The 57671-nt window shown below is 54.3% G+C and carries 53 protein-coding genes and 4 pseudogenes (1 of these 57 running past the window's edge); 29 read left to right on the top strand and 28 right to left on the bottom strand.

All coding sequences use genetic code 11. The annotated features are described in order from the left end of the window. The 6 genes and pseudogenes from JMJ04_RS45780 to JMJ04_RS45755 form a co-directional block, all read right to left on the bottom strand. Positions 1–582: pseudogene (locus tag JMJ04_RS45780) on the bottom strand (IS3 family transposase) (it extends 572 nt beyond the left edge of the window). Next, a complete protein-coding gene (ltrA, locus tag JMJ04_RS45775) occupies positions 528–2309 on the bottom strand; it encodes a group II intron reverse transcriptase/maturase (protein WP_201377011.1) in 1782 nt (593 codons plus the stop codon). Before ltrA ends, JMJ04_RS45780 begins: the two are co-directional and overlap by 55 nt. 594 nt (positions 2310–2903) lie before the next feature. Further along, positions 2904–3732: pseudogene (iscB, locus tag JMJ04_RS45770) on the bottom strand (RNA-guided endonuclease IscB); the annotation flags it as partial. Between the two features lie 127 nt (positions 3733–3859). Further along, positions 3860–5643 (bottom strand): annotated as a pseudogene (locus tag JMJ04_RS49435) (reverse transcriptase/maturase family protein); the annotation flags it as partial. 742 nt (positions 5644–6385) lie between these two features. Beyond that, positions 6386–6619: a hypothetical protein gene (locus JMJ04_RS45760; protein WP_201377010.1), complete on the bottom strand. Its 234-nt coding sequence runs from the start codon at positions 6617–6619 to the stop codon at positions 6386–6388. Between the two features lie 155 nt (positions 6620–6774). Then, positions 6775–7212, bottom strand: coding sequence for a CU044_2847 family protein (locus tag JMJ04_RS45755; RefSeq protein WP_201377009.1), 438 nt, complete (start codon positions 7210–7212; stop codon positions 6775–6777). 222 nt (positions 7213–7434) lie between these two features. On the opposite strand from JMJ04_RS45755, the gene JMJ04_RS45750 reads away from it, so the two are divergent. The 5 genes from JMJ04_RS45750 (at position 7435) to JMJ04_RS45730 (ending at position 14809) form a co-directional block, all read left to right on the top strand. Beyond that, positions 7435–10278 (top strand): tetratricopeptide repeat protein, encoded by a 2844-nt coding sequence (locus tag JMJ04_RS45750; protein WP_201377008.1) that lies wholly within the window; start codon positions 7435–7437, stop codon positions 10276–10278. A 73-nt stretch (positions 10279–10351) separates the two neighbouring features. After that, positions 10352–10909: a GNAT family N-acetyltransferase gene (locus JMJ04_RS45745; protein WP_201377007.1), complete on the top strand. Its 558-nt coding sequence runs from the start codon at positions 10352–10354 to the stop codon at positions 10907–10909. Positions 10910–11108: 199 nt separating this feature from the next. After that, positions 11109–12554 (top strand): F0F1 ATP synthase subunit beta, encoded by a 1446-nt coding sequence (gene atpD / locus JMJ04_RS45740; protein WP_201377006.1) that lies wholly within the window; start codon positions 11109–11111, stop codon positions 12552–12554. 66 nt (positions 12555–12620) lie between these two features. After that, positions 12621–13976, top strand: coding sequence for a cytochrome P450 (locus JMJ04_RS45735; protein ID WP_201377005.1), 1356 nt, complete (start codon positions 12621–12623; stop codon positions 13974–13976). 68 nt (positions 13977–14044) lie between these two features. Next, positions 14045–14809 carry a hypothetical protein gene (locus JMJ04_RS45730; RefSeq protein WP_201377004.1) on the top strand — a complete coding sequence of 255 codons (765 nt, stop codon included), beginning with the start codon at positions 14045–14047 and terminating at the stop codon, positions 14807–14809. Here JMJ04_RS45730 and JMJ04_RS45725 read toward each other — a convergent pair. From JMJ04_RS45725 to JMJ04_RS45715, 3 genes are all read right to left on the bottom strand, one after another. Continuing rightward, entirely contained in the window at positions 14806–15444 is a 639-nt protein-coding gene (locus tag JMJ04_RS45725; RefSeq protein WP_201377003.1) for a DinB family protein, read from the bottom strand. The genes JMJ04_RS45730 and JMJ04_RS45725 overlap by 4 nt on opposite strands. 15 nt (positions 15445–15459) lie before the next feature. Beyond that, the gene (locus tag JMJ04_RS45720; protein ID WP_201377002.1) at positions 15460–15849 is read right to left on the bottom strand and encodes a VOC family protein; all 390 of its coding nucleotides are present in this window, start codon (positions 15847–15849) and stop codon (positions 15460–15462) included. Between the two features lie 220 nt (positions 15850–16069). After that, the gene (locus tag JMJ04_RS45715) at positions 16070–16867 is read right to left on the bottom strand and encodes a hypothetical protein (protein ID WP_201377001.1); all 798 of its coding nucleotides are present in this window, start codon (positions 16865–16867) and stop codon (positions 16070–16072) included. Positions 16868–17261: 394 nt separating this feature from the next. Between JMJ04_RS45715 and JMJ04_RS45710 the strand changes: the two genes are divergently transcribed. Together JMJ04_RS45710 and JMJ04_RS45705 are read left to right on the top strand one after the other, a co-directional pair. Beyond that, the gene (locus tag JMJ04_RS45710; RefSeq protein ID WP_201377000.1) at positions 17262–18500 is read left to right on the top strand and encodes an aminotransferase-like domain-containing protein; all 1239 of its coding nucleotides are present in this window, start codon (positions 17262–17264) and stop codon (positions 18498–18500) included. A gap of 77 nt (positions 18501–18577) precedes the next feature. After that, positions 18578–19486, top strand: coding sequence for a phosphotransferase family protein (locus tag JMJ04_RS45705; RefSeq protein WP_201376999.1), 909 nt, complete (start codon positions 18578–18580; stop codon positions 19484–19486). A 214-nt stretch (positions 19487–19700) separates the two neighbouring features. On the opposite strand, the gene JMJ04_RS45700 is transcribed toward JMJ04_RS45705, so the two are convergent. From JMJ04_RS45700 to JMJ04_RS45685, 4 genes are all read right to left on the bottom strand, one after another. Beyond that, positions 19701–21152: a WD40/YVTN/BNR-like repeat-containing protein gene (locus tag JMJ04_RS45700; RefSeq protein ID WP_201376998.1), complete on the bottom strand. Its 1452-nt coding sequence runs from the start codon at positions 21150–21152 to the stop codon at positions 19701–19703. Next, the gene (locus JMJ04_RS49430) at positions 21146–21364 is read right to left on the bottom strand and encodes an RNA polymerase sigma factor (protein WP_201376997.1); all 219 of its coding nucleotides are present in this window, start codon (positions 21362–21364) and stop codon (positions 21146–21148) included. Before JMJ04_RS49430 ends, JMJ04_RS45700 begins: the two co-directional genes overlap by 7 nt. 105 nt (positions 21365–21469) lie before the next feature. After that, positions 21470–21694 carry an RNA polymerase sigma factor gene (locus JMJ04_RS45690; protein WP_201376996.1) on the bottom strand — a complete coding sequence of 75 codons (225 nt, stop codon included), beginning with the start codon at positions 21692–21694 and terminating at the stop codon, positions 21470–21472. A 172-nt stretch (positions 21695–21866) separates the two neighbouring features. Further along, positions 21867–22367 (bottom strand): MarR family winged helix-turn-helix transcriptional regulator, encoded by a 501-nt coding sequence (locus JMJ04_RS45685; RefSeq protein ID WP_201376995.1) that lies wholly within the window; start codon positions 22365–22367, stop codon positions 21867–21869. Positions 22368–22502: 135 nt separating this feature from the next. On the opposite strand from JMJ04_RS45685, the gene JMJ04_RS45680 reads away from it, so the two are divergent. Together JMJ04_RS45680 and JMJ04_RS45675 are read left to right on the top strand one after the other, a co-directional pair. Further along, entirely contained in the window at positions 22503–23036 is a 534-nt protein-coding gene (locus JMJ04_RS45680) for a cupin domain-containing protein (protein WP_201376994.1), read from the top strand. A gap of 91 nt (positions 23037–23127) precedes the next feature. After that, on the top strand, positions 23128–23643 hold the full coding sequence (locus JMJ04_RS45675; RefSeq protein WP_201376993.1) for a tetratricopeptide repeat protein: 516 nt from the start codon (positions 23128–23130) through the stop codon (positions 23641–23643). 66 nt (positions 23644–23709) lie between these two features. Here the strand turns inward: JMJ04_RS45675 and JMJ04_RS45670 are convergent, their stop codons facing one another. From JMJ04_RS45670 to JMJ04_RS45655, 4 genes are all read right to left on the bottom strand, one after another. Further along, positions 23710–24900, bottom strand: coding sequence for an FAD-dependent oxidoreductase (locus JMJ04_RS45670; protein WP_201376992.1), 1191 nt, complete (start codon positions 24898–24900; stop codon positions 23710–23712). A 179-nt stretch (positions 24901–25079) separates the two neighbouring features. After that, positions 25080–25898 carry an ABC transporter permease gene (locus tag JMJ04_RS45665; protein ID WP_201376991.1) on the bottom strand — a complete coding sequence of 273 codons (819 nt, stop codon included), beginning with the start codon at positions 25896–25898 and terminating at the stop codon, positions 25080–25082. Between the two features lie 15 nt (positions 25899–25913). Continuing rightward, positions 25914–26900: an ATP-binding cassette domain-containing protein gene (locus JMJ04_RS45660; RefSeq protein WP_201376990.1), complete on the bottom strand. Its 987-nt coding sequence runs from the start codon at positions 26898–26900 to the stop codon at positions 25914–25916. Next, complete coding sequence (locus JMJ04_RS45655) at positions 26884–27387, bottom strand: MarR family winged helix-turn-helix transcriptional regulator (protein WP_201376989.1); 504 nt, start codon at positions 27385–27387, stop codon at positions 26884–26886. Before JMJ04_RS45655 ends, JMJ04_RS45660 begins: the two co-directional genes overlap by 17 nt. A 596-nt stretch (positions 27388–27983) precedes the next feature. On the opposite strand from JMJ04_RS45655, the gene JMJ04_RS47860 reads away from it, so the two are divergent. The 13 genes and pseudogenes from JMJ04_RS47860 to JMJ04_RS45595 all read left to right on the top strand — a co-directional run bounded on the left by JMJ04_RS47860 (position 27984) and on the right by JMJ04_RS45595 (position 38795). Then, on the top strand, positions 27984–28463 hold the full coding sequence (locus tag JMJ04_RS47860) for a DUF6788 family protein (protein WP_236039194.1): 480 nt from the start codon (positions 27984–27986) through the stop codon (positions 28461–28463). Next, the gene (locus JMJ04_RS47855) at positions 28460–29851 is read left to right on the top strand and encodes a winged helix-turn-helix domain-containing protein (protein WP_236039193.1); all 1392 of its coding nucleotides are present in this window, start codon (positions 28460–28462) and stop codon (positions 29849–29851) included. Before JMJ04_RS47860 ends, JMJ04_RS47855 begins: the two co-directional genes overlap by 4 nt. After that, a complete protein-coding gene (locus JMJ04_RS47850) occupies positions 29839–30402 on the top strand; it encodes a hypothetical protein (protein WP_236039192.1) in 564 nt (187 codons plus the stop codon). The genes JMJ04_RS47855 and JMJ04_RS47850 overlap by 13 nt, the downstream gene beginning before the upstream one ends. Beyond that, on the top strand, positions 30300–31220 hold the full coding sequence (locus JMJ04_RS48500; RefSeq protein ID WP_307811831.1) for a helix-turn-helix transcriptional regulator: 921 nt from the start codon (positions 30300–30302) through the stop codon (positions 31218–31220). The genes JMJ04_RS47850 and JMJ04_RS48500 overlap by 103 nt, the downstream gene beginning before the upstream one ends. A gap of 505 nt (positions 31221–31725) precedes the next feature. After that, positions 31726–32181: a carboxymuconolactone decarboxylase family protein gene (locus JMJ04_RS49425; protein ID WP_201377034.1), complete on the top strand. Its 456-nt coding sequence runs from the start codon at positions 31726–31728 to the stop codon at positions 32179–32181. A 111-nt stretch (positions 32182–32292) separates the two neighbouring features. Beyond that, the gene (locus JMJ04_RS45635; RefSeq protein WP_201376988.1) at positions 32293–32586 is read left to right on the top strand and encodes a hypothetical protein; all 294 of its coding nucleotides are present in this window, start codon (positions 32293–32295) and stop codon (positions 32584–32586) included. 279 nt (positions 32587–32865) lie between these two features. Next, entirely contained in the window at positions 32866–33312 is a 447-nt protein-coding gene (locus JMJ04_RS45630) for a DoxX family protein (protein ID WP_236039191.1), read from the top strand. Positions 33313–33943: 631 nt separating this feature from the next. Beyond that, the gene (locus JMJ04_RS45625; RefSeq protein ID WP_236039190.1) at positions 33944–34315 is read left to right on the top strand and encodes a VOC family protein; all 372 of its coding nucleotides are present in this window, start codon (positions 33944–33946) and stop codon (positions 34313–34315) included. A gap of 229 nt (positions 34316–34544) precedes the next feature. Next, positions 34545–35090: a nitroreductase/quinone reductase family protein gene (locus JMJ04_RS45620; protein WP_201376987.1), complete on the top strand. Its 546-nt coding sequence runs from the start codon at positions 34545–34547 to the stop codon at positions 35088–35090. 27 nt (positions 35091–35117) lie between these two features. Further along, on the top strand, positions 35118–36422 hold the full coding sequence (locus tag JMJ04_RS45615; protein WP_201376986.1) for an MFS transporter: 1305 nt from the start codon (positions 35118–35120) through the stop codon (positions 36420–36422). A 33-nt stretch (positions 36423–36455) separates the two neighbouring features. Next, positions 36456–36773, top strand: a complete 318-nt coding sequence (locus JMJ04_RS45610; protein WP_201376985.1) for a hypothetical protein — start codon at positions 36456–36458, stop codon at positions 36771–36773. Between the two features lie 305 nt (positions 36774–37078). Further along, positions 37079–37941: pseudogene (locus tag JMJ04_RS49555) on the top strand (Tn3 family transposase); the annotation flags it as partial. Between the two features lie 200 nt (positions 37942–38141). Next, the gene (locus tag JMJ04_RS45595; protein WP_201376982.1) at positions 38142–38795 is read left to right on the top strand and encodes a hypothetical protein; all 654 of its coding nucleotides are present in this window, start codon (positions 38142–38144) and stop codon (positions 38793–38795) included. Positions 38796–38895: 100 nt separating this feature from the next. Here JMJ04_RS45595 and JMJ04_RS45590 read toward each other — a convergent pair whose 3' ends face one another. The 6 genes from JMJ04_RS45590 to JMJ04_RS45565 form a co-directional block, all read right to left on the bottom strand. Then, on the bottom strand, positions 38896–41364 hold the full coding sequence (locus JMJ04_RS45590) for a glycoside hydrolase family 31 protein (protein ID WP_201376981.1): 2469 nt from the start codon (positions 41362–41364) through the stop codon (positions 38896–38898). Positions 41365–41496: 132 nt separating this feature from the next. Further along, positions 41497–44967 carry a malectin domain-containing carbohydrate-binding protein gene (locus JMJ04_RS45585; RefSeq protein WP_201376980.1) on the bottom strand — a complete coding sequence of 1157 codons (3471 nt, stop codon included), beginning with the start codon at positions 44965–44967 and terminating at the stop codon, positions 41497–41499. Positions 44968–45422: 455 nt separating this feature from the next. Then, positions 45423–45917: a carbohydrate ABC transporter permease gene (locus JMJ04_RS45580; protein ID WP_201376979.1), complete on the bottom strand. Its 495-nt coding sequence runs from the start codon at positions 45915–45917 to the stop codon at positions 45423–45425. After that, positions 45905–46393 (bottom strand): carbohydrate ABC transporter permease, encoded by a 489-nt coding sequence (locus JMJ04_RS45575; RefSeq protein WP_201376978.1) that lies wholly within the window; start codon positions 46391–46393, stop codon positions 45905–45907. The genes JMJ04_RS45580 and JMJ04_RS45575 overlap by 13 nt, the downstream gene beginning before the upstream one ends. A gap of 3 nt (positions 46394–46396) precedes the next feature. Then, the gene (locus JMJ04_RS45570; RefSeq protein ID WP_201376977.1) at positions 46397–47395 is read right to left on the bottom strand and encodes a carbohydrate ABC transporter permease; all 999 of its coding nucleotides are present in this window, start codon (positions 47393–47395) and stop codon (positions 46397–46399) included. A gap of 92 nt (positions 47396–47487) precedes the next feature. Beyond that, positions 47488–48867: a substrate-binding domain-containing protein gene (locus tag JMJ04_RS45565; protein WP_201376976.1), complete on the bottom strand. Its 1380-nt coding sequence runs from the start codon at positions 48865–48867 to the stop codon at positions 47488–47490. Between the two features lie 632 nt (positions 48868–49499). On the opposite strand from JMJ04_RS45565, the gene JMJ04_RS45560 reads away from it, so the two are divergent. After that, complete coding sequence (locus tag JMJ04_RS45560) at positions 49500–50546, top strand: LacI family DNA-binding transcriptional regulator (protein WP_201376975.1); 1047 nt, start codon at positions 49500–49502, stop codon at positions 50544–50546. Between the two features lie 33 nt (positions 50547–50579). Further along, the gene (locus JMJ04_RS45555; RefSeq protein WP_201376974.1) at positions 50580–51194 is read left to right on the top strand and encodes a hypothetical protein; all 615 of its coding nucleotides are present in this window, start codon (positions 50580–50582) and stop codon (positions 51192–51194) included. Between the two features lie 148 nt (positions 51195–51342). On the opposite strand, the gene JMJ04_RS45550 is transcribed toward JMJ04_RS45555, so the two are convergent. The 4 genes from JMJ04_RS45550 to JMJ04_RS45535 all read right to left on the bottom strand — a co-directional run bounded on the left by JMJ04_RS45550 (position 51343) and on the right by JMJ04_RS45535 (position 53819). After that, on the bottom strand, positions 51343–51771 hold the full coding sequence (locus JMJ04_RS45550; RefSeq protein ID WP_201376973.1) for a cupredoxin domain-containing protein: 429 nt from the start codon (positions 51769–51771) through the stop codon (positions 51343–51345). A 52-nt stretch (positions 51772–51823) separates the two neighbouring features. After that, positions 51824–53002, bottom strand: a complete 1179-nt coding sequence (locus tag JMJ04_RS45545) for a permease (protein ID WP_201376972.1) — start codon at positions 53000–53002, stop codon at positions 51824–51826. Between the two features lie 119 nt (positions 53003–53121). Beyond that, the gene (locus JMJ04_RS45540) at positions 53122–53379 is read right to left on the bottom strand and encodes a heavy-metal-associated domain-containing protein (RefSeq protein ID WP_201376971.1); all 258 of its coding nucleotides are present in this window, start codon (positions 53377–53379) and stop codon (positions 53122–53124) included. Positions 53380–53594: 215 nt separating this feature from the next. Then, positions 53595–53819, bottom strand: coding sequence for a hypothetical protein (locus JMJ04_RS45535; protein WP_201376970.1), 225 nt, complete (start codon positions 53817–53819; stop codon positions 53595–53597). A gap of 259 nt (positions 53820–54078) precedes the next feature. Between JMJ04_RS45535 and JMJ04_RS45530 the strand changes: the two genes are divergently transcribed. The 5 genes from JMJ04_RS45530 (at position 54079) to JMJ04_RS45510 (ending at position 57299) form a co-directional block, all read left to right on the top strand. Next, the gene (locus JMJ04_RS45530; RefSeq protein WP_201376969.1) at positions 54079–54513 is read left to right on the top strand and encodes a chalcone isomerase family protein; all 435 of its coding nucleotides are present in this window, start codon (positions 54079–54081) and stop codon (positions 54511–54513) included. Positions 54514–54635: 122 nt separating this feature from the next. Beyond that, complete coding sequence (locus JMJ04_RS45525; protein WP_201376968.1) at positions 54636–55217, top strand: cysteine hydrolase family protein; 582 nt, start codon at positions 54636–54638, stop codon at positions 55215–55217. A gap of 129 nt (positions 55218–55346) precedes the next feature. After that, positions 55347–55592: a hypothetical protein gene (locus JMJ04_RS45520; protein ID WP_201376967.1), complete on the top strand. Its 246-nt coding sequence runs from the start codon at positions 55347–55349 to the stop codon at positions 55590–55592. 80 nt (positions 55593–55672) lie between these two features. Next, the gene (locus JMJ04_RS45515) at positions 55673–56224 is read left to right on the top strand and encodes an RNA polymerase sigma factor (RefSeq protein WP_201376966.1); all 552 of its coding nucleotides are present in this window, start codon (positions 55673–55675) and stop codon (positions 56222–56224) included. Continuing rightward, positions 56211–57299: a hypothetical protein gene (locus JMJ04_RS45510; RefSeq protein WP_201376965.1), complete on the top strand. Its 1089-nt coding sequence runs from the start codon at positions 56211–56213 to the stop codon at positions 57297–57299. The genes JMJ04_RS45515 and JMJ04_RS45510 overlap by 14 nt, the downstream gene beginning before the upstream one ends. Here JMJ04_RS45510 and JMJ04_RS45505 read toward each other — a convergent pair. After that, positions 57296–57671 (bottom strand): ArsR/SmtB family transcription factor (locus JMJ04_RS45505; RefSeq protein ID WP_201376964.1); only part of this gene is annotated, 376 nt, incomplete at its 5' end. The genes JMJ04_RS45510 and JMJ04_RS45505 overlap by 4 nt on opposite strands.

The raw sequence follows: 57671 nt of genomic DNA, 5'->3' as shown, positions 1-57671 counted from the left end.
CAAACCGTTTTTTCAGATGACACAACAAGGATTCTTCCCGCATGATCCGCAAGACGCGTTTATGATTGACCTTCCAACCTGCTCGTGCCAGAGCACGGGTGACACGACGATACCCATAGCCGGGAAACTCCAAAATGATGCGCTCAATGTCATCGCGCAGCTGCGTTTCGCTCTCATCTGCCTGGTCGAGCTTCGCTTCATAGTACCAACTGCGACTCACGGAGAACATTTTGCACAGCCGCTGCACCGAGAGGTCCGGGTGATCTTGATGAGCCTGAAGAATCATGGCGTGACGTTCCCCAACCCTCTGCTCTGCAAGGCTTTTTTTAACACCTGATTCTCCAACGCTAATTGCCCACAAAAGCGTTCTAATTCGGCTATCCGTGAGTCTTCCTTGGTTGATCCTGACTCGGTGGACAAAAAGGCCGACTCTCCACGCTCTTCATACTCCTTGCGCCATCGAGAGAGCACACTTGCAGCCAGCCCATATTCGCGGCAGGCTTGGGCTGGGCGCTTCTGGCCGGTACTCACCTGACGGACAACATCCAATTTAAATTCTCGGCTGTGTTGTCGCTTGTGCATCGTTTCTTCTCCTTCGCGTCTTTCTCAGTGTACAATATTTTCGCGAAGTTGACTTCGATCACTGTCCGGGAAAATGGGTGCAGTCCATCTTCTCCACCGCCTTCACTTCTTGGGGTGATGTGGTCGATCTCTATTTGATCTTCCTCCCTGAAGAAAAGTTCACACCAACGGCATTTTCCTTGCTGTTTCCGTAGCAGTTTTCCCAGTGTCGTTTTTGTTAATGGGTGATCTTTTAAGCGCTTTGCCCAATAAAGAAGGTTTCCGTCAAACGGGCTTGCGTTGCCTTTTACCTTTATGTGGCGTTGGATGGGTGTTGCATGCCACCTCAGTACATGCTGTTCTGGTCCCTCTGGCGTGGCATATGTCCAGGTATTCCCTTCAATTGTCCGCCAATACTTCCCTTTCACCCATCCCGCACCTTTCTTCGGGTGTTTTCGAGTCATCTTCTGCCAAAGCATACTTACCAGGTGATGATCGCATATCGCAAAAGACTTTGCAGATACGACCGTTCGATAGTACAGCGCCCAACCCTGGATAACCGGGTTGAGTTGGTCAATGATTTCCTCTTGCGGGAGCGATTGACTTTTTTGCAATATCTTCCTGAGTTCTTGCAAATGACGTTGGATGCCTTCTTTACTCGGCATGATGATCGTTTTGAAACCGGACGGTTTTCCTTTGCTTGTATGGGTTTTTCCTACGGGGAATTGTCGAATAGTAAATCCCAGAAAGTCGAATCCTACATTTCCCTGATATTCTTTCAGGGTGTGGGAGAGCCGCGTTTTACTCGGTTTCAATTCCAGTCCGATGCCTCGTAACCATTTTGTAATGATTTGTTGCGCCTTAATGACCTCTGTTTCCTGGGCATGAAGCACGACAAAATCGTCTGCATAACGGATGAGTTGTGGCGCCCCTCGTCGTGCGGAGGGGGCCTTGTTCTCTCCAATGTAGGCTTTTAGTAGCGCTTCTTCCATTCCATAGAGGGCAATGTTGGCAAGCAACGGGGACACGACCCCACCCTGCGGCGTTCCCGCCTTGGTTGGGGAAAGTTCCAATGCTTCCATGACTCCAGCCTTGAGCCAGCCTTTAACCAGTCGCCTCATTGCTGGATAAGTGCGCAGTTTCTCTAAGAGCGCTTGATGGTTGATGTTGTCGAAACAGCCCTTAATATCCGCATCCAGAACATATTTGCTCTTGAGTCGAATATTATTGAAGATTGCTCCTACAGCATCATGGGCACCGCGTCCCGGTCGGAAGCCGTAGCTATTGGCCTCAAACAAGGCTTCCCATTGTGGTTCTAGGGCCGCTTTGGCTAGTGCCTGACATGCCCGGTCAAACATTACGGGAATGCCCAATGGCCTTTGCTCAGTTTTTCCTGGCTTGGGTATCCATATGCGTCTGAGTGGTTGTGGCTTCCTCCCAGCAATCCGTTTTGGGTGAATTGCTTCAACCATCGCAAATCGACCTGCTGGTTGGACGGATTTTACTCCATCTATGCCAGCGGTTTTCTTACCCTGGTTGTCTTGAGTCACTCGTCGTACGGCCAGGAGTCGGGCGGACCGAGACTTCATTAACAATTTCTGTAACTGATGAACTGTTTTTAGATCTCCACGTTCAGAGGCTTTGAAGATGCGCTTTTGCAGGCGGTACTGGTGCTGTTCTAGCTTGCGCCAGGGGAGTCCAGCCCATTCCTCACTCAGACTTACGTCTGGTGCCTTGGTTTTTTCCATGCGACTTGCACTCCTTCATTCCACAGTATCGGGCCTGCGTCAGCGTATCCTGGGCATTACCCCAGGCGTTTGCTTCTCAGGCCATCCCACCAGACAGATGCTTGCGGTTGGTACCTGCTCATGCTTTCGACCTCGCATGAGAGCCATCTGCTGGTTACTTCGTTCCGATAGTTCGTTTTGCGCTGCCGTAGGACTCCTGCTGTCCGCCGGGTTTTGTGGGGGTGAATACCGATCACCGCTTCATATGTCGGCCCCTATCCTTGTCCATTTTGGACCAAGCCCCGCGTTGGCTCAGTGATACTTGCGTTGACTCGTTTTGGCTTGTTTGCTATAACGACGGTTAAAGTGCAGGTTCGCTTGCGCTAGCCATAGCAGCTTGCTAGGGGTGTTCATCACCTCGAGTTTGCAATTCTGCCCCATTTCCTCCCGCTTCTCGGATTGATGACCAGTCGCTACCGAGGGGAGAATGCTGTTCCTCTTTTCACCTGGAGGGATGGGAATTGCGCCCATCGTCGAACTATCAGTTGTCAACGGGCATCTATCCCGTTGCTGTTCCTCCCCCACTTACGCGGTTTTGGAACAAACGAATCGCAGAAAGCGCGTAACATTGACAGCACTGGCATCCTTGAGTGGCTTCTTGACTTGAGCGAGAATCCGCTTGAGCACATCAGGCTTCTTCGCAAGAAACACCGCAATATCCTGCGTCCCTTTGGCACTATTGCATGGCTCGCAGGCCAGGGTAAGATTGCTTATCCGATTGGTACCACCATGAGCACGTGGGTGGATATGTTCGACTTGAAGCGGAACATTTTGTTTGCCACAGATAGGCACATCTGCGTTCCCACTTTTCCAGCAAGTATTCTCCGACTTCATAGCCTTGCAGCGTCCCTTGCTGGTATTCCACGCCTGCAATGTCGGGATTCTCCATCAGTTGCAGATCAAACTTGACCAATTCCTGGCTCAGAGCAGCAATGGGAGCAGAGCGACACAGGCGAGCTACCCACGTGAGAATGTTGGCAAGGCGACTTTCCAACGATGGCGGCAACCATCCCTTCTTTTTTCTTCGATTGTTAAATCTTGGCTTACGATACCGTGTTTTGCGGTTACGTCGGCTGCGACGAACTGCCCTTCTATCATCCAGGCTGTCTTTAATCACGTGCCCACGATGCTCAAGTTCAGCCGCAAAAACAATCTTTCCGTTAGCATCATTCACCAGGGCAATCCCCGTGGTTTTGCTGCCAGGATCGAGTTTCAAGCGCAATGGCTCTACCTCTGGCTGCTCGACAACCCGTTTGAGCACAAGAGTGAAGGGATATCTCCGAAACACGGCTGCTTTCCCTTGCCTGAGCAAGCGCCTCGCGTTTCCTGGATGCACCGGATTTAAAGGGGTATAGTCACTATCAATCACCAAAACATTGCTCAAGTTGAGCCTCCTGCGTGGGGTAAACGGCTGGCGAGGTTTCAATTGCTTGCTCCTTTTCCATCCGCTCCCCCCCGAACCGTGCTTGCTGGTTTCCTAGCACACGGCTCTCCGGTGACTCCTGTCCTTGTGTCGGCTGTCTGGTGGGTTTTCCCATATGTATCGCCAAATGGCAGTACCCACATACCACTAGGGTTTTCCTGTGCATTACTGCCATCTTTTGTATCCATAAGGGTTTTTCCCTTCTTCCCTTTACCTTTAGGTCTTTTAACGCGCGGATGTGATGAACACTGATGTTTTCCTTACTTCCGCATATTTCGCACGTATCCCGAAGGGGCCGTTTGACAATTTCGTTTCGTGGTGTGACTATCGGTATAGGGGAGTATCCAGTAGGATTGCCTTGCCTTGTCGTCTCCAGGGTATACCGCCGAATTGCGCTATGAGTGGCTTTTTCCCATCTCTTTCTACTCTTACCTCTAGGCATTTCATCATTCCATATGGCGTTTCCATATCTGTCTGATACTTCTTTGCCATCTGGTTGACGGTTGCTTTATGCTTGCTGGCAAGCGTTTTTAGCAATGAGAGTCGCATTGTCCAGTGTAATGTTTGCAGCCGTGCGATGTTAATCGCTAGCGCATAATATTGCATTAGTCCTCGATACTTCCACTGGTATTTTTCCACAATTGCGTAATCGCTTTCTGTGGTCAACTCCATTCGATGTATCGGTTTTCCTTTTGCTTGGTATTCGGCGCGGTTCTTTTTCACGACATCTCATGGCACTCGCAATTCAATTCGTTCATTGACACTTCGTCTCCTTGTCGTGGAGGCCAGTTTATCATTTGCAAATTGCGTTGCGATCTCGTATCCGAGGAAGCGCGCTGCACTGGTTTGTGCATGCGTGATAACGGTCTTTTCCTGGCTCAATTCCAACTTGAGATGGTCATGAAGGAATATTCTCAGTTGTTCCTTTATATCTTCCGCTTCTGCCTTTGGCCCCGCAAAGCCTAGTAGGAAGTCGTCGGCATAGCGTATGTATCTCAGGCGACGGTATTCACTGTCATTAGAATCGTAGTAAGGAAGTTGTAGCTGTTGCTTTCTGAGCATAGCTGCTTCCTTTTTCTTTCCACTCTTCCTGAGTTTACTTGCTTTGTCGAGTATCCTTTTGTACTCAGGATTGACTCGTCTTTTTTCCTTACGGTTGTATGCTGGTAAGAGCACTTTCTCGACATACTTGTCTAGCCTGTCCATGTAGATATTTGCCAGAATAGGACTTATCACCCCACCTTGTGGCGTTCCACTGTAGGTGCGTTGGTAATGCCATTCTTCCAAATACCCTGCCTTGAGTAGACCTTCTATCAATCGTAGAAACCTATTGTCATGAAGTTTTTCTTTCAGTATCGACATCATGATTTCGTGGTCAATATTGTCGAAACATCCTTTAATATCTCCTTCGACGAACCATTTGGTACCTGTCCATACATGTTTCACCTCATTTAATGCTGTATGACATCCATGTTTAGGTCGAAAGCCATGAGAGTGGTTGCTCATCTGCGGTTCGTAATATGCTTCAAGTATGAGGCGTATTACTTCTTGCAGCAGTTTATCTGACCACGTTGGCATGCCAAGGGGTCGCATCTTCCCGTTTTTCTTCGGTATATAGACCCGTCTCACTGCTGTCCACCGATAGCGTTCATGACAAAGGTCGTCAATGATCTTCTCGATTTTCTTTAGTGACATGCCATCCACAGTTTCGCTGGTTGTACCTTTTGTCATCGCTCCTTTGTTGGAATACAATCTTGCGTATGCTCGTAGGTACAGGTCTGGATTGTAGAGTTATCGATAGATGTCTTCCAGCGGCAATCCTTTTCTGCCGCGTTCTTGGATGATACCTAATACAGTTTCGGCATCTCGCATCTCGCGTACCTTCTGTTCTTAGTTATCGAAATCACCTGTCCCCCTTCGCCATGTCCCAGGCTTTCCCTGATGCAGACTACTATGGGGACTCCGTAACCGTATGCCTCTCGGCACGTAGGCTATCCCGCATTTGCACTTGATAAACGTTGAGTACGTGTAGGTTCCCGTTCGTTTCCTTACCAGAGGTCGTTCCTCTGTACTCACTGGAGAGGGTGTTCTGCGAGTCTAGCAATTTCTCGCATGTTGTGCATTCCTGGAAACCGAATGCGTATTCCAGTGTCACCGAGTGCAGCTATGTTACGGTGGGCCATCACTTGAGACCGTTGGAAACTTGAGTTCGGCAATCTCAGCCTAACCATGCGTACAGGACTTGCGGCGCATCACATTACATAGCTTCATGTTTATCCGCTTTTCCGCCATGCTGCTTTCCTCTTTGGGTTTCCCCTCCAAGTTGAGCGGATGTCCTAGAAGGTCATTTACCCTCAACCTTCTGCTCCTTGAGAGCTATTTATCAAGCACCGAAACGGCGCACTTCCAGGGTAATGGTTGCCTCGACAATGATAGAGGGCGGTACTTTTCCCTGAGCACTGCATAAACACCCTGTTTTGCTGTTTAACCCAGAGATTCTAGAGCTACAGGCTGGCACGCACCCATAGGTAGGAACTTCAACACTTCACCTCTATCGTGGCCTGCAAACTCTTTGGAGTTTGCAGGCTAAGTCTGGACAGGTCCAGGCTTGCTTTCACAAGCCCCCGCCTTTAGACGTGAGGTACCTGACATGCTGGGTAAACTCCGGGTGATAATCCGTCCCCGGCGGCCCAAGGAGGACGCCAGTATAACCTGCACCTTCAAAGCGCTCGATAAAAGGGAGACCTACACCATCACGGTAGAAAGCGACTACCTCGTCCAGGCGATCCGTTGGACGCGCCATCCGCACACGGATGACTGATAGATCAGAGGGCCACTGCTCACTCAAGGTAATTTTCCTCGTTCCCGTAGAAAATATGCCTGCCAGCGTCGACGTTAGGCCAGTTCCAGCAAGTGCCTTGAGTATAACGCATACGAGGAATATCCTCTCCGTCCATTGGGACAGAAAGCGCTTACGCAGTCTCCTGTCCCAATGGGCAGGCTCTATTCCTTCGGGCTCGTCACCGGGTTCACTATTGAGTTCATCATGGCGCTACAAAAGGCGCCACCATGCGTCATTCCTGGCTGCCACCTGAGGGTGACCTCAAGTTGCGCCTCGCCCTGCGACTTCGCCAGAATGGCGTTGAGCTCCGAGTTAAATTTGATACCAATCTGGACCTCCCACTCGCTTGGGCGTGTTTTCTCCGTCATCTTCAATACGGCCTCGCTTACATTCGAGGCACAGGCTCCGATCAAATCCCGGGCACTGGCAAAGGCATTCTTCACCTGGTGGACACCCCCTTGCGCCACGCCCAATGGATCAGGAGGGAATGCCCCATCATGCCTCGACAGAAGGGCCTGTGTATCCACCGAGTCCCCCACCTCGATGAAGACCTCAATCTCCTGCCCATTACATTGCACCGTATCACGAATGATAGCCATACATCCTCCACCCAGCATCTCACTTGTACCTGCATTAACGCACAGGTCACACAACAATAAAACATCGCTCACTGCTGCTATTACCACAATTATATGCTTCTCTTCGCGAACAATACAACTACATTGATTTTTGTCATACCTCTGCCTCTTGCATATGCCCCACCTCTCTCAGCTATAATTTGTATAGAACAATAAGCGAAAAACGATGCGGGATATGCGCATATGGATAGAAATGGCCACGCCAACCTCAAATTGATAGCGTCTGCACGCTTGCCTTTGCAAATGACGGTTACCATTGGCAGGGAGCAAGAAATTTGTGCCGTCAGCCGCCTGGTGTGCATGGAGAACACACGCCTGGTGACGCTGACTGGCCCTGGGGGCGTGGGAAAGACGCGCCTGAGCCTAGAGGTTGCGCGCACCCTGCATCACGCCTTCCCTGACGCGATCTTCTTCGTCTCGCTCGCCCCTCTCCACGAGCGCACACAGATTCTACTAGCAATTGCCAGCGCTATTGGCGTCCATGAGGGGGGCCAGGAGGCGCTAACGGAGCGCCTGGAGTCCTACCTGCATGAACGACGCTGTCTCCTGATCCTCGATAACTTTGAGCACCTCCTTGAGGCCGCGGACCTCGTTGCCGCGCTATTGACTGCGGCTCCCCAACTTAAAATCCTGGTGACCAGCCGCGAATCGCTCCATCTATATGGTGAACAAGAGATAGAGGTACTTCCACTGCCACTACCACACCAATCGGAGAGTGTATCTGTGCCGGGAGAAGAAAGCGCTGCCCTGCACCTCTTCGTTGAGCGGGCGAGGGCCGTTAAGCCCTCCTTCACACTAACTGAGGAGAACTATGCTGTCGTGGCCGAGATTTGCCAGCGCCTCGATGGCCTGCCTTTGGCGCTTGAGCTGGCAGCGGCCCGCATCAAGATTCTGAGTCCCCAGGCCCTCCTCACCCGCCTGAGCAGTCGCCTTACACTACTGATCGGGGGACCACGCAACCTGCCACAGCGCCAGCAAACGCTGCGCAATGCCCTTGACTGGAGCTATGACCTGCTCACAGAGGATGAACAGCGCGCTTTCAGCCGCCTGGGCAGCCTGGTCGGCACCTGGAGCCTGGGGGCAGCGACGGCATGCATGACTATAGGCAAAGAGAGTGAGGCCCTGGATATGCTCTCCTCCCTGGTGGATAAGAGCCTCGTACGCCCCCTGACGTCAGAGGAGGACGAGCCGCGCTTTATGCTGCTAGAAACCCTCCACGAATACGCTTTTGCCTTCCTCCAGCGGAGTGGAGAGCAGGAAGAGAGCGAACGCAGGCACGCCAACTATTATCTGCGGATGGCGGAGGAGGCCGACTCCAACCTGCGCGGTCTAGGGCAACAACGCTGGCTGGCAAAACTGGATCAGGAGTCACCCAACTTGCTCCTGACCCTGCGCCGCGTCCTTACCTGGCAGGATGCGCAGTTAGCTCTGCGCCTTGGGAGCGCCCTGAGTGACTACCTCCTCTTGCGCCATACACAGAATACACAGCATAACTGGCTGGAAGAGATCCTGGTCCTCGACGTGAGTGCGGAGCTACTCCCCTACCGGGTGCGCATCCTTTATAGCGCGGGCTGCCAGGCGCGCTTACAAGGAGACACTGCTCGCGCCAATCAGCTCCTGGAAGATTGCCTTAAGCTTGCCAAACAGATTAGCGATCTGCGTACACAGGCACTGGCTCTGGGCGAGATGGGCATGCTCGCCATGCAGCGGGGAGATTACGTCCAGGCACGCGAACTGGCCATGAAGGGTATACAGGCGCTCAGCACGACCAGCGACAAATGGGGCAAATCCGCCCTGCACCGTATCTACGGCAATATCGCCAGTAAGCAGGGCGATGTCGACGCGGCCCAGACGCACTACCTGCTGAGCCTGATGCTACTGCGCGAGGTAGGAGAGAAACGCGGGCTAGCCGAGGTCTACATCAGCCTGGCTACGATCATGCACCTGCGTGGCAAGCTACGCAGCGCACATTACCTCTATCAACGTGGATTGGCCTACTTTGAAACCCTGGAGGATCGCTGGGGGCAAGTACGCTGTCTCAATGGAATGGGAGCCGCCTACAGCGCACAAGGGGCCTACACCGAAGCCGAGCAATACCTGGGGCAAACACTCACGCTTGCCCAGCAATTACGCGACCGCGAAGGGCAGGCCAGCGCTCTGAGCTACCTGGCTATGGCCCGGCTTAACCAATGGCAGGAAGGGGCGGAGCAACTGAGTGAGATCGCAGCCACCTTGAAAGAGAGCCTGCACCTCGCCAACCAGCTCAAGAATTTGCCCGGCAAAGCCTACGTGCTCCTGGCCCTGGGCGAGGTTGAACGCCTGCACGGCAACCGCCAGGGCGCTCAGACATATTACAGCCAATGCCTGGAGTTGGCCCAACGTATGAACGATAAGCTCACACGTACACGTATCCTTTGCGCGCAAGGGAGGCTGGCTCTTGAACAACAGGAATATCAGCTCGCCTGCACACTGCTTCAGGAAAGTATTCAGCTCGCGTGGCAGACTGGCAACCATGTCGCCCTCGCGGGCGAGCTAGAGAGCGTGGCCCAGCTCTGCCTCGACACGCGCCAGCCCGAGTTGGGAGTCCAGCTTCTCGCCAGCGCTCATAGCCTGCGCGAGAAGCTCCAGACCCCACTCCCGCCTATTCACCAGGCAATGCACCAGCAGCTCTATACCCACCTGGAAAAAGAGATCAGCCCGGAGACATGGAGCGAGTCCTGGAATGTCGGCTGCGCCCTCCTGCTGGCCCAGGTCGTTGACCTCGTCTCGAACATTACCATTTCCGCGCAAGACACCACGAAAACGCCATCCCTCACACCTCCTGCCGCCAATGCCTTCCATCTCACGGCCCGCGAGTGTGAGGTACTGCATCTACTGGCCCAGGGGCATCCTGACGCACGCATCGCCCATGAACTGGTGCTCAGCCGCCGCACCGTCAACACGCACCTGCGCTCCATCTACGCCAAGCTCGGCGTCACCACACGCACTGCCGCCGCCCGCGTGGCCTTCGAGCAACAACTGGCATAGCGCTCACACATCAAAAATGTGCGATACTAAGCAAGCAGTAAAAACAGATATTTATTTTAAGGAGGGAAGCCTTATGTTTACATATGATTTAGGTGACGGAGCTTCCTTGCAGATTCTTGAGATGCGTCACGCTCCTGAGTTCCTTGAATTTGTTGATGAGAATCGTGCCTACCTTGGTGAATGGATGAGTTGGGATACAACTATGCAGACACTAGAGGATGCACAAAATTTCATTAAACGAGGCCTCTCGCGCTTCAGCGATGACGGCATTCCCTGGGTGGGGATCTGGCTCAACGGGCGTATGGTTGGTGGTATTCACTTTTCTCCCATCGATCCCCGCGTCCACTCAACTGAGGTCGGTTACTGGCTTGGTCAAGATGCCACGGGGCGTGGTTTGATGACGCGGGCGCTTAAGGCAATGCTACACTATGCCTTTGATCTCCTCCACGTCAACCGTGTAGGTCTTCAAGCTGATGTGCGCAACAGCCGTTCGCGTGCCGTTGCGGAGCGCCTGGGCTTTACCTTTGAAGGCATCCGGCGCCAAAGTTTGGAGTATAAGGGCCAACTTATCGACATCGCGACCTATTCCCTACTTGCGCAGGAATGGTGCGAGCAAAAATCGCTACCTTGACAAGGGTCTAGTCCCATGTCCACCAGCGTAGGCGCGTACGTGAGTAGCGCTCTCTCGGGCTACGTTATATTGCCTACCCTTGCGTGATTTCTCCTCATACAAAACTGTGTTAAAGATACGTTATTTGCGTCAGGTGCGTGGGCGCTTTCTGGCCTAAAGTAGTGGTGTACAGAAAAACACTATAAGGAGGCCAGAGAAGATGGCGCAGACGACGAGCAATGCACAGACAGAGAACGCCCAGGCGGCAGACACAGGCAAGGTTGTACAGGTCTTGGGACCTGTGATCGATGTCGAGTTTCCCGCAGAGCATCTGCCACAGATCTATAATGAGCTAAGACTGACCAATCCCAGCAATGGCAAGGAGCTTTCATGCGAGGTGGAGCAGCATATTGGTAATAACTGGGTGCGCTGTGTGGCGATGGGGCCAACGGAGGGCCTGATGCGCGGCATAAAGGCGCGCGATATGGGACGGTCTATCACGGTTCCCGTGGGGGAGAAGACCCTGGGACGCATCTTCAATGTGCTAGGAGAGCCTATCGATAACAAAGAGGCCGTGGTGGACGCGCCGACGCTGCCCATTCACCGGCCCGCACCCTCGCTGGAGGACCAGACGAAGGAGAGCGAGATCCTTGAAACCGGCATTAAGGTCATCGACCTGATCTGCCCCTTTGTGAAGGGCGGAAAGGTTGGAGCCTTCGGTGGCGCGGGTACAGGCAAGACGCTAATCATCCAGGAGCTGATCAACAATATCGCCATCAATCACGGTGGCTATAGCGTCTTCGCGGGCGTGGGCGAGCGCACACGTGAAGGCAATGATCTCTATCACGAAATGATCGAGCGCGGTGTGATCGATCGCGTCGCTATGATTTTTGGCCAGATGAACGAACCTCCTGGCGCCCGCCTGCGCGTGGCTCTGACCGGCCTGACCATGGCCGAGTACTTCCGCGACCAGGAAGGGAAAGACGTACTGCTCTTCATCGATAATATCTTCCGCTTTACCCAGGCGGGCGCGGAGGTCTCCGCCCTGCTGGGACGCATGCCCTCAGCCGTTGGCTACCAGCCCAACCTGGCGGAGGAGATGGGTGAGTTACAGGAGCGCATTACCTCCACGAAAAAGGGGTCGATCACATCCCTTCAGGCCGTCTTCGTTCCGGCGGACGACTATACCGATCCCGCGCCTGTGACGACTTTCGCCCACCTGGATTCGACCGTGGTGCTCGACCGCGCCATCGCCGAGCAGGCTCTCTTTCCCGCGGTGGACCCGCTGGCCTCGGTCAGTCGCATCCTGGACCCTCAGATCGTGGGGGAGGAGCACTATAACACAGCCCGTGGCGTGCAGCGCACACTCCAGCGCTATAACGAACTTGAGGACATCATTACCATCCTGGGCATCGATGACCTGGGCGAGGAGGATAAGCTCACCATCTCACGGGCGCGCAAGCTCAAGCAGTTTCTCTCGCAGCCCTTCGCGGTTGCGGAGGTCTTCACAGGGCGCGAGGGCCGCTATGTGTCCCTGCGGGAAACTGTCCGCAGCGTGCGCGAAATCCTTGAAGGCAAGCACGACGACATCCCTGAGAGCCTCTTCTACATGGCAGGCAACATCGACGAGGTTGTCGCACGCTATGAGCAGGAAGGGAATAAATGATATGATATAATCGCATATTGATGCAAAGTTAACTTCCAATATTAGGAAGCGCTTCAGGGAGGATAAGTGAGCACAGTAACAGAAATCGAGCGACTCTCTCCCCCACCACTGGCACCAGGATGGCCGGTGGTAGGGAACGCATTGGCTATGCAGCAGGATCTCGTGGCCTTTCTCGTCAAGCAATATCAGCAATTGGGGCCTATTTTTCGCGTGCGTGCCCTGAACCAGGAATTTGTCATTCTGGCGGGACCAGAGGCTAACACCTTCGTTACGCAAATGGGGGCCGATAAATTTCGGTCTCATGAAGTCTGGGACAGCTTTGGTTGCGAGTTTGGCGCAAAAAACAGCATGTTGGCCATCGATGGCCCGCCTCACTTGCAGATGCGTAAGCTCCTAAAGCCTGCTTATTCGGTTGGCAATTTGCTGGCGGATATTCCTTTATTGGTTGATATTGCTCAGACAGTCGTTAAGCGTTTTCAGGTTGGCGAAGAAGTTGAGGCACTCACGCTCTTCCGCTTGATCGTCACTGAACAACTGGGTCGAGCCCTGGCCAATCATGCACCTGGCACCAATCTCCAGAACATCATTACCACGATCAGAGTTGGGCTCAACGTGCATATGACAAAGCAAATGCCCACTTTTATGCTGAAGCTGCCGTCCTACAAGCGCGCCAAACAGCACTATCTCGCAATGGGAAAGGAGATTGTGGCGGAGCATCGGGCGACTGAGCGCGACAGAAAGGACCTGGTAGACAATATCCTGGAGGCGAGCCAGAAGCCTGAATATCATGACATATTAGGCAGTGAGGAGCAAATTATCTTTGCCTCGCTGGGTCCTTTCGTTGCTGGGCTTGATACTGTCGCCAACGAATGCACCTTTATGCTGTATGAGCTACTCAATCATCCCGAGGTCCTTGCGCAATGCATAGAGGTGGCGGATCAGCTCTTCTCCGAAGGTCTGCCAGCTCAGGAGCAGATTCGCACACGTGATGTGCTACACGACGCGATGATGGAGACGCTCCGGCTACACTCGATTGCCCCGGTTGTCACGCGAACAGCGGCCAAAGATTTTGCCTTTGCTGGCCATTCGGTCAAAGAGGGGCAAAATGTCATGCTTGCCAACACCGTCAGCCATTTCCTGCCCAAATTCTATCCCGATCCCTATACGTTTGATATTGGACGCTACAGTGAAGAGCGCAAGGAACACAAGCAGCGAGGGGCCTATAACCCCTTCGGCATTGGCACACATCTCTGCCTGGGAGCCGGTGCCGCCGAGGCCCAGATCGTGCTGGTAATCGCCACGCTCCTGCATCTGGCACGCGTGGAACAGGTTTCCCCTCTGAGCAAGCTGCGTGTGAAGAATGATCCCACGCCAACCTTTGGCACCGCCTTCCGCGTACGCTTCAGCGAACATCGACATTAAAGTTTCTAGCATCTCAATAAAAAAGGCGCTTGTTTGCGAGCAAACAAGCGCCTGCCAGGAATCACGCTATGCATTATCTGCGCTCGACGCTTCCACCACTGCGCAATCCGGTCTGGTTGCTTTTCGTCCCACCACTGCTGGGTCGTGCCTGGCTGCTCTATCGGCTGCATGCCCTCAACTTGCCAGTATCGCTAACGATCACACTCCTGCTCATACTACTCCTCGCGGCGCTGGGCTGGTGCAGCGCCGCTCTCCTTGCCAGGCACGCTCACCTCTCCGAGCGTCCCCGCGAGCGCTTCCTGGTAATGACCACACTGGGGACGCTAGCGGCCCCGCTTCCCCTGGCTCTCCTGGAGAGGGTTGGCTGGGACATAAATTTCGCATGGATCACACTTCTCCTGCCAGACTTATCCACGCCCTGGCTCCTTAACTTTGCGCATCTCTGCGTTCTGCTTGTTCCCTTTCTCGCACTGGCGTTCATCATCAGAAGCTGGCTGATAAGTCTCATCGATCCTAAACATTCTATTCTTACCTGCCTGCGCAGGCTGACAGCGCTCCCCTTTGCCTTGGGCGGGGCCATGTTCCTGCTGGCGCTCACCCTGTATAGATTACATGCTGCCACTATGTTCACTCACGGCGCACTTGCCCTGGCTATGCTCGCGTTGCCCTTCATCCTTGCCGCGCTCTTCATTCTCCCCTACCTGCTTACAGAATGGAGCGAGAAACGAGGCCAATCACTCTCGCCCAGGGTACGCGTCGCGCTCCATATCGCCATGCTTGTCGTGATTGCCCTCTACTTCCTCAGCCAGCTTTACATCTACTACGCATTTTAATCTCGACGGTCCTCGATCTCCCAGATATGATCGATAACGTGCCAGGCAATGCGCCGGAGGGCATAGGCATTAGACCAGCCACCAGGAGCCAGGGGCGCCCCATCGGAGGGCCTGCTCAGGACAGAGCCCATATCCTCACGCAGCGCAGCCAGGGCGTTGCGGTCACCGGGCGGGAAGGGCTTGTGGCGCACGCCGATTTTGCGCGCGTAGGTGCGCTCGACCTCGATAACGTGGCGATAGACTTCGTCGCGCTCACGTCCGCCACCGCGTGGCCCTTTGCGCAGGGTGCTGGGCGAGACAGCAACCACCTCGTCCAGCAGTTCCCAGGCCGCTCGCAACAAGGCAACCCAGCGTGCGGCTGTCGCAGCATCGAGCGGTACCGTGTCGCTAGCGACCATGACTGAGGGAGCACCGAACTCCGTGCCCGAGTCGCCGGTTACACGCTCGACAACCACAGCTTCACCTGGATTGAACTCCAGCCCCGCTTTGTGAGCGATCACGTTGTAGCGGGGAGCATATGCCATAAGAGCCTGGATCGCCGCCTCCTCCGTTTTCGCAAAACGACACCAGCCAGGCCACTCCAGAGAACAGGCCGCAACTTTCTTCTCGCCTACTTCCAGATAAATGTTTGTCATACGCTTACATCTTTCTTAGGCTTTAGGGAATGGTGTGTAGAGCTCGATCAAATGACCATCGGGATCAGTGATGTGGGCCTGGCGTGCCTGCATATTTGGAAAATCTCGCGGTTCATAGACTGATGTGGCTCCGCCCGCGATCAGATCAGCATAAGTGGCATCAACGTTATCCACCTGGAAAGAGAGATACATGGAATGGTTCTGGGACGGTGCTGCCAAAGTCGAAATCTTACCCGCATTGGCGAGTGCTGCACTTAGAAGCAGCAAGGTAGTGCTGCCCGTGTCAAACGAGGCATAGCCCATCGCCTCATCGCTGTATGTTACAGGCAGCTTTGCCACGTCACGCCAGAAGCGAAGCGCCACTGGAAAGTCGGCAACGATCAGGGGAATATAGGTCAATTTCATCTTTAGCTCCTTCTCTTCTTGCTAGAAACGCTCTTCCTTGTACATACAAGTTCGTCACTCATACTCACCACAGACCCGTTCATCCTCGCCTCACGAGCAGTATACCCTGAATAACGGACAAAATTGATCCTATACTTCAACACAAATTTAAAAAACTACTTATCTGCTCTTACGCTGAATACCATTTTTGTGCAAAGCCCATTTATTGTGGCAAAAATAGTTATGATACATCAATGCTAAAGAGAGGAGGATATTCGCTGTATACTCCGGATTGTGTAGACGAAACGTACAGTGAAAAGGCCATCATCTGAAGATTCATGCTTTCATTGAGCTTGAAGAATACATTTGTTTCTATGAGATCTTTGACCTCGAAACGATGTTTGATATGAGTGAGGTCCGCGCTGCCAGGTACGATGTCGTTGCTGTCATCAGCGTTGATGGGAGGAAACTGGCGTAATTTGTGAGGAGGATGGGGCATGACATCATCGGGTACAATCTCTTCCAGCTGCCCCCAGATATAAACCTGGTCTGTAGAGTTATTTCGTATCGTGCATTGTAATTCGACAAACCATGTTTTGGGCTGCCCCTGCTCCTTCCAGCCAGCTTCAAAGCGGTTAAGCATAGGGCGAAACGCGCGACGCTTTTTGTACTCATGAACTGTGATGGTAATGTTACCAGAATTATATGGGGTGTTTAAGTGTAAGACGGCGGGGGCTGCCGATGCCCGCAGACATACTGGCACCTTTTGCGCAGACACAGGAGGAGTCGAGGATGTGATGGTTGGAGCAACAGAGGTAGTATGCGTATTTGGCCGTGATCTGCGAAACCACCATACCAGTGTCAGGATACTGGCTAGAAAGGCCAGGCCCTCGCTGAAAAGGATAAATTCAAGTGAAAAATGCCCGATTTCCGCAATTCCAGAAGCAAGGAGAAAGAGTCCAGCAATCCAGAGTCCGAGCAATAACCATTCACCTGTGAACGCGCCCAAGAATGCAATTAAAAAGAGAAGTGGATTCATATCAACCAATCCTCTTCGAGAGGAAGGACTTACCAAAGTTTCGAGACAGAGTATAAGCCAAATACTCACGGGAATGGCAAGCAGGAGTATCCCTAGAATAACAAGTTGCATAGCGTTGATTGTGATCCTTTCCAGCCCAAAGAAGAGCTTCATGTTCTATTATTCGCACACTATGCTTTCATTTAGCAAGAAGTATTTATTTAACCCAATACAACCACAACCAGGCTAGCGCCGCCCAAAAGGGGGATATCTTGTGCATCGAAGGGAGCCAATTGCTATACTTTAACCCAACATTGACTGCCATTGGCTGTAGACATGCTATCCATCACACTCTACACTGAACGTTATCTCCAGTAAAAAATACAGAAAAAGCAAATACAAAAGGAGCCTATCCATGCCAGACTTTTGGGACCAGCACTACGCGCAACGCATCCAACTGATGAAGAGTTCCGCCATTCGCGACCTCCTCAAGCTTACCGAGCAGCCTGAGGTGATCTCCTTCGCGGGCGGTTTGCCTGCCGCTGAGATCTTTCCGGTAGAGAAGGTCGCATCCGCCACACAGAAGGTCCTTCAGGAGCGTGGTGTGCAGGCCCTGCAGTATGGTCCCTCGGAAGGCTACCGCCCTCTGCTTGAGCTGATCGCGCAGACCTCCTCCCGCGATGGGCTAACGATCACACCTGAGAATGTCTTTATCGTCTCCGGCTCGCAGCAGGGCCTGGACTTCGTCGGGCGCCTGCTGGTCAATCCTGGTGACCGCATCCTGGTCGAGTCCCCAACCTATATGGGCGCATTGCAGGCGATGGCTCCTTATGGCGCTGACTACATCACGGTCCCCTCCGATGAAAATGGTTTGTGCACCGATGCCCTGGAGGAGATGCTGGCTCTCAAGCCCAAGCTGATGTATGTCCTGCCCAATTTCCAGAACCCCTCGGGCGTGACGCTCTCTCTGGAGCGTCGCAAGCAACTGGTCGAGCTGGCCAACCGCTATGGCGTCCCGGTCGTTGAGGATGATCCCTACTCACAACTGCGCTTCGAGGGCGAGCCCCTCCCTTCCCTGCTCACGCTGGATAGCCAGCAGCGCAAGAGCGAAGGCGAGCCATACCGAGGCAACATCATTCAGCTCAATACCTTCTCCAAGGTACTGACGCCTGGCCTGCGCGTGGCCTGGGTCGTCGCCTCTCCAGAACTAATACGCAAGCTTGTCCAGACCAAGCAGGGCGCAGACCTCCATACGGCCTCGCTTAACCAGCTGATCGTCCATGAATTGCTGCGTGAGGGCTTCATCGAGCAACATATTCCGCTCATTCGCCGCACCTATGGCGAGCGGCGCAACATCATGTTGCAGGCTATGGAGGAGTACTTCCCGGCAGGCATTCGCTGGACACGTCCCCAGGGTGGCATGTTCCTCTGGGTCGTCCTCCCAGAAGGCCTGAACTCGACCGAACTGCTGCGCGAGGCGGTCAAAGAGAACGTAGCCTTTGTGCCTGGAACGTCCTTCCACGCGCAGGGCGGTGGCGACAACACCCTGCGCCTGAGCTTCTCCAACGCCACCCCTGAGCAGATCCGCGAGGGCATCGCGCGCCTTGGCCGCGTCTTCCACAAAGCCCTGGCAGAGATCGCGGTCAAGGCTTAGCGCGGTAGGATTGAGAATGGGGACGACGCTGCTGAAGCACGCGTCGTCCCCCTCACGCATAGTGTATACTTCTGCGTATGAGTAAACAGAAGACGACACTAGATCTGGAAGCAATAAAAACCTTTCTTCGTGATCACTATAGAAGTGAGGTAGACACTCTCCAGCAGATGATTGAAGGCGAAGAGTCGCAGGCCTTTTCCTTCAAGTGTGGTAGTGCCGAGTACATCATTCGCATCAACCCCTCCATCGCGGGCTTTCAAAAAGATGCCTACGCTTATCACCATTTCCATTCCGAGCAAGTCCCTATTCCACGTGTCATCCAGACGGGATATATTGATGCGCAACATGCCTTCTGTATAAGCGAAAAAATGCCAGGCATCACACTTCAGGATGTCGATAGTGCTACGCTTCAACGCCTCCTGAAGCCAACTGCTGATGTCTGGCTGGCATTGAGCAATTTTGATCCGGATGATACCACGGGCTTTGGCGATTTTGACGCATCTGGACAGGGAGTCTATGTGACATGGCGGGAGTTTCTTCTAGAGCCACAGACTTATGCTTGGGAACGCGCGCTACCCACGAAAGAACTTGCTGTGTGCCAGGAAGTGCTCAAGACGTTTCTCGCTCTCGTAAAGCAGTGTCCGGAGGAGCGCGCCCTGGTTCACGGTGATTTCGGCTCGAATAATGTACTCACTGATGGAGAGCGCATCACCGCCGTACTCGATTGGGAGAATGCTAAGTATGGCGATCCCCTGTTTGATGTCGCGACCGCCTATTTCTGGAGTCCCTGGCTGGAGTGTATGAGGGAACAGGCCACCTACTTTGGGAATCACTTCCCAAGCCTCCCCACTTATCAGGAACGGATTCTTTGTTATCAATTACGCATTGGCCTGACCGAAGTCTATGAAACAGCTCTCCAGCAGGAATGGAACATCGCTCAATGGGCAATCAAACGCTGTGTAGAAATTGCGCGCGATCTTTGCTAAGAGCTTATTTGAAAACCGATTGATACAATGAAAGGAAAACCAGATGAGGTGAAGCATTCATATGGCTCGAACACATCCATGGGAAGTGAGCAATGGCAAATGAACGGAAAACAGCTGCCGATGAGAGGCAGCTGTTTTCCGTTCATTTGCCATTGTTACATGTGTAGAAAAGACATGTCCAAGACAGGGGTTTTACGGCGCGTTTTGATACCTGTTATGCAGCTTTCGGCAAGGTACTTACCTTGAACCAGGTCTTGCCACCATCGATTGTCTTATAAAGATCGATAGCACTGCTTGATGTCTGTTTAAAAACAAAGCCCACGCGTACAGTGGGAAAGCTATAATCAATAAGCGTTCCATTCCTATTGGGAGAGGTAGAAACCGTTCGATTGTCTGTCAAGTTCAGGATGAAGATATCTTTCAGATCGGATTTCTGGTCAAGGGTGGCTCCTATTGCGTGTTGGTCGTCTACAAGTAGACGTACTGAACTGGGTACTGCGGTGTTACTTCTCTGCCATGAGTTACCGCCATCATGTGTTGTATAGGCATACCACTGTATGTTGGGCGTATCAAATCGGGCTAAGAAGTACCCTGTACTCTTGTCAAAGAAGATGGGTTGTTGTGCCATAGCGAGTTTTCCTGGGGTATTGGGCAAGGATTGTTTTTGCCAGGTCCTGCCTCCATTGTGAGTGATGTAGATTGACATTATTATCTCGATTCCAGGTTTATCAACGCCTGTCGTCCAACCAGTTTGCTCATCGATGAAGTATAAGCTGCCTCCCATTCCAGCGGGAAAAGGCGCGACGCTTTGCCAGGTCTTGCCTCCATCATGTGTGTGCAGAAGGGTGTTTTTAGGCAGAGTAGGTTTTTGCTGGATGCTACCCCCAATTGTCTGCTGTGATTGAGACTGTGACGTATTTTGCTGCGGCTGTTGAGTCTTTACTGCCCAACCATGATTCTGATCAGTAAATGTAAGCGATTGGATATCGCTTCCTGAGAAAGTAAAGCGTTGCCATGATGTGCCGCCATTAATTGTGCGGTAGAGCCATACAGGATACGGGCTTTTTGTTTGATCCCATATCGGTAACCAGGCGGTATTGTTATCGAGAATGTAGAGGTCGGAGACACGATGAATTCCAGGCGGTGTTACCAGTTTCCAACTCTTGCCTCCATCAGTGGTACGCAAAATAGAGCCCCAGGCATCCTGGCTTCCTATTCCGATAGACCATCCATCCTTTTCGTTCACCATACATAAGCGCTCCCCCTCTGTAAGCTCTATGAGCTTCGGCGCTGGCTCATGAGAAGTAGCCACTTGCGATGTATTGTCTTTGGCAACTCTGGCATTGCGAACCAGCGAGAAGGTAAGCACAAGCGCGCTAACGATTAACGTAACGATAAGAACTGCAGCCAGCGTATTGAGACTCCGCAACCAGGGTCGTGTAGCTGGGATGGGAAATCCTCGTGCCTGTTTCGATGCTTTTCTCTGCATCTTCGCGGAAGGTCCCTGAGCATCTGAAGACAGCGGCACGGACATTTTTGCCAGGCGCACTCTGGTTCGTAGCAGTAGTTGCTTTTCGTCAGAATGCATTTGATAGAGTACCTGCAATTCCTTGAGCAATTCAGGAGACGCCTGTTCTTCGGGCAATAGATCCTCGCGGTCTAGCATTTATTTTCTCCTTCTGCTTGCCTATATAAATGTCGCAGAGACTGTACAGTGCGTGAAAGTAATTTACGTACTGCTTCTTCGCGTTTTTGAAGTAAAACAGCGATTTCAGCACAACTCAGCCCATAATGATAACGCAATTGTAGGGTTTGTTGCTGAAGCACAGGAAGTCGCTTGATATGGGCACGCAGTTGTTGATATGCCTCGCGTTGCAAAACAACCTGCTCTGGTCCCTCCTCCGAGAAAAGCAGGTCCGAGATTGCGTCTAGTGAAGTTTGTGGATGTCGTTGTGTTCGTCGGTAGCTGTTGAACAGCTTGTTTTAAGCAACTTTTCGTAACCAGGCCAGTTGCTCGCCCGGCGAAAGTATAGGTAAACTCTCCTTTTCCAATGCGGCGATAAATACTTCTAGCATCAGGTCCTCCGCATCCTCTAACGAGGGCGTATGCAGGCGAAGGTAGCCAAGAATAGCCTTACCGTGCTGGTCAAAGAGCGTCGCATGGAGAGGTGTGTCTTGAATGTTTTCATCCCTTTGTTCTAGCTGCATGTGTGTTCCTTTGCTACACAAATTTCGCTAGTAATATCACCGCAGAAAAGAAAACGTGACATACCCCCAAAGATGAAGCGCGCCTCCTGCGATGCATCGCAGGAGGCTATCTACTATTTGAGCGTATTCAGAGCACAAAGAGAAGGCAGTGGTGCTTGCAGGACACTGCCGCTCACTCCAGGAAGGTATCCCCAAAGGACTCCAGCAAGGTGCGGAGCATATTCGCAAGCTGTTCACATTCTTCTCGGTCCAAGGGCTGGAGTATGCGCTCCATGTTCGCGGCATGGAGACTGAAGATTCTGTCCAAAACTTCGCGTCCATGCGGTGTGAGTCGGATACGGACGGAACGTCGATCATCAAGATCTCGCACCCGCTCGACGAAGCCTCTGGCCTCCATGCGATCAATACGATTTGTGATGGCCCCGGAGGTCACCAATGCCGCCTTGAGTAAGGCAGAGGCAGTGAGTTCATATGGCTCTCCTGATCGACGCAGTGTCGTGAGCACATCAAACTCAAACGCCTCCAACCCGTGCTCGCTGAAAAACTTCTTATACTCCCTTTCCAGCACACGTGAGAGCCGCGCGACCCGACCGAGAACGCCCATCGACCAGAGGTCAACGTCGGGACGCTCCCCGTGCCATTGATCCATTACCTTGTCAATTGCATCAGCCATGTATTCCTCCCAGCCATACAAATAACTTAACGTTAAAATACTTGACATTGACTTTTATTTCGTTTATTATCTTAACATTGTGATAATAGCATGTGCTCTGTTGGGTGTCAAGAAAAGGAAAGGAACAAGAGAGATATGACCATGCTTGTACCGAATTTTGCGGAAGCTCTCATTATACGGGAGAGTGAGGCGGAAACTTTTGGGTTCGCGCAACTCATGACGCGTTTGCTCGCTGATGGCAGTGACACTGGAGGAGCGCTTAGCGCTATGCGAACGACCATGGGGAGGGGCGTTGAGGGTGCGAAGCCTCATACTCATAATCAATCGGCTGAACTCTTCTACGTCATCGATGGAGAACTACAAATGCTTGCCGGTGAGAAAGTGATCATGGCTAGGAAAGGAGATATGGTCGTCGTTCCACCTAATATGGCCCATGCATTCGCAACCACCCCCACTCATACTGCGGATTTTCTGATTGTCCAGGCCCCAGGCTTGGATCGGTTCGGATACTTCCGATTGGCCGAGCGTGTTATGAAAGGGGAAGCAACACAAGCAGATCTCATAGCATCCCAGGAGTTGTACGACAACCACTTTATGGATAGCCCCGCCTGGCGAGCAGCCCGCGATGATGCGAACTCACCAAAAATTGTGGCTGAGGGCGAAATCTAAACACCCCTTACTCCTATGCCAGGCATCAAAGAGTGTGATACTATTGAGTGGTTAAGCAAACAGACAGAGAAAGGATTCGAAGAAGATAAAAATGGACCGAGAACGTTTAGCTGAAGCCATCCAATTGCGCGAAGAGGGGCGCGCCAAACAGGATCAGACCATTCTAAGACAGGCCAAGGCGCTCCTTATGGAGTTGAACGCGGCCTACCCCGATGATGCCGAGATCACCTACCAGAATGCTGTGGTGAATGATAACCTGGGGCTTGAAGATGAGTCTGTTCCCTTCTACTTACGCGCCCTCAAGCAGGGGCTCGCGGGCTCTAGCCTGGAGCGTGCCTTGATGGGCCTGGGAAGCACTTATCGTGGGTTGGGCGAGTATGAGAAAGCGGTCGCGACACTACGGCGCGGCATGCGGGAGTTTCCGCAGAACCGGGCCATCCAAATCTTTCTCGCGATGTCCCTCTACAACTCCCAGCAGTATAAAGAGGCGATGGAACTCGCTTTGACTAATCTGCTGGAGACCACCACCGACGAGAAGCTTCTGTACTTTAAGCGCGGTCTTGAGTACTACTCCACTCACCTCGATGAGAAGTGGAACGAGGAATAGACCTTTAAGATTTTAAGGGCGTGCGACGCGTTTAGTAGCGTCGCACAACATACAGCTCAATGTCCCTTACCGGCGTAAAACCCCTCCGCTCGCTGAAAAGCGAACGGCCTCAAAACCCTCCTCCAGCATTAATGCTTCATAGTCATGGATGACGGGAATAAGAGGCCGTTCGCCATAGGCGGCTGCCTTCAGGGCCTGACAGAGAGTGTGTGCATCACGCAAGGCCATGTTTGCTCCCGAACCGCCCGCGGGACTCATGGCATGAATAGCGTCCCCCAGCAAAGTGGTCGAGGTGCTCTTCCAGGGCTGGCAGGGCACTGCCGTCCGCACAGCAATAGGGAAGGTCGCCTCCGGATCGCCAGCAGCAAGCAATGCGCGCAGGGTGGGATGCCAGCGCTTCGTCTTCTGCAAGACAAACTGTATCAGCTGTGCTCCATCCAGACCAAACAGCTTGTCATCAGACATCCCCATATGCCTGCGTTTCGCGTTCAATGACCACATCAAGTAGCTGCCAGTGGTATGGAAACATGCGTCGGGCACGAACTTACGCGCGGCCTCAGCAGGGAATTGCTGAAAGTCGACAACACCAAGGGCCAGGCTAAAGCGGAAGCCAACTACCTGGGCAAAACCACGATAGAGAAAATCTGGGATAAGGGAATGTGTGGCCTCGGTCAGGAGCGTCTTGCCATAAATGCAGCGTACATCTGTCTCCTCAATGGAAGCGTGGGGGAGGAACTGCTGGCGCACACGCGAGTTGACGCCATCAGCCGCGATAAGCACATCTCCACACGCCTCTGTCCCATCGCTGAAGAATGCTCGCACCCTGCCATCCGATAGGTACTCATATCGAAGAAACTCTTTACCGAAATGCACAATGTCATCAAGGCCGATAAGAAGAATCTCGCGCAGCGTCAGCCGGTCGACTGAAGTGCTTACTGGCACAATTGTGGGCGAGTCTTCCCGAGAAAAACCAATCACCTTTATTGGCTTAAGCTGCTTTGTGACAATCGTGACCTGGCTTCCTGGGCGAGATGCGGTTGCCATACACAGATCGAACAGGTGCGGAGGGAGGCAGGAGTGCAGGGCATCTATTCCTCGCCGATCAATATGCAGACGATAGCCCTGCTTCCTCGTGTATGGCGAGGCATCTCGCTCATAAAGCGCTACGTCTATCTCCACGCGCCGTAATCCTTGGGCGAGGCACAGGCCTCCAAGTCCGCCACCTATAATGATTACATGCAAGGACGATGTTGACACGCTTCCCTCTCTTTTCGCCTTCAGCCAGGTAGCCGCTCACTGCCTGGTAGACATCGCGTTCTCTGTCCTAAAGAGATAGACGTCTTCACCTGCCAATCATCCAACACTTCACCTGGCAGAAGTCAAAAAGAAGTGAGTCGGTTGGCAGGTTTGCCAACCGACTCACTTCTTTTTGACTTTCACACCTCTTTGCGTGACATAAAGATGGCGATGCCGACCATAACGACGGTGAAGAGAAGCAGGATGCCCAGGTTAAAGGGGATACTACTGGCTTCGTATCCAAGTAGTGATCCACGAATCGCATTGACGCCATAGCTCAAGGGGTTGAGCAGTAGTACGGTATGCAGCCAGCCGGGTACTTGGCGTGTGGGGAAGATGGCGCCCGAGAACATGTAGAGAGGCAGGGTGATAAAGTTCTGGATCGTGCCAAAGTTCTCAAAATCGGTGATCCACATGGCGATCACTACCCCCAGACCAGAGATGGCCAGGGCCGTAACGAAGGTCGCCACGAAGGTCGCCAGGATGTTCAAAGGCGTGAGATGAACGGCGGCAAAGGGCGCGAAGATCAGGATAATCAGGGCCTGGATCGTTGAGCTAGAAGCGCCACCCAGGCACTTGCCGATGACGAGGGTTGAGCGCGGCGTGGGCGCGACCTGCACCTCTTTAAGAAAGCCAAACTCACGGTCATACACAATCGAGATCGCTGATTGCAAGCCACTGAAGATGACCGTCATAGCGATCACACCGGGAAAGACAAACTGCTCGTAGCTAAAGCCCGCGATAGAGCCGAGCGAGCCGCGCAGGCCGAAGCCGAGCGCGAAGAGCCAGACCAGAGCACGCGCCACAGCGCCTAGCAGACGCGAACGCTGGCGCCATAGGCGCACCATGTCGCGTCGCCAGATCATGGCGATGCCTTCCAGGTCGATAAAACGCGCATTGGCGGAGATACTCTCGGGGACAATCTCAGGTATGGTAACCGGTTCAGTCATTTTTAGCATTGCAGCACTCCCTCTCTAGCGGCGCAACCGGCCACGACTGCGCAGGCGCGAACCCATGCGGTCCTTCGCGCTGGCTAACTCTTCGCGAATGGCGCGACCCGTCAGATGAACAAAGACATCCTCCAGCGTAGGCGAGCTAACGCTCACATCGAGCACATCGATATCCGCCAGGGTCAGTTCACGGATGACACGCGCCGCCAGGGTCTGCCCGTTATCACCCTCGACGATGATGTCGTCCCCATCTCGGTGTGCGTTATAGGCTGGCTGCTGGGCGAGGAGTGCTTCAGAGCGCTCGGGCGAGGAGACGGTAAGGCGCACGACATCTCGTCCAACCATCCGTTTGAGCGCATCTGGCGTGTCGACGGCCACAATCTGCCCATGATCCATGATGGCGATCCGGTCGCAATATTCAGCCTCTTCCATATAGTGCGTGGTCATAAAGATGGTCAGCCCCGTGCTCTCGCGAAGCTTGAGGACATGCTCCCAGACACTGCGCCGGGTCTGGGGGTCCAGGCCCACCGTGGGTTCATCGAGGAAGAGGGTCTGCGGTTCATGCAACAGGCCACGTGCGACCTCCAGGCGGCGCTTCATGCCTCCAGAAAAGGTTTTGACCACGTCCTTGCGCCGCTCCTCCAGGCCAACCAGACGCAACACGTCGCTTATGCGCGCCTCGCGCGTCTTCGGGGGAGTGTGATAGATCATGCAATGATAATACAGGTTCTGCTCTGCCGTCAGATACTCGTCGAGAGTAGGGTCCTGGAAGACAATGCCGATACTCCGGCGTACCTGGGAGGACTGACGCTCGACATCATAGCCATTGATGACCGCGTGTCCGCTTGTCGGGCGCAAGAGAGTCGAGAACATCTTCATAGTGGTGCTTTTACCAGCCCCATTGGGGCCTAGAAAACCAAAGGTCTCGCCACGCTCAACATGCAGGTCAATACCCCTGACCGCGTGGATCTCCCCAAAGGAGCGCGAAAGTTTCTCAGCCGTGATTGTCATGCTTCACCTCGATTAAACGCCGAAGGACCGGCAAGGCTGCGCGCAATTGCATAAGCTCATTCACCTGGAGCAGGGACAGGCGGCGACGCAGATTCTCACGCCGCAACTGGTCATACGCCCTGAAGGCATTCATCCCGCGTTCGGTTGGCGAGATCCAGACCACGCGCCAGTCCTGTTCATCACGCACACGCTCAACAAAGCCCTGGGCCAGTAGCCTTTTGACCATCGCGGTTACGGTTGGCGCGGCGACCCCCAGGTGCTCAGCCAACTCCTGCATCGTGCAATGCTGCCGCGTACTCAGGATACGTAGCAGGCGCACCTGCCCATTGGTTGCGCGCAGTTCCGAGATATCACGCCACTCTGGACTCTCCTGCTCAGGGCTCCCCTCGGCAGGCAGGTCCACACGCAACTGGCGCAATAACTCTGGCAGCAGATCGAGCAACTCGTCCGCAATATTCAGTTCATCAAAAGAAGAAGAAGCTGCCATCGATCACACTTATGCCTATTACTTAGGCATACTAGTACTTAGCTTTCCTATTACTTAGCCTATCTAAGTATATAATAATCTATGCATAGCTTTCCCGTCAAGGGTGTGTAGTTGGGGATTTTTACATACTTCCCCGAAACGGTGCACTCGGCTTTAACCAGGCACCTCCATCATCCATATCGAGAGGATGGAGTGATGGGCTAAGGCTTCGACGATTTGGCTCGCGACGCTAGACCGTTGACGGCCTTCAGGTGTTGGCGACTGCTTGGAGGTAAGATAAAGCATTTTCATCGATGCTGGTGTTCCCCTGGAGCATGACTATTCGTACAAAAATGGGCCATTTCACTGGGTGGAACCCATCAGGTTCGTCACGCCCCTTCCCTTCCTTCCTCGCTGCGTGAGCGTGACGAAGGCTGAGAGGAAGTGCAAGGCATCGAGTAAGAGATGGATGAGAAGCACTCTTCCTCAGTATGTGTTTCTCTGTTTTAAGGATTTCGGGCCTCCTACCGCCTCTTTGCTCGCTTCCCTGGTTCTGTGATATACTCCCTGCTGTTGGGTATTAACGAGATGATTCCCAACATCATGGGAAGGATACTATGCCCAAACCGCCGCAACACACGCTCATCTGGTCAAACGACCCCCAACGCTATGAACTCCAAACCCAGGGACAATCTGTTCAATGGTTTCACTCAGGAGATGACTCCGCGTTCTCTCGCTGGTTGGAAATACACACCGCCTTTGCTTTTGTGGGGCAGGCTGGACGGCTCTCAGTCCTAAAAGAAGCCCGGCCCCGTGGAAGCAGCTACTGGTACGCCTATCACAAGCAGGGTCAGCGCACCCGCAAACGCTATCTCGGACGCACGGATCAGGTCACGTTCGCTCGCTTAGAGCAGGAGGCACAGGCCCTGACCAGAGAACCTGTGTCTGCCTCTGCTGCGCCCAGGCCAGATGCGCCATCATCTGAGTTGAAGGGCCTGCTCCTCTCCAGCAAGCTCTCGGTCCCCCGTCCACCGAGCTTTCTGGTAGAGCGTGCTCGCTTGTTGACTGAACTGGATCTCATCAGCGCCATCCGTTGACACTCATCTCAGCCTCTGCCGGGAGTGGCAAGACCACCCTGCTCTCGGCATGGGCAGCGTCAAAGAGGGGACAGGAACGCGGCGGGAGGACACAAGCAAGCGAGCAGGTGTTGGCCTGGCTCTCTCTTGAGGAACTGGACGATGACCCGATCCGCTTCTGGGATCTGGTCATTGCAGCCCTGCGCAGATGCCGTCCCGCTTTGGGAGAGACGGCACTCACCCTGCTGCACTCACCCCAATCTCTTCCGCTCTCGATCTGTCTTGCGGCCTTGCTTCAGGAAGTGGAACAGAACGCGCAAGACCTCATCCTGCTTCTAGATGACTACCATGTGATCTCTGACCAGACCATCATTGATTCCATGCTCTTTCTGATCGAGCATCTGCCCACGAGCCTGCACCTGGTCTTGATCAGCCGCACCGACCCTGATCTTCCGCTCTCGCGCTTACGCGTGCGTGGACAACTCCTGGAGATTCGCGACCAGGATTTGCGCTTTAGCAAGCCTGAGGCCGCCAGCTTTCTGCGTGATGCCATGAGCCTGCCTCTCTCGGAAGACAACGTGAGCACCCTCTCCCAGCGAACGGAGGGCTGGATCGCCGGGCTGCATCTGGCCGCGCTCTCCCTGCGCAAACGGCCAGATCACGCTGCTTTTGTGAAAGACTTTGCGGGTACCCATCGGCATTTGCTGGATTATGTGCAGCAGGACATTCTCGCGCCGCTGCCTGAGTCTCTCCAAAACTTTTTGCTGCAGACAGCGATTTTACCTCGCATGAATGCGGCTCTCTGCCAGGCCGTTACCGAAGCTCCAGGTGAGTCTGAGAGCCAGCAGAGATTGCAGGCATTGGAGCAGGCCAATCTCTTTCTTGTCCCGCTCGACGAGCAGCGCCGGTGGTACCGCTATCATGATCTCTTTCGAGAGGCCCTGCTCGCTCGTCTCCACTCCAGCCATCCCCAGCTGGTGCCGCTCTTGCACCTGCGAGCCGCCAGATTCTATGAGGCTCGAAGTGAGTGGCGCGAGGCTATTACCCACGCGTTGGCTGCCTCTGACCACGTCTATGCCGCCTCCTTGATGGAGCTGGCAGCGGGATCGTTCTGGTCTCGTGGAGAAACAAAAACGCTGCATAGCTGGGTCTTCTCGCTGCCAGACGCTGTTCTGTGTGAACACTTGTACCTGGCTCTTGGTGCCGCATTTCGCTTCTTCGACGCGGTGAATTTGAGTAGCCAGGAGATCTATGTTGGCATGGTTACCCAGGTAGAGCACACCTTCACACGCCTCGAAGCGCTCCTTCCTACTCCCCATACACGGCTGCGGCAGGAACAACCACACCGCGAGATCTCCAAAGCCGAGGGGTATGGATCGAGCAGCGTCTGTTCCAATTGCGAGCCTTGATCGAGCTCAGAGGAATCCTCAGGCAGAACGATGCCGGGCGCTTGCGGGATCTGATTTGTGAACTTGATGCGCTTCCTCCAGATGAGGATACCCATTGCAATATCATCCCGCTCTACCTCACCTTCTGGCTGACCACCATGTACCAGGAATACGGGGTTCCCCTGCTTCCCCGGCTCAGCGCGGCGAAGCAGCAGTTGTTGGAGGAAAGAGATCTCTTGATGGCGACCCGCATCTTAAGCTGGTCAGCTCAAATCCGCTCGACCTACGCCATCCAATTACATCAGGCCCAGCAGGAATGTCTGGAAGCCCTCGCCCTGGCTGAACAGATTGGTGCGCATACTCCCTGGGAAGGCTATCTGTATTATTGCCTGTTCGTGATCTCCTACGCCTGGAATCGGCTGGAAGAGGCCCCTGACTGGCTCCAGCGTTTGCGACGTCTTGCGCAAAACTGGCAACACATGCAACTCCTGGCCGTTACCGAGATTTTTCAGCCCAGCTTGGGCTGGCAAGAGGAGATCTGGCAGCAGCAGAAGAGGCTCTGCACCAGCTAAAAGCCCTGCTTGAGCAAGGTGGGCTGGCCTATCATGCTCCCTGGGTCACGGTTCTGCATGTCAAATTGTGGCTGGCTCAGGGGAAGCTGGCGGAGGCAGCAGCATGGGCGGCGCAAACTACCTTCTCCCCCGATGCCTGGAATCCCTTACGCCGCTGGGAGCTGCTAATGCTGGTGTGGGTACTCGTGGCCCAACAGCACTACGAGCAGGCGGGCGAGATGCTCTCACGCTTCAGCCGCCACCTTGATCGAGAAGGTTCTGTTGACACGGTAATCGAGTTTCTCGCCTTGCACCTGCTGGCCCTGCATCACGCGGGCAAGGGAGCGCAAACAATGTGCGTCGCGGCACGCCTGTTTGCGCTCACAGAACCAGAAGGCCATCTGCGCGTCTATCTCGATGAAGGGAGACCGATGCGCCAGGCCCTGGCAGCGTTGCTGGACGCACAGCCGGAGGATGATGAACCCGATGGTGCGGCTGTGGCCGTTTCTCGACCCTACGTCTTGCGCCTGCTGGCTGCCTTTGAGCAAGAGGAAAAGCCAGAGAGCATGCCTCATGCTCCCTTGATCCAAAAATCTCAAGCTGTGCCTGTTCCAGAACGCGCTGCATCTGCCTCACCACAGATCATCGAGCCGCTGACTGGGCGTGAGCAGGAGGTTTTGAGCCTGCTGGCAGAGGGTGCCTCCAACCAGCAGATCGCCAACGAGCTCGTGATCCAGCTTTCCACTGTCAAGAAACATGTCAGCAGTCTGCTCGCTAAACTGGGAGCAGAGAGCCGCACCCAGGCGATTGCCCAGGCACGTACCGCCTCTCTCCTCTAAACAGCTTCCGCCACCACCTGGGAACCTCTGGAGAAGTCCCAGGTGGTGGCGGCATTCACTGAGATTTTCCTCCCCAACGGAGAACCCCAACACACCGCTCTTTCCCCTCGCAATATTCTCCTTGCGGTAGACTTTTGACGACTGTCTCCAGGCTGCCTATGCGCTATCCGTGTGTGTGTGGAGAGAACCACAAAGGGAGAAGCGGCTGATGCACTATCACATTCGGATCAAAGGATACCTTGATCCTTTCTGGCAGGACTGGTTATATGGACTCACGATGGTCCATGAGCCAGCTGGAACCACGAGGCTCGCCGGCCCCTTGCCTGATCAGGCGGCCCTCTTTGGGGTGCTGCTCAAGATCCACCGTTTGGGTTTGATCTTGCTCTCCCTTGAGACATATGAGGCCGCCGAAGCGCAAGAACAGCGAAGGCGGGATGCAGACGATCCCGATGCAGCTTCATCGAAACAGACAGAACTGAAAACACCTAAAGGAGAACTATTCATCATGCAAGCACGAATGAGCAATCCAGCAACCATCCTTCCTGACGTTCTGCAGCCCATCCAGGTCTTGCTCAAGACCACCAGACAGGGCGGAGTACCTCAGAAGACACTTGAGTTGGTCCATTTGCGCGTGAGCCAGATCAATGGCTGTAGCTATTGTGTTGACTTTGGCGCACGTAGTGCCAAGAAGGCCGGAGAAACAGACGAGCGACTCTTCGCTGTCGCGGCTTGGAGGGAGACGCCCTACTTCACCGATGCTGAGCGCGCCGCCCTCGCGCTCGCCGAAGCCGCCACCCGCCTCGCCGACCGGCCTGACCCGGTCTCAGACGAGATTTGGGAGGAGGCCGCCCGCCATTACGATGAGAAAGGGCTGGCAGCGATCATTCTCATGATCGCTACCACCAACCTCTTCAATCGCCTGAATGCCACAACCAGGCAGATGGCGGGCCAGGGTTGGTAAGGTGATGGGAAGCAGATCAGTCGGCGTACATCCTCGCAACACCTGGGTGTACGTCGGCTGACCAGCCGAATATGCTGACACATAGAGATCATGCAAGAAAGGGAGAAGACCATGAACAAATTTCTTTTGCTCTATAGAGGGCCAGCCACATCGCCAGATGCATCACACAACGGGTGGCCACAATGGTTTACCGGGTTGGGGGAACATCTGCTTGACGTGGGATCGCCAATGAAACAGGGGCACACTCTGCATGGGGATGGTTCGGCAGATGAGAGTGCGACTCCCCTCAATGGCTATGCCATCATTCAAGCGGAAGAGAGGGCAGAGGCATTTCGCCTGGTGCAGAGCCACCCCTATCTCTCTCTTGGTGATGAATACACGGTAGAGATTTTTGCCTTAGGGTAATGCTCTCCCCCGGTCACATCCTCTGGCCAGATTACGTCAGAAGAGTGAGGACGAAAACGCAGCAAATGGAAGCAGAGAAGGTTCAGTTTCATCGAAGCATGCACAGGCTGGCTTCCAACAAAAGAAAACGCTTCGTACAGGCTCTCATAAAACCGCTCCGCGTGTTGATGCCTTCAACTGGTTTCAGTCCCAGGATCAGACTCGCGTCCATGTGTGAAATTCTGTACATAACATTCCAGAGACAACCACACACTCTCATATCAGGAGGAGAAAAACAACGTGGAACAGACAGTATCAATGAACGTTTCTCTCAGATCAGCAAAAGGAAAAGCGATAGCGTATTGGACGGTCACTGCGGCTCTTGTGTTTGTGATGCTCGCAGGCGCTACGGGAGAGTTGACACAGCAGTTTGGAACGGTGGAAACGCACACGGTCCTTGGATACCCACTCTTCCTTTTGAATATCATCGGGACATGGAAGATTCTTGGGGTTATAGCTATCGTCGTGCCGCGCTTTCCTCGGCTCAAGGAATGGGCATATGCTGGCATGTTCTTCAACATGACTGGCGCGTTTCTCTCCCACGCCATTGTTGGCGATAGCAAATTCCACCTCATCTATACCGGTTCAGTGCTTCTGCTCGTGGTCGCCTCCTGGGCGCTTCGACCACAAAGCCGCACCCTTGGGAAGCTAACCGATAGTTTCGGCAGTATCCTGAAACGTGCATAAACAGGCAGGTGGCGGGTCAGCATGTGCTGCCTGATCCTCAACCTCTCTCATGCCAAAGCGCTCGGACATTTCTTGCCTCTGCCTCATAGGCCGTATTGGAGAAGCATGTCTCTTGAAAGGACATTCAATGATGATGGAAAATCAAAAACCGACCTTGTATGAGTGGATAGGAGGATTACCAGTCCTTTTAAACCCACGCGCGAAGTTTACAACGTTTAAGGCGTGAACTGACTTGAAATCAGGAAGTACAATGCAGAGCTAATGAGATTGAATATCACCGATAGGTGACATTATCGGCACGGTACATCGCTAAAATTGCCTCTACACTGCTGATAAGAGGCAGGTTTTGAGGATAATCGATAGGAAAAGACAGTGCCGATAAGATGCGATTTCCCACGAGCGCTTGTAAATTTCTCCGGCGGGCCTAATACCCCACCTGGAGTAATCCTCTGGATGATCTCTCATATGGCTCGCAGACTTCAGGGAGCCGGTCACATTTCTGCACGCTGTTTCGTCAGAGAAGTGAAGGACGAAAATGCGACGGTACGCTAGCGAAAACGCGCTGGCTCCAGTCCAATAAGAAGAACACAGAACACGTTCTGTTACGATACGTGAAAGGCAGATGATAACCATGGCAAACGAGAAAATTTCGATGTTGACGATAGCGGTCACCGAGATGGCAAAGGCCAAAGCATTCTATGCGGAGCAGTTAGGCTTCCGTGTGACCAAAGACTTCGGACAGCGCGATCAGCACTGGGTCTCTCTTGAACTTCCCGGAGGAGGTGCCTCGCTCAATCTGACCACCATGCATGAAAACATGCAGCCTGGGACGATGAAGCTCTATCTTGCGACTTCGGATCTTGAAGCGGCGTACAACGAGCTCAAAGCAAAGGGGGCCAAGGTCAACGAAGTGAAGGATGATCTGTATGGCCCAGGCTCTGGCGTCAAGTGGTTTGAGATCAGTGATCCCGATGGCAATCGCTGGCTGGTGGTTCAGGCTTAGTTGCCCTGTCTCGGCTGGCGGCCCTCACGCCGCTGCCGACCACTTCCACTGCCTCACCGATGCTCACCAAACAGGTTGGTGAGCATCGGTGAGGGAACGCAAGACGGATAGCTCGGTGCGAACCCAGACCATGAGCGGCGTCGTACTGAACGGTCTGTCGGCAGATCTTGAGAGAGGTTCTTCAAGAGATTTTCGGCCTTCTCTCGTTACGGAAAGGAAAAGACGTGGTATGGAAAAGAGCTATCGCGTCACGGCATACGTTCGTTTCAGTAATACCATGAATGCGTTTCTGGTGCGCCTAGGTCTACAAATGGGCAGCACATCGCTGCTGAGCGTTCGCGGGCGTAAAAGCGGCAAATTGATCGAGACACCCCTCTCCCTTTTTGTCCAAGATCACCAGCGGTATCTCATTGCTCCGTACGGGATCGTCAATTGGGTACGCAATCTTCGCGCGGCGGGCGGAGAAGCGACCCTGACGCGGGGACGACAGACAGAAAGCATTCGAGCAGTCGAATTGGAACCAGCCGCAGCTGCGCGGGTGTTTCGAGAAGCCGTGCGCATGGGTCCTGATGGTATTCCTCCGCTGTTTGTCAGCATGTATCGTCATTTCGTCCTCAGCAAGTACTTGAGCATCGCTGTCGATGCGCCCCTGGAGGATTTTGAGCGCGAGGCTGTGAATCACCCGGTTTTTCTCGTCACAACTGCTTACAACTCACCCTTGGAAGAAGGCTCTCATGCGCGGCAAGCGATGCAGGCGAATGAGAGAAGTTTGTGAATGAATGGATAAAAAGGGAGCCTGTTCGTGCTCGATTCCCTCAAATTAACTATCGAACGTCACCCATTGCGTTCCAGTGCCTTTCTGCGATTATGGTTGGGGTTAAGCATCTCCTATGTTGGAGATCAATTTACCACCATTGCCTTGCTCTGGTTCGTCTTACAACTCACCGGGTCTGGGGTAGCCATCAGCCTGATCCTGCTGTGTTTTCAACTCCCGGGCATGGTCACAGGACCACTCCTGGGAGCGGTCTTGGATCGCTGGCAACCTCGCCTGGTGATGGGATTTGACAACTGCGCGCGTGCTCTGCTGATCGGAGCCATTCCGGCGCTCGCATGGTCAGGAATGTTGCAACTCTGGCAGATCGCTCTCCTGGCATTCTTGGCGGGTACGCTCTCCCCCGCTACCGGCGTGGGCATGCGTGTTCTTTTGCCGCATCTCGTTCAGGAGGATGCACTTGAGCGGGCGAATGCCCTGACCTCAACAAGCTCGCAGTTTGCGTTTCTGGTTGGACCGGTGCTGGCAGGTATCCTGGTCACACACATTGGAGGGGCATATGCGCTTTTGGTGGACGCAGTGAGTTTCCTGCTCATGGGACTCCTCGTTTTTTCTCTCCCTTCCATCTCGCGTGCTGAGCACCATGCAGCGCCCGCGACGAAAACGAACTGGTTGGGTGGCTTTGCTCTCCTCACGCGTTTCAAGGAGTTGCGTTTGCTCACGAGCTTATCAGTGGTGTTCTTCTTCTCGTATGGCCCTCTGGAAGCAGCGTTGCCTCTCTATAGTGATCGGATTCTCCATGCAGGGGCCCAGGGATATGGCCTGCTCTGGACAGGTTTCGGGGTGGGGGCACTGGTCGGAGCGCTTTGCACTGGTTTGGTTGCTGCGCGAGCCCGACCAGGAATCACGCAACCGTTGATCGCCATCCTGTGGGGAGGCTTCCTTTGCCCACTGATGCTGTTTCATTCGCTATCCCTCGCGCTGCTGTGTCTGGCCCTAGGCGCGTGTTCCTGGGCACCGTATCTCCCGATCGAAGCTTCACTGTTGCAGCGGCTGGTCGAGCCCTCCATGCGAGGGCAGGTGTTTGGGATCCGTCTTGCCTTAACGACTGCCGCGGCTCCACTTGGCACATTGGTGGGCGGACTTCTTCTCCAATACCTCGCGCCCAACGTGGTCATTGGCCTTTCTGGTCTCGCCTGCGTCTTAGCCGGATTGGGAGGATTGGTTTCTCCCACGATGCGCGGTCTGGATGGGAAAACGAAAAGCGTGACCAGATGTGCACAAGAGCGGAGTGTTCAGCGATCTCGCGAGGAAGAGACGGCATCCCGTCGCTGATAAATCAGCACACAATTCCATACGGAGGCCAGTATGACCCATCCTTTCATCGTATGTAACAACCCCCTCATTCATCTGGTAAAGCAGTACTCAGATGAAGCGAAAGCTACAGCCAAAAAGGCAGTGTCTGAGTACTGTAGGGCCAGAAATCAAGATCTGCCCAAAGCTGGGGAGGGACTCAAACTCTTTACTGCCGAGTATGAACGCACCACGCCGTTTTGTACCGTGCAAGAACAAGCCTTTGCTCTTCTCAATCGGCAACGCTTAACGCGTGTTGCCGAGTATATGGTCAACGAGGCGAGCTGCGATGAAATCGCCTTTGAATGGGAGCATATTGACTCCATGGCCTAGCGCTTCAAGCAACATCTCCGTCCCCTCTTGCGCGCCATCGATCTCTCTGCCACCCGAGTCAACGCGCCCATCCAGGAGCCATCCACTTTCTCAAGACCGCCTTTCAAGAAGACCGCTCACTCCGCCAAATCGCGTCGGTGGATTTTCCCACCGATTTCTTTCCCGCCCGAGATAAACGGTACCTCTACCAGCGGAATGAAACCGGTCAGAAACGCATCATCCCCGACCGCTATGAATTTCTGGTCTATCGTCTGGTGCGCCATCGACTTGAAGCAGGCGATCTCTTTTGCCGCGACAGTGTCCAACGAGCACCGAGCCAAACCAACCATCCGATCTTTGAGATGTTGCCTCAGGTGAACATCAGTAGTGTGCTCCACTTTGTAAATCACCACTGTCACTTCATGACGTGCTTCGAGCATGTTCTGGGACGGTACAGCAAACAGGTTGCCGATGAGCGCATTCTAAGCGCCTGTCTCATTGCCTGGGCAACCAACATGGGTCTTGGTCGCATGGGTAAAATTTCGGATATCACCTTCGCCACACTGGCAAGCACCTCGGAAAACTTTCTGCGCCCCGAAACCCTGAAAGCGGCCAATGATTGCATCAGTAATGCCATCGCTGCTCTGACGATTTTTCGGTACTATGATATTGCCAACATGGTCCACTCCAGTAGCGATGGGCAAAAATTTGAAACAGCTCTTCCCATTCTCGAAAAAACAAGACATGCCAGGCTTTGTGGGAATACGACAATATTATTAGCAGCCTCTATTTGCTCGATTTTGTAGACTCGCCACTTCTGCGCAAGAACGTCCAGACTGCGCTCAATCGGGACGAAAGCTACCATCAACTTCGCCGTGCTGTTTTCTACGCCAATTTTGGTAAATTGCGCTTTAAGTTAGAAGATGACCAACATCTCTGGCATGAGTGTAGCCGATTGGTCACCGACTGCATCATCTACTACAATATGACCATCTTGTCGCAGTTGTGGGCACGCCAAGAGGCCACCCAGGACATGGCGCACATCTCCCCGGTGGACTGGCAACATATTAATTTCTATGGTTGGTATGAGTTTACAAAAGCGTCAGAGTCCATCAATATAGAGGAAATCGTCGAAGCCTTAGCACATTACCCCATCATCTCGATGTGGATGAAGGAGATGCCGGGTTGAAGCCGAGTACACCGTTTCGGGGAGTTATGCCCCCCCTAGTTCACATAATTGCATTGCGCCAATCCCAGATACATCACGTTTTGCTCACGCTTGTCTTCATTTAGCCCTTGCTTTTCGTGAAAATTTTGAGTAAGCTCTTTTGCTATAGCAACTTCACCAAATGAATATATTTTTAAAAGAAAGCAAAGGGGCATAACAGAATGAATGAGGAGCTTACTTCTCCCGTTGTACACCAGGAGGCACAACAGCCTGAGCAAGATAAGCTGTTACTGCAACGTCAGCGCCTCTTGCAAGAAGAAGCGCAAAGCGTGCTGAAGGAACTGAACTTGATCGAATTACTCAGTGCAGAGGGCGTCGTCAGGCAAACGGGCAGCACGGTTCTAGGATTGATGGTCTGGCGCGACATCGACCTGCAAGTTTCTAGTCCGAGATTGAGCATTGAGCGTGCATTCGAGATCATGCATCCACTGTTGACACATCCACACGTCAAGCAAGTGCGCTACTTGCATCAAAGCGATCACTTCAAGCTCGCTGACTTAGATGAGCGTTATTTTTTTATGGTGTACTATGAGCGCCCTGGACAGGCTGAATGGAAGCTTGATATCTCCTTCTGGCTTGGCGAAGGAATTCGCCCAGAACCGCTTCATGACGCTATTGAGCAACAACTGACGCCAGAAACCCGGCTCACCATTCTTCGGATCAAGGATGTGTGGTATCAACTCCCCACCTACCGGGTCGAGGTAGCCAGCACAGATATCTATGACGCTGTCTTACAGCATGGGGTACGCACCCTCAACGAATTTGATCAGTACCTCGTCGAACGCGGAAAACCCGCGCGTCCCAAAGGCCTCTAGTTTTTCCCTGGCAGGATCTCCCAAACAAGTGCCCACCTGTCTTCCAGGTGGGCACTTGTTTGGGAGATCCTGCCAATTTCCCGCCCCCGGATACAATCAGTTACGCAAACAACACTTCGATTGTCTGCTCATTAGCGGTGGCGGCGAGGTTGATGCTGACTCGGCGCTGTTCGTGGTCGTAATACCAGGCAATAGGCTGATCGCCTAGATTGATCTCTGCTGGCGCGGTGGGGACTTCGCGCAGTTCGAGATGCAGGCGCTGGCGCGTGGGGGCAAAGGTTCCTTCCTGTTCTCCCAGGGTGACACGAATTTGCTTTCCATCACATTCACAGTGGATGGTGCGCCGGGAATATTCGCCTTCGATATAGGCATATCCATCACCTGTATCTTCATAGAGCATGGCGTCGCCGTTGCCAGGTGCGGGATAGAGGATGAGGGTCAGAGGGTCGGATGGGGCCTGACCGACGTAGTTCATGGCGGGCCAGAGCGGGATGGCGGTGTTGGCCCGGACATAGAGGGCGGGTTGCCCAAGGGGGGCGTGCGCGAGGATATGCGTTGGACCCTCGAAGCGCTCGCCGGTCCAGTAGTGGGACCAGGTGCCTTCGGGGAGATAAACATGGCGATACTCGGCGCCGGGACGCGTGATGGGCGCGACGAGGAGGGCATCGCCGCAGAGGAACTGATCGCTTGCGCCATAGGCATCCTTGTCCTCGGGATAGCACCAGAAGAGGGGGCGCAGCAAGGGCGTGCCTGTGCGATGGCACTCCTCGAAGAGGGTGTAGAGATAGGGCAGCAGGCGCTGGCGTAACTTGAGGAGACCACGAATAGTAGAGGTGTAGGGTTCGCCGAAGACCCAGGGCTCCTGGTGGCGCGTCTGCTTCTCCGAGTGGTTGCGGCAGAATGGCTGGAAGAGGCCGAACTCCGTCCAGCGTGCCAGCAGTTCCCCGCTCGTGTCGCCATAGAAGCCACCGACATCGGCTCCGGCCCAGCCCACGCCTGAGAGGCCCAGGTTCAGCAACTGCGTCAGACTCATTGCCAGGTGTTCCCAGGTCGAGGAGTTATCGCCTGTCCAGATCAGGGCGTGGCGCTGCACTCCCGCGTAGCCGGAGCGCGAAATAACAAAGGGTCGTTGCTGGGGTCGCAGGCGTAAGAGTCCTTCGCGCGCGGCCTGCACCATCAAGGAGCCATAGGCGTTATGCACCTGTGTGTGTAGCCGCGCCTTCCCGCCGCCTGGGTGAATCACATCTGACGGCATAGTTGAGTTGAGGGGAATAAAGAGCGCAGGCTCGTTCATGTCGGACCAGATACCCGTGATACCAGCGTCGAGCAGGCCCTGGTGGAGGTCGCCCCACCACGCACGCGCCTGCGGATTAGTAAAATCGGGGAAGACACAGACGCCCGGCCAGACGGCATTCTGGTAGTCGTCTCCCTGGGGGGTCTTACAGTAGAGATCACGCTCGCGGCCCTCGGTATAGACCTCGTAGTTCTCATCGACTTTGACGCCCGCATCGACAATGCAGACGACATGGAAGCCCATCTCACGCAACTCAGAGAGCAGGCCCTCGGGATCGGGGAAGCGCGTATTATCCCAGGTGAAGACACGGTAGCCATCGAGGCAATCAATGTCGAGGTAGAGAGTATCGCAGGGAATATCGCGCTCACGGAAGGCGCGCGCCAGGGAGCGTACCTCCTCGGCGGTCTCATAGCTAAAGCGGCTCTGCCCATTGCCCAGGGACCAGAGCGGGGGAAGTGGCGTGCGGCCTGTAAGCTCGGTATAACGCTCCAGAACGGCCTGCGGTGTGGGTCCACAGAAGACATAGTAGACCAGGTCGCCGTTCTCCGTGCCAAACCACGAGCGCTGAGAATCCTCATGCGCCAGGTCAAACTCGACGCGTGCCGGGCTATCCAGGAATAGTCCCCAGGTCTGTCCATCGGCCATCACCATGGTAAAAGGAATCGAGACATACAGGTTATTTTGCAGGGCGGTATGACCACGTGGTGGATCAATATTCCAGAAGAGCTGGTGGGTCCCTGTTTTCTCCAATTCGCCTGTGCGCTCGCCACAGCCAAAGTAGCGCGCTCCCGGCTGATGCTGCTTATAGACGCGCGTGGGTGTGCCAAGGATGGCGAGCGGATTGACCATGTCGAGAGATGGCGCCTGCTCGGGGGGCAGCCAGCCCATGCCAAGCTCTGGATCATCGATCGCGAAGGTGCGACCAGCCTGGTCGGTAAAGCCGATGCGCAGAGGATCTAGCGAGAGATGCGCGGTCGCAACAGAAGTAGCGATAGTTACTTCGCCCTCTCCCTCCCTGATCGTCACAGGACCAGGTTCCCAATCCCAAAATACCACAGCCTCGGAGCCATAGCTCGCGGGGCGACCATGCGGGAAGAAGCCCACGCGAAACAGGTCTGAAGCTAGCGCAGTAACTTCGACTGTTGCTGAGCCAGCGCGCAAGCACACCTTCGAGGTGGTGGTTTCGAGCATGGACGCGGTCCCCAGGACATGATAGCCCAGGGGGGAGAGAGAGATGAGATGAGCGCTTGTGGTGGCTGGCGTTGCCATCTCCATAAAAGTGTTTTCCTTTCAAAGCACGTTGTGGTGGGATGAGCGCTACTGACGTACGCACCTACGCCTCCGGGACAGAGTACTGGCACCCAGCGTAGGCGCGTACGTCAGTAGCGCTCTTTCTACAGCGCGTGACTAGGCGCTGTAGAGTTCGATACCGTTGATAAAGGGATTGTCCGCGCCGCCCTGGGTAAAGGCGATCACGACCTGTCCACTGCTATTAGCTGTGACTGCAAACGACTTCTGTACCGCCGTTTTGTAGCCCGCCGTAGCATAGACATCAAAGGAACTGAGAACCTGGCTGCCATTAACGGCAACGTTGAACTTGCGCTGCCCCGCCGCCTGGAAAGAGAGTTCCGCCCAATCGAGCTTGAGTGTATAAGACTTACCAGCCGTGAGGCCACTCAGAGTATAGGTAAAGGAACTATTCCAGCGGCAAGTCTGCCAGACCGCCTGTGGGGCAGCATTGCTCACACCACTGGTATTGATCGAGGTCGAGGTATCCGAGAACTGATTGCCCTGGTCATAACCGGTATCGGCCACGAAACTGCCCGAGGCCGAACCGCCCGCGTTAATGGCGCTCACCAGCGTTCCCGTGGGAGGCGGGTTGCCCGAGGGTTTCCAGATAGCAATGCCGTTGATGAAGGGGTTGTCCGCACCGCCCTGGGTAAAGGCGATCACGACCTGCCCACTACTATTGGCCGTGGCGCTGAATTGCCTGACGAGCGCCTTCTTGTAACCAGCCGTGGCGTAGACATCAAAGCTACTCAAGACCTGGGTGCCATTAATGGCGACATTAAACTTGCGCTGTCCTGCTGCCTGGAAGGAGAGTTCTGCCCAATCCAGTTCCACTGTATACGTGTTCCCAGCAGTCAAACCAGGAATGGTATAGGTGAAGGAGCCATTCCAGCGGCAGGTCTGCCAGACCGCCTGCGGCGCGGGGTTACTCACGCCACTGGTGTCGATGGAGGTTGAGGTATCCGAGAACTGGTTCCCCTGGTTAAAGTCAGTGTCGGCCACGTAACTTCCGCTAGCACCACCACCCGCGTTAATCGCCGTCACCAGAGTTGGCGGGGTCGGCGTGGGCGTTGGAGTCGACGGAATTGGCGTGGGCGTATTCGTAGGCGCCGGGGTTGGCGTATTGGTCGGAACCGGCGTTGGAGTTGGTGTACCGCCGCCTGGATTCCAGATCTCGATGCCGTTGATAAAGGGATTATCCGCACCACCCTGGGTGAAGGCAATCACGATCTGTCCGCTGCCATTAGCCGTAGCCGCGTACTGCCTGGCAATCGCCTTCTTGTACCCAGCCGTAGCGTAGACGTCAAAGGCGCTCAAGACCTGGCTACCATTGATGGCCACGTTGAACTTACGCTGGCCAGCTGCCTGGAAGGAGAGCTCTGCCCAGTCCAGCCGGACAGTGTAAGAGGCATTGGGCGTCAAACCAGGAATGGTATAGGTAAAGGAACTGAACCAGCGCACAGTCTGCCAGACCGCCTGCGGCGCGGGACTGGCGACACCACTGGTGTCGATAGAGGTTGAGGTATCTGAGAACTGATTACCCTGATTGAAATCAGTATCGGAGACATAGCTGCCGCTGGCACCGCCGCCCGCGTTAATCGCCGTCACCAGAGTGCCGGAGGGAGGCGGGATAGGCGTTGGGGTAGGCGTGGGCGTCGACGGAATAGGTGTGGGCGTATTCGTGGGCGCCGGGGTCGGCGTGACGTTTGGCGGAGGGAAACCACAGGTCTGCGGCGTCGGACTCCAGCCGGTGTTACCCGTGCCCATAGTTACATTCCACGAACCCGAGCTCTCGCAGCTCTCCATACCGCCGATACTCAGGTTGCTAGCCGTGACGTTTGTAGCCGAACCTGTGACGGTATTTACCTTGTTGGAGAAGGCAAACATGGCCCCGTTGATATTCACATTGGACATGGCAACGTTGCTCACAGAGTTGCCACCGTCAAAGGAGATCGCGGCAAAGTTGCTATTATCGATCTCATCTCCTGAGACCGTGAAGGGGGCATTAATCGCCCCATTGTCGGCCCAGAACATCAGCGCACCAAATTGCTGAATGCCCTGGTCGCCCCAACCCGCGACCTGGTTTATAGTATTGTTAGAAACAGTGGTAGTGCCGCTAAAGTTCACGGTTGGATTGCCGAAATTTTCGTAATCCAGCATGATGCCACCGCCGCGATACTGTGAGCCAGTGACCACGTTGTTGGTCACGCTATTGCTCACACCACCATAGAGGGCGATTCCATTAGCAACATAGTTCGACTGGATCGTGTTGTGATCGAAGCTATCGTTGCTATCACCAGTAGCAGGCACGTTATCCGAGGACGACCACATCGCCAGGCCATCATCGCCCGTACCACGGATAATGGTCTGCGAGACGCTGGAATTGGTAATGTTGCGATGGAAATTAATACCATCGGCAAGCGTGCTATCGATGCGACTACCACTGATTGTCAGGCCACTAAAGGGGCCATCGAACCACATACCAACCTTGGTGTGCTCGATCCAGACATTGGCGATACTAGAATTATTGAGGGAACCACCCATGCCATTATCCTGGACACAGTCGACGCGGTTCGAGATCTGGCCCTCAACGGCGAAGTTCGAGAGGTGGACATTGGAACTGGTACTGCCGTCATAGGCATCGTTACCATAGACGCCAACGCCCGTGCCAGTGCTACCATTGGGTGGCCCCTCCAGGACCGAGTACCAGGAGCCCGCACCTGCCAGGGTGACATTATTCACCAGGATATGGCTGGTAACCAGGAAGGTCCCCTGGGGAATCCAGACGCCTTTGCCCTGGGACGCGCCAGCATTGACAGCGTTCTGGATGGCCGTCGTGGCATCCACCGCGCCCGTGGGATCGGCATTATATGGCGCATCGGTAACCGAGATATAGCCCGAAGGCTCGCTCAGCGGAGCCGCCACCTGCTGGAAGTCGGCGACATCGATGGCATACCAGGGAGCAGTATTCTCGGAGTCGACCTGCAGCTTGACATTGGTGCCAGCCGCCATCTGTGGCAAGAGCACATGCACCTCATCAAACATGTGGTGCGGCGTGCCGCCAGGGCTCTTGGACCAAACATTGCCATTACAATTCGAGAAATCGGGGGCACCATACAGCCAGGTATACTTTGAGGTCAGTTGCAGGTCTTTCGACTGCTTAACACCATTAATATATAGGCTGAGTGAGGCATTGATCCCCCCACCACCAGGTGCATCAGGGATACTATAGCGCAGATTGATTGAATTGGCCGTGACCGACTGGGGCAGGGTAAACTGCACATACTGTCCCTGAGTTAAACGCACCGCTTGGCGATCCACAGCATCCGAGGCCAGGCTCCCCAGCGTAAAGTCCGGGCCGATAATGCTTCCATTTGTGGTAGCGCTATGGGCCTCCATCTCGATATAGGGCAGCGTGGCACCCGAGCCTCCAGTCGCATTTGGCACCGCGCTATTTGCGCTCTTCGTGCTCTGTAAGGTTGAGGCGTACGCCGCGGACGAGAGTATCCCCATGGTACTGAGGAATAAAATGCAGAGAGTAAACGTCCCTATAAACTTCGTGCGCCTTCTTCGCTTTGCATCCTGCATTGCGCGCATTCCTTTCCAGGCTTCTTGCTCACACATACCGCCAGCCTGAGAGACGGTATGGCTGTGTACAACGATGTAACATCCTGTCAACAAATGCCTCTAGCCTGTGTTTCTCTTGACAAGACTCACTGTCAAGCGTACAGGTAAAGAGCACAGCAGTGTTGACGCCTGCTTCTAGCGGGGGCAATCCTCCTTTCAATGACTAACTAACCCCTCCAAGGGGGAAACGCCCCCTCGGTAGGGGCCCGGTTTAACGCGTCCAAATGCCATTCATGGCAGTGCGGCGTAAGCCTCTTTTTGTGAAAGAAAGAGTAACCCATTACGCGACATGGTACATGAAAACGCTTTGGGCTGCGCCCACAGGCGATTAGTCGCCTGTGAACGCGGTAAACCGGGTCCCTACCGAAGGCAGCACACCTTAGCAGAATATAAATCGGGCACCTATAGTGGGAAGATTATCCCTTCAGTCCGGTCAGATTGATGCCGCGAATAATCTGTCGCTGGAACACCAGGAACAGGATAATTGGCGGGACGCTTGCCAGCGCCAGGCCAGCCATCAGATAAGTAAAAGGTAGGGGAAAATTCGAGTTGATCCCCGATTGGCGAAAGATAGCCACACTTAATGGCTGGAGATTACTATCAGTCAGCACGAGTAGAGGCCAGAGGAAATCCTTCCATGAGGCCACCACAGTAAAGATTGTCACCACGGCCAGGGCTGGGCGCGAGAGCGGAAGCATAATGCGCGTAAAGAGTTGCCAGGCATTGGCACCATCCAGGCGCGCGGCGTCCGTCAACTCGGCGGGAATGCTATCAAAGAAGCTCTTGAGCACCAGAATATTGAAGGCACTGGCCGCAGAGGGGAGCCAGACCCCGGCCCAGTTGTTCATCAGCGAGATATGCAGCAAGGGAAGGTCGCTGATGTTGACGAACTGCGGGATCAGGTAGGCCACTGGGGAACCATCAGTGTGCAGAAGAAGCTAAACTGGATAATGCCCTTACCTGCCGGATTCAGCTTGGAGAGCGAGTAAGCGGCTGTTGCCGATACCACGAGCTGCAATATTACGGCTCCCACCGCCAGGGCAAGGGTATTGCCAAAATAGAGGGGGAAGCTTAGCACATTCCAGGCATTGCTATAGTTATCCCACAGGGGATGCGCGGGCCAGAGAGTGGGCGGGGTCTGAAAAATCTCAGTGCTTGATTTGAGCGCGCCAGTATACATCCAGTAGATCGGACCCAGCGTAATCACCGTCGTGCCCAGGAGCAGCACAAAAATCAGCCAGTAGAGTGCGCGTCCAGTCGGGCGCCTCAAAGAAAGCGGCGAGACCAGCGTACGCTCGCTCATCTCCTCGGTGGAGCGTTCCCGGCGAAACCAGCTCTTTTTCGCCGAAGCAGGCGTCAATGATGGATTCTGGATAGGCAGGGCCATGGCTTAATCTCCTTGCATCAAACGATTGGTCATCCGCATATAGATCACTGCGAAGATGGCCAGTACCAGGAAGAGGAGCACCCCTAACGCACTCGCGCTACCAAAGTCGGCGTCCTGGAAAGCATAGTTATAGATTAAGAGGAGCACACTCACCGTCGCGTGCTGCGGACCACCACCCGTGATTGTAAATGGCTCAGTAAAGACCTGCATCGTACCAATGACCTGTAAGACTAGCATGAGAAGCATAATAGGGCGAATGGCGGGCAACGTCACATGCCAGAGTCGGCGCCAGATGCTCGCGCCATCAATCTCAGACGCCTCGTAGAGCGTGGCTGAGACTCCCTGAAGCGCCGCCAGGTAGATCAGCATGGTGGAACCAGCATTACACCAGGTCGCGATCACCATCAAGGCCGGGAGTGCGCTTCCTGGCGTCTCCAGCCAGAGACCACCGGGAAGATGTACCAGGCTGAGCAAAGCATTCAAGAGGCCAGAATCGGGATTATAAATCCAGCGCCAGAGAAAGACTGTTACAATTGGCGGCAGCATCACCGGCAGGTAAAAGGCCAGGCGGAAAAAGCCCTTACCATGGCGCATCTCGTTAATCAGCAGCGCCAGCACGATGGGAATCACATAGCCGAAGAGTAGCGCGTAGAACGTAAAGGCGACAGTATTGCGCCAGGCCACGGCAAAGAGCGGATCAGTGAGCACATGGTGATAGTTCGCCCATCCTACCCAGGCAGGGGGATTGATCATATCGATGCTCTGAAAACTGATCGCGAACCCTAGCACGATGGGATACCAGACAAAGAACGCGAAGACCAGTAGCGCGGGCAGCAGAAAAAGATAGCCGCTGAGATTACGCCGAAAGACTAGCAGTAACTTCCGTCCCACCTGTCGCTCCTGCCCAGAAGCCGGGGCACGTTTGGGTGTCAGCATATTGCGCGGTGGCAATGCGGGCTTACGGAGAGACAAGGGGGACGGCGAAGACGATGGCAGCCCCATAACATAGCTCCTTTCGGGATTTTAGCGACCAGGCGGGAGGAAAAACGCCTCACCCCGCGAAGGGCAGAGACACTCTCCTCTCGCCTATCAAACTAGGAGGCCGACTGATCGAGAACCTGCTGGAACTGCTGCGCAGCCTGGTCGAGCAGTTTCTGTGGGTCAGCACTCGCGTTCGTCAACACAGCTTGTACCACCGGGTCGAGCGCGGCGTACATTTTCTGTGTCTCTTTGCGTGGCTCCGGACGCAGCGTAGCAGTCGATTTGTTGAAAGACTGGTAGTTCTGCAAGGGCGCATTGGCATATTTAGTCGTAAGCTCGTTTACCTTCTGTTGGAATTCGCCGGTAAAGAGCACGTTAGCAGGACCACCCACGACCTGTCCAGAGGCCGATTGGGTCGCCAGATTGCTCTCCATCACATTCAGGTCAAAATTGTTGTAGATCACGTAGTCGAAGCCAGCCTTAATCTTCTCCTTCGACGACTTGGGATTGAAGATGAAGATGTTGCCTCCGGTCAGGGCCGCATTGCCACCGTTCTGTGGCATGGGGCCAATACCGAAGTCATCCAGGTTCGCCTGGTACTGCGACTTCAGGGTATTGAGCTGGTCGGGCGCCATTACAACCATCGCCACCTTGTTTGTAGCCAGCAGTTGGAGCGTATCGGCCTGGGTAAAGAGCTGCTGCTTCGTCAAGGACTGATCAGTAAAGCGCATGTCCTTGAGCATTTGCAGTACACTTACACCCTTGTCACTGTTGAAAGTGGCCTTCGTCCCATCAGCAGACTGCATGTCCCCACCCGCGGTATACATCCAGTTGGTAAAGTGCCAACCGCCCTGGTTGCTCGTGCTCGTCTCGGCATAGCCCGCCACGGATGAGCTCTTCAACTGCTTGGCGTAGCCACGGAACTCCTCCCAGGTCGTGGGGGGCTTATCGGGATCGAGTCCGGCGGCTTTAAACATCTTGCGGTTATAGTAAATACCCAGAGCATACCCACTGACGGGCACGCCATAGATCTTGCCCGTGGCGGCATCAGTGGCAATAGATGCGATGCCTGGATTATAGCTGCTCCAGTACTGCCAGCCCTTCGCCAGGCTGGTAATATCCGCCACAGCGTGCTTGCTAATCAAGAGCGGCGGCTCAGTAAACCAGCTCTCCTTAACGTCCTCCGACTGTCCAGCGGCCAGGCGTGCAAAGTAGGTGGTAGGATCGTAGGGATCGTTCTTGCCAACGATCTTCTCGCCTGGGTGGGTCTGCTCAAATTGCTTGACACCCTGGTTAAATACGTAGACAGCGCCCTTATTAGCGGTAGGGGGTAAGGTGTCGATGGTCGCCGTCACCGTCGAGTCCGCGCTTGAGGTTGTCGTTCCACAAGAAGCCAGGAACTCCAGGCCAAGAGCTCCCGCACCAACGGCGGCAGAACCCTGCAAGAAACTCCTGCGATTGAGAGAGGAGCGGAAGTTGAGCTTCGTGCCCATGAAGAGACCTCCTTGAAAAAGAGCATGTCATATCTACGTCATGTTGTAAGCATGTATTAAAGATGGCTTCAGCATGACCATAGACAAAATGAATAAGAGAAACAGTTACTGCTTAGATTGAGAGAGCCTTGAGAGAGCCAGTGGTAGTCGCAACTAGAGGTGAGGGTGAGCGAAGAACCACCTGTGAGTTGCATGTAGCGTGCAGGAAGCCTGGTAGCCCGAAGGGAGCCTGGTCCCTTTGAAGTGGCGCGGAGATAGTAGTAGCCTCATAGCTTTTTGAACCTCCTCGATGGTAGTATGTTCGTCCACCGTTGACGAAAAATAAGCAGCCCACCAGGTAAGTGTTCTATGTTCTTATTCCGAAACCCAACGTCACTCTCGTGACTAGCGATCCGCGCTCAGTATTTCGGATAAGTAGTAAGGTAAATCAAGGGTAACGTTTACCTTTTGTTTCCTTGCTGAAAAGGTAACATAGAAAATCTCCAATGTCAATGGTAGAAGTAAAGGAAAATTTTACCCTCCAATTCTCCATTATCTAATTGACGCCGATTGACAATCCAGAAAAAAACAGGTACTATTAGCGCAACCAATTAAGGTTATCGTTTACCTAAATCGACGGGAAGGCATGTGTAATGGAGCAGCGACAGATTAAACGTTCAACCATGGCGCAAATCGCAAAGGAGGCGGGAGTCTCGACGACCACAGTTTCTAAGGTGCTCAACCAGCTTCCCGGCGTAGGCGCGCAGACCCGAGCACGTATACAGCAGCTCATCGAACAACACGACTATATTCAGAATCACGCGGCTCGCCATCTTCGCAAGGGGCAGAGTGGACTGATTGACCTGGTAATTATGCGCCTGGAAGGCGGCTATGACCTTGGCATCATGCATGGTGTGCAGGATATGCTGGAGGAGAGTGGGCATAGGCTTGTGATCTTCGCAACCCATGAGAACGAAGATACCGAGATTTTATGGTTGCGACGCCTGCTTGACCGCTCCACTGATGGCGTCTTATTGCTCCTGCCCTACGAACGCCTCGGCATCGCTAACGCGCTGATGGAGCAGGGTATTCCCTTTGTCTCCATTGGGGATCGCAACGAGCCTACCACGGCCTTCCCCACCATCGGGTCCACGATCTGGCTGGGAGGCTATACCGCAACCGAATATCTTATTTCTCTGGGTCATAGTCGCATCGGTATTATTACGGGTCCGCTCCATCTCACCACCTCGCGTGCACGCCTGGCTGGGTATCGCGAAGCACTTGAGCGCGCGGGTATCCCGATTGATCCTGGCCTGATCTGCGAGGGCAACTATATGCTGGGCGACGGCATACAACAGACATATGCCCTGCTCGATCAGCCAGAGCCGCCCACGGCGATCTTCGCGGGGAATGACGCACAGGCCGCGGGAGTCTACCAGGCCCTCTACCAGCGCAACATTCACATCCCCAATGCCATGAGTGTGATCGGTTTCGACGATGTGACGTATAGCGCCCAGATGTCTCCGCCCCTGACGACCATTCGCCAGCCACTGGCCGAGATGGGTAAGATGGCAGCCACTATGCTGCTACGCCTCATCGCCGGGCAGCAGCTTGAATCCAACCATGTCGAACTTTCAACCTCGCTCGTTGTAAGAGCATCCTGCGCGCCCCCGCGCCCAGGGCCGCTCATGGAAAAGTAACACTGGTCAAAAGATAGCAAGGAGGCTATTCTGATGAGCACTGCAATCACGCGCCTGGCGCGAGTTTCTGGCCTTGTCGCCTCATTTCTGGCGCTCCTCGTCGTACTGAGCGCCTGCTTCGAGGCCAGCAACGCAGTCAGCGCACCACCAGTCTGGAAAAACCAGCGTACCCAGCTCTTCTCCATTGACTATATGAACAACTGGAATATCTCAACCAAGGACCTCTACCTCGGGGCCAGCTCTCCCCAACTCGAAATGCTCCAGGGGACGCTCTTCACGAGCGTTGAGGACCCAGTAGCCTCACTCCACGTCTTGTATGCCGCACGCCCAAACAATACCGTATCCTCGCGCGATCTCATGCTTAAATTCTTTCTTGGCTCTTCACAACACCCCCTGCAAGCCTCCAGCCTGAGCACCATCACCCTCAATGGCGAACGCTGGTACCAGGGGTCCATAGAGAAGCAAGTCAAGCAGAGCGACGGCTCAACCCTCGCGGCCAAAGAAACGGTACTCGGCATCAATCATTCCATCAGTACCAACAAAACAGAACTCTATTTCATCATTTACCAGGACGCCACCAGCAGCTATGCAAAAACGTCCCACGATTACTTCGAGCGCATGGTAAAGTCCTTTCGCTTCTCGTCCTAACCCAGAGGCGCCACGTTGCAGGCACCCATTCCAGTTGCCCTCCTATGCAGGAGGCAACTGGAAGTGCTTCTTTACCGTAATTACTCACCAAATGAGCATAATCGGCACGCCGTGAACGTGGCGTCTATGCTGGGAAAATGTGGCTTTTTTAAGCAGTGACGCTTACCTCTTGCTTCATTCCCGCCTCGTAATGACCTGTCAGGTAACAGGCAAACTCGGGATGTGAGCCTCGCGTCGATGCGGGAAAGGTGTAATCTAGCGTCTTCATCTCGCCAGGCTGAAGGTTATCGAGGGAGACCAAGGCCATCTTGTCCATATCATCCATCGACATACCAGTCATACTGCCTTCGTCGGCAGGCAGTATCATAAATTCATGGCTGGTCTTTCCCTCATTTTTCACGGTAAAATGATAGCTCTTCCCCACCTCAAAGTGTGTGATCGACGAGGTGATGCTAAATTCACTCTCGCTCACCTGCACTGTTTGTGCGCTCCCCGATGAGGTCACGCCTCCACCGCAAGCTAGCAGTGCTATCCATAATACTGTCAGTACGCTGGACAACCAGAACATTCTCTTCATAATACTTACGCCTTCTTTCATACAAGACATATTCAACGCAACCATCCACCCATCAGGCAGGCATATGCGTATGCTCGCCATGCTCCGCGTGCTCTCCATGGCCATGCATACGCATGGGGTGCCTGATATTAAGGTACACCAGCACACCAACAACCAGCAGCGCCAGGATATTGAGTACAAAGGTATAGTCGAAGGAGAACATCGTGACCTGTTGCAGGAAGTGGGGATTGGCCGTGGGGATAAAATGCACTGCTGGGAAGAGGCGGTCTAGGCCTGAGAAGAGTGCATCTATTAGGATCGCCGTCACCACCATAGTTGTGAAGAGCACGCCTGTGATATAGGCCGCCAGTCGCCAGCCGTAATACTTGCGATAGATGTCGATGATGGGCAGGACAATCAGGTCGGCATACAGGAAGGCGATTGCGCCACCAAAGGTGATGCCGCCTGCAAAGAGGATCGCCGCCAGCGGGACATTACCAATGGAGCAGACAAAGGAGATGACCGCGATCAGCGGACCAACTACGGCGTTCTCGACTACCTGGAGTGGCGCGGGCACACCTCGAATAAAGAGGACATTCCAGAAGCTATTAGGTACGACCACCCCCAGTACGCCCGCGACAAGGAAACCAATCAGCATATCCTTCCAGATCATCGACCAATCCATCGCAACATAGTGTGCCACGTAGACCCAGCCCTGGCGTGAGCGAAATTTTTGCCAGAGCGTGCGTCCCGGCGCCAATTCGTCGCCGTGATCGTGCTCCTGCACCTTCCCCGTCTCCTCATGTATCCGCCCCTCCTCTACCAACTTACTTGGATAGGTTACCTTCACCAGTAGAGTCATCAAGGCTATAAGGATAACGCCCCCCAGCCACTCGGCCAGGGCGAACTGCCACCCCATCAACTGCCAGAGGACCAGGCCCAGTTCCAGCACCAGGTTGGTAGAGGCAAACATAAACGCCAGGGCCGGGATCAGGTGCGCACCACGTTTAAACATGCTTTTGGCGGCGGCAATGGCGGCATACGAGCAGGATGAACTCGCGGCGCCAAAACCTGCCGCCAGCGCGATCTCTCTCATGCCTGCGCGCCCCAAGACCTTTCTCATGCCTGCGCGGCTCACATAGGCCTGGATCATGCCCGAGACCAGGAAACCCAGCACCAGGCTCCATAAGACCTGCCAGGCCATTCCCACGGCGGTCAGCAACGCCTGGCCAATTACTGTCAGCAATGACATATCGCTCCCCCACTTTCACCATACAATCAACGTTGTAGGGTCCATGCTGGTATGGACTGAAGGCCGATATCCTCACACGAGGTCAGTCGCTTCGCTCACAGTCCATACCAGCATGGACCCTACTTTAATGGTAAGGCTTTGCCGCGATTAGCAAATGACTGCTTCTGGACGGGATAGCCCGCCTCGGACAGCTTCGCCTCAGCCTCCGCCAACGATAAGGTCTCAGCGTCATAGGCCAGGTATACCGTCTTTGTTAGTAGATCGACGTTTACACTTTCGACACCAACTAGATCGCTCAAGGTCTTCGTGATGGTCTGCACACAGTGATTGCAGCTCATCGCCGGAATAGATAAGGTTGTCTCTTTCTCTATCGCCATAGATCACACTCTCATTTCTTGCTAGAAGTTATTTACACCCTTACCCCGTGGGGAGGGGTATGCAATATGCAAAGTATATGCCCTTATGGAGACATATGTCAAGAAGGCATGATCGTTACCAGAGGGAGAGGCATCCCTCAGAACGTGGAGAAGAATATGCTCTTGTTTCGTTCCCCGTCGCCCTGCGTAAGTACTACTGACGTACGCGCCTGGCGTTATCTAGCCGAGAGGGAGACCCAGGCCGCCTCGGCCAGGGGTTCACGCGCCTCCTGCATTTCGCTGGCGACGCGCTCCCTGAGCCAGCGGCGCGTAAAATCGCGGCTGGGGCCGATGACGAGCGGGAAGTAAACCTTCTGAGGGAGGCGCTTGATCGCACCCGTTTCAACAAAGGGAGCGAGCCAGTGGAAGAACTGCGTGGGAAAGTCCTCCTCTGGAAGCATGACCTTGATCTTCTGGCATAGCACCCCTTGACGAGAATGATATTCTCATCAAGGCAAGATTCAACGTTATCAATGATAGGCGTTTTCAGCGACAACCCTTCTAGAAAGCGAAAAGGCAAGGTGGCTCAAAGTATTGCAAGGCAGGAGGAGAAGCGGGTTCCACGTAGAAACAGGCCCGTTTCACCACGCTATAAATGGATTGCGTTGACGAATACGACCCTGGGCATGCTCATGGCGACACCAGAACTCAGGCTCGATTGTGAGCATCGGCATCTTCTTCAGCTTGATTATACTGGGTCTGGCCTCCTCCCTGCCGACGACGCTACTACGCGGCCTGACAGCGGCGGGCTTTCCAGCGAGCGTGGCAGACCGAATCGCGCACCTACCGCCAACTTCAGCGCTCTTCGCGGCCTTCCTGGGCTATAACCCTATGGCGCAACTGGTGCCGGGCAAGGTACTCAACGCCTTGCCTACCACCGATAAGGCCAACCTGCTGGGCCATTCCTTCTTCCCGAATCTGATTTCGTCGCCGTTTGCGGTCGGCCTGCACAGCGTCTTCTACCTCTCGGCAGCCATGTGCCTGGTCGCGGCCCTCGCCTCCGTACTGCGCGACAAGCAACAGCTCGCTCGCCCGGTCGAGATGAGCGAAGAGAAGGTAGAGGCCACTATACACGCCACAGCAGACGCCGATTAAAGTGCTCCCGACCGACGCTACTAAAGTACGCGTCTACATATCAGGTAGGGGACATATCGCAGCTTGATATGTAGGCGCGTGCTTTAGCAGCGCGACCACTACAAAATAGAAAAGAGAAAAACATGACAAACATAACGCTAAAAGATGAAAAAACCGCCCTTCTGATCATGGACTATCAGAATGACATCCTGGCCAACATGGGCGAGAGGAAGGCCCCCCTCCTTGACCGGGCGACAGGCGTGCTGCAAGCGGCCCGCGAGGCCCATCTCCCGATTATCCACGTGGTTGTCCGCTTCCGCGAGGGCTATCCAGAGGCCAGCCCGCGCAATCGCGGCTTCTCGGCTATCCGCCAGACGGGCCGCCTGCTCGAAGGCACTCCTGGCGCGGAGATTCATGAGCGGGTCGCGCCCCTCTCTGGCGAGAGCGTCGTCACCAAGCGGCGGGTAGGCGCGTTTAGCACCACCGACCTCGAAGTCATCCTGCGCTCGCAGGACGTCACGAAACTGGTCTTGATGGGTGTCGCCACAAGTGGCGTCGTCCTCTCGACCGTGCGCTGGGCCGCCGACATGGACTATGAACTGGTCGTCATCGAAGACTGCTGCGCTGACGGCGACGAAGAGGTCCATCGCGTCCTGACCCAGAAGGTATTTCCACGCCAGGCCAGCGTCATCACCTCTGAGGAAGCACTCGCAGCCCTGAAGTAGGGGGCATGCGCTACTGATGTACGCGCCTACGCTGGGGACCGATCTCTCTAGCGTAGACGCATATTTGCCAAATTTTGCCTTATCCCCCATAATCGTTTGAGAAAGCCAAAAGCCATGGGGGATAAGAGCATGACAGAGAGCATACCTCCGTTTTATAGTCATCGCTATCTGCTGGCAGAACCATGCGCGGCCGGCAATCCAGTCCTCTCCATCTATCAATCGGATATTATTGTCTACAGCGTTGACCTGCGTGACTACTTGCTCACAGAGTTTGGGGATCTCATCGGCACTCCTACCCCTTATGGCTCTCAACTCACACAAGAGAAGTTCGCTCGATATCAGCAGATTCCCTTCTGGGGAGATTTCTTGTTCTAAAAAGGGCGTTTTACGTGCCACGTTTTGGTGCCTCATCCGATATGCACTATGAGATCTCAAACAAACGAGAGGGGCACACCATGCACCAGGGCAAAATTACCAAAGAACAGGACGCGATACATATCGCGCTCTATGATCGCCATATCTCCGCGCTCCTGCCCTATCTGGCCCGGCTTATGACGAGCCGCCAGGATATTGAGGATGTACTTTTTGACGTCTTTGTCGCGGCCCTGACAAGCCAGGCCTTCGCGCGCCTCACCCATCAGCAGCAGCGTGCCTGGCTCTACCGCGTCGCGCGCAACAAAGCTATCGATCACTATCGCCACCACACCGCCCTGACGATTGTCCCCCTGGAGGAGACGCGGGACAACCAGGACGAGGAACCCACACCCGAACAGCGCTTCCTACGCCAGGAACGCCATGTATTTCTGCGCAATGCCATTGCACAACTCTCTCCCCTCCAGCAACAACTCATCCATCTACGCTACCAAGAGAATCTGCGCCTGATAGATATCGCGGCCCGCCTACAGAAACCTGATGGGACGGTACGCAAGATGCTGGCACGCACCCTCAAGCAGCTACGAACGCTCTACGAACACCAGGAGAAAGGAGACAGCAATGAAACCATTTGAGGACATCCTGCCAGAAGAAGAGGGGAACGACCTTGTAGACCTGCTCCAAGAAGAACATCTCACACCTCTCGATCTCACGCCCACCGAACAGGAACAAATCACCCGGCAGGTACGTGAGCGCCTGTTGCAAACATCGCCTGATACCCTTCCGGACAAGGAATATGAGCCAGGCCAGGTCCTCATAGTTCCTGTTTCAGGACCACCAGCCACGCGCCGCCAGCGCCTCGTGCGCTTGATCAGCAGCCTCGTCGCTATCTTAGTGATAGGTGTGATCATTACATCAGCGCTCTTGCTCTTCATCCCACAAAAAACAATTATGACCGGTCCACCTGCTGGCCCGGTCAGAGCATCCGGCACCACATCTGTCCAGGCTGGCGGCTTCGAGATGATGCTTGGTATCACCCCTGGCCCCTACTTTATTAGCGAGATGCTTGAGGTTAACATCGTACTTACCAATCACACTTCAAAGACACAGAGGGTTGGTGTTCCCTTTGGAAATGGCTGTGGCTATGCTCCCGGCCTTAGCATAAAGGAGGATTTGCAGCCTGCCTTTGAACTTCCACCCATGGACCATAGCTGCCCACCAGGAGCCGGGCAGCATTTTCAAATTGCCCCTGGACAAACGCTGAGTGTGCATAAATACTTTGTCTTGCAGTGGAGTGGCAACATTATCCTGACGAGTTATGTAGAGTTTGACACGGGTACTAATGGCCTGACCAGGCCTACTCAAAGCCCGCTGGAAGGCCATTTGCCAACATTACACATCCAGGTCTCTCCTCAAGTGCCACAGGATCGCCAGCTTACCGCTCACGTTACAGCTCCGCGCATCACCGTTGATGCACCAGCTCCCGCTCGCGCGCACCTGCAATACCTCTATGACAAATCGTGTACCAACGACCGCACGGCATCCAACCCAATGGGAGACTCCTACGGTACCGGGAACTTTGGCTGGGAGGCGCTACGTGGCACCACACTAAATCTTCCGGGTTGTTCAATGAAGCATATCACCTGGGACTATGCCATCGGCGCTCCCGGCTACGCCGTCGCCTTCGGCAAAGCACAGTTAGATACTTAGAACAACCTCTCTAATCCACGAGTAATCTCGGCCAGCGGTTCGCGCTGGCTCTGGTACAACACATAGTAGCTGGAGCGTTCCGGGCACACAAAGCCCGCATCCTGTAAGAGCTTCAGGTGTTTTGAGATACCAGCCTCGGTCAAATTCAAGATGCCCGCAATCTCTCGCGTGGAACGCGGGCGTTGGCTGAGCAGTTGCAGGATTTGCAGGCGCGTCATATCGCCCGCCGCGCGCAGTAACTTGAGGAGGCGCTCCGGTGGCACTGGCGCGCTCCCCTCCTCCTGGAATTGCTGAATTGAGTAGACAAGGGCGACCAGCATATCCTCTTCAAATATGATGTGCAGCCGCGGCCAGACATACGCCGAGGGAACA

The sequence above is a fragment of the Ktedonobacter robiniae genome, assembly GCF_016587375.1.
GTDB lineage: Bacteria > Chloroflexota > Ktedonobacteria > Ktedonobacterales > Ktedonobacteraceae > Ktedonobacter > Ktedonobacter robiniae.
This window is presented reverse-complemented; position numbering and strand designations above follow the sequence as displayed.

What these genes read in the sequence shown, in the direction of transcription:
- ltrA (WP_201377011.1), bottom strand. Translation starts at nt 2,309, where the DNA reads ATGGAAAAAACCAAGGCACCAGACGTAAGTCTGAGTGAGGAATGGGCT.
- JMJ04_RS45755 (WP_201377009.1), bottom strand. Translation starts at nt 7,212, where the DNA reads ATGGCTATCATTCGTGATACGGTGCAATGTAATGGGCAGGAGATTGAG.
- JMJ04_RS45750 (WP_201377008.1), top strand. Translation starts at nt 7,435, where the DNA reads ATGGATAGAAATGGCCACGCCAACCTCAAATTGATAGCGTCTGCACGC.
- JMJ04_RS45745 (WP_201377007.1), top strand. Translation starts at nt 10,352, where the DNA reads ATGTTTACATATGATTTAGGTGACGGAGCTTCCTTGCAGATTCTTGAG.
- atpD (WP_201377006.1), top strand. Translation starts at nt 11,109, where the DNA reads ATGGCGCAGACGACGAGCAATGCACAGACAGAGAACGCCCAGGCGGCA.
- JMJ04_RS45730 (WP_201377004.1), top strand. Translation starts at nt 14,045, where the DNA reads ATGCATTATCTGCGCTCGACGCTTCCACCACTGCGCAATCCGGTCTGG.
- JMJ04_RS45725 (WP_201377003.1), bottom strand. Translation starts at nt 15,444, where the DNA reads ATGACAAACATTTATCTGGAAGTAGGCGAGAAGAAAGTTGCGGCCTGT.
- JMJ04_RS45720 (WP_201377002.1), bottom strand. Translation starts at nt 15,849, where the DNA reads ATGAAATTGACCTATATTCCCCTGATCGTTGCCGACTTTCCAGTGGCG.
- JMJ04_RS45715 (WP_201377001.1), bottom strand. Translation starts at nt 16,867, where the DNA reads ATGAATCCACTTCTCTTTTTAATTGCATTCTTGGGCGCGTTCACAGGT.
- JMJ04_RS45710 (WP_201377000.1), top strand. Translation starts at nt 17,262, where the DNA reads ATGCCAGACTTTTGGGACCAGCACTACGCGCAACGCATCCAACTGATG.
- JMJ04_RS45705 (WP_201376999.1), top strand. Translation starts at nt 18,578, where the DNA reads ATGAGTAAACAGAAGACGACACTAGATCTGGAAGCAATAAAAACCTTT.
- JMJ04_RS45700 (WP_201376998.1), bottom strand. Translation starts at nt 21,152, where the DNA reads ATGCTAGACCGCGAGGATCTATTGCCCGAAGAACAGGCGTCTCCTGAA.
- JMJ04_RS45690 (WP_201376996.1), bottom strand. Translation starts at nt 21,694, where the DNA reads ATGCAGCTAGAACAAAGGGATGAAAACATTCAAGACACACCTCTCCAT.
- JMJ04_RS45685 (WP_201376995.1), bottom strand. Translation starts at nt 22,367, where the DNA reads ATGGCTGATGCAATTGACAAGGTAATGGATCAATGGCACGGGGAGCGT.
- JMJ04_RS45680 (WP_201376994.1), top strand. Translation starts at nt 22,503, where the DNA reads ATGACCATGCTTGTACCGAATTTTGCGGAAGCTCTCATTATACGGGAG.
- JMJ04_RS45675 (WP_201376993.1), top strand. Translation starts at nt 23,128, where the DNA reads ATGGACCGAGAACGTTTAGCTGAAGCCATCCAATTGCGCGAAGAGGGG.
- JMJ04_RS45665 (WP_201376991.1), bottom strand. Translation starts at nt 25,898, where the DNA reads ATGCTAAAAATGACTGAACCGGTTACCATACCTGAGATTGTCCCCGAG.
- JMJ04_RS45660 (WP_201376990.1), bottom strand. Translation starts at nt 26,900, where the DNA reads ATGACAATCACGGCTGAGAAACTTTCGCGCTCCTTTGGGGAGATCCAC.
- JMJ04_RS45655 (WP_201376989.1), bottom strand. Translation starts at nt 27,387, where the DNA reads ATGGCAGCTTCTTCTTCTTTTGATGAACTGAATATTGCGGACGAGTTG.
- JMJ04_RS47860 (WP_236039194.1), top strand. Translation starts at nt 27,984, where the DNA reads ATGCCCAAACCGCCGCAACACACGCTCATCTGGTCAAACGACCCCCAA.
- JMJ04_RS49425 (WP_201377034.1), top strand. Translation starts at nt 31,726, where the DNA reads ATGCAAGCACGAATGAGCAATCCAGCAACCATCCTTCCTGACGTTCTG.
- JMJ04_RS45635 (WP_201376988.1), top strand. Translation starts at nt 32,293, where the DNA reads ATGAACAAATTTCTTTTGCTCTATAGAGGGCCAGCCACATCGCCAGAT.
- JMJ04_RS45625 (WP_236039190.1), top strand. Translation starts at nt 33,944, where the DNA reads ATGGCAAACGAGAAAATTTCGATGTTGACGATAGCGGTCACCGAGATG.
- JMJ04_RS45620 (WP_201376987.1), top strand. Translation starts at nt 34,545, where the DNA reads ATGGAAAAGAGCTATCGCGTCACGGCATACGTTCGTTTCAGTAATACC.
- JMJ04_RS45610 (WP_201376985.1), top strand. Translation starts at nt 36,456, where the DNA reads ATGACCCATCCTTTCATCGTATGTAACAACCCCCTCATTCATCTGGTA.
- JMJ04_RS45595 (WP_201376982.1), top strand. Translation starts at nt 38,142, where the DNA reads ATGAATGAGGAGCTTACTTCTCCCGTTGTACACCAGGAGGCACAACAG.
- JMJ04_RS45590 (WP_201376981.1), bottom strand. Translation starts at nt 41,364, where the DNA reads ATGGAGATGGCAACGCCAGCCACCACAAGCGCTCATCTCATCTCTCTC.
- JMJ04_RS45585 (WP_201376980.1), bottom strand. Translation starts at nt 44,967, where the DNA reads ATGCAGGATGCAAAGCGAAGAAGGCGCACGAAGTTTATAGGGACGTTT.
- JMJ04_RS45575 (WP_201376978.1), bottom strand. Translation starts at nt 46,393, where the DNA reads ATGGCCCTGCCTATCCAGAATCCATCATTGACGCCTGCTTCGGCGAAA.
- JMJ04_RS45570 (WP_201376977.1), bottom strand. Translation starts at nt 47,395, where the DNA reads ATGGGGCTGCCATCGTCTTCGCCGTCCCCCTTGTCTCTCCGTAAGCCC.
- JMJ04_RS45565 (WP_201376976.1), bottom strand. Translation starts at nt 48,867, where the DNA reads ATGGGCACGAAGCTCAACTTCCGCTCCTCTCTCAATCGCAGGAGTTTC.
- JMJ04_RS45560 (WP_201376975.1), top strand. Translation starts at nt 49,500, where the DNA reads ATGGAGCAGCGACAGATTAAACGTTCAACCATGGCGCAAATCGCAAAG.
- JMJ04_RS45555 (WP_201376974.1), top strand. Translation starts at nt 50,580, where the DNA reads ATGAGCACTGCAATCACGCGCCTGGCGCGAGTTTCTGGCCTTGTCGCC.
- JMJ04_RS45550 (WP_201376973.1), bottom strand. Translation starts at nt 51,771, where the DNA reads ATGAAGAGAATGTTCTGGTTGTCCAGCGTACTGACAGTATTATGGATA.
- JMJ04_RS45545 (WP_201376972.1), bottom strand. Translation starts at nt 53,002, where the DNA reads ATGTCATTGCTGACAGTAATTGGCCAGGCGTTGCTGACCGCCGTGGGA.
- JMJ04_RS45540 (WP_201376971.1), bottom strand. Translation starts at nt 53,379, where the DNA reads ATGGCGATAGAGAAAGAGACAACCTTATCTATTCCGGCGATGAGCTGC.
- JMJ04_RS45535 (WP_201376970.1), bottom strand. Translation starts at nt 53,819, where the DNA reads ATGCTTCCAGAGGAGGACTTTCCCACGCAGTTCTTCCACTGGCTCGCT.
- JMJ04_RS45525 (WP_201376968.1), top strand. Translation starts at nt 54,636, where the DNA reads ATGACAAACATAACGCTAAAAGATGAAAAAACCGCCCTTCTGATCATG.
- JMJ04_RS45520 (WP_201376967.1), top strand. Translation starts at nt 55,347, where the DNA reads ATGACAGAGAGCATACCTCCGTTTTATAGTCATCGCTATCTGCTGGCA.
- JMJ04_RS45515 (WP_201376966.1), top strand. Translation starts at nt 55,673, where the DNA reads ATGCACCAGGGCAAAATTACCAAAGAACAGGACGCGATACATATCGCG.
- JMJ04_RS45510 (WP_201376965.1), top strand. Translation starts at nt 56,211, where the DNA reads ATGAAACCATTTGAGGACATCCTGCCAGAAGAAGAGGGGAACGACCTT.